This window comes from Micromonospora sp. NPDC004704, from assembly GCF_053601675.1.
Map to the genome: position 1 here is coordinate 284,993 of NZ_JBSGCD010000006.1, position 55,734 is coordinate 340,726.

A 55,734-nucleotide genomic window follows, 5' to 3' on the forward strand; every position below is an offset into this window, starting at 1 on the left:
GCGACCTGGATGCCGTCGCCGAGTTCGTCGACGAACCGGGTGCCCAGCCGGACGAACCCGGCCAGGCTCCGGGCTTCGGCGCCGAAGCGGTGCCGCCGCCGGCCGCCCGCCGCCCGCAGCGCCGCCAGATCGCCGGGAAGCGGCGCGAAGTCCAGGCCGCAGCCGGTCACCAGGGCGGCGAACGAGGGCTGCGCGGCCACCGTGACCCGGTGCCCGGCCGCTTGCAGCCGGGCACCCAGCCCGGTGTACGGCGCCACGTCACCGCGTGATCCGGCGGTGACGATCAGCACCCGCATCGGTGCGCCGCGACCCTGTGCAGCATGTCGCGAGCCTCGCACGCGGGCGCCGGTGCGTCCGCCGGGTACGGAAATTGCGGCATTCGACGGTGTGACCGTCCGGTGCCCGACCGGCCCGCTGGGTCTCGGCCGCTGACCACGTGGTCGGCACGACGGCCGACGTCATCTAGGGTTGCCGGAGACTTGGCAGACAGGCTCTACCTCTCCTTCAGGATGAAACTTCATGGTGAACCCCGCGATCCTGACCGTCGACGACGATCCCGCGGTGTCGCGCGCCGTGGCTCGTGACATCCGGCGGCGCTACGGCGACCGGTACCGGGTGGTGCGGGCCGACTCCGGCGACGCGGCACTGGACGCGCTCCGGGAGCTCAAGCTCCGGGGCGAGCAGGTTGCCGTGCTCCTCGCGGACTACCGGATGCCGCAGATGAACGGCATCCAGTTCCTCGAAGCGGCGATGGACCTCTTTCCGCAGGCCCGCCGGGTGCTGCTGACCGCGTACGCGGACACCGACGCGGCCATCGACGCGATCAACGTGGTCGACCTCGACCACTACCTGCTCAAGCCCTGGGACCCGCCGGAGGAGAAGCTCTACCCGGTGCTCGACAACCTGATCGAGGCTTGGTTGGCCACGCCGGACGCCACGACCACCGAGACCCGGGTGATCGGGCACCGCTGGTCCGCGCCGTCGTTCGCGATGCGGGACTTCCTGGCCCGCAACCTGGTGCCGTTCCGGTGGCTGCTCGCCGACGAACCGGAGGGCGAGCGGTTGCTGGCCGCCGCCCACCTCACCGCCGCCGACGTGCCGGTGGTGATCACCCCGGAGGGCAAGGTGCTCGCCTCGCCGACCGAGGCCGACCTGGCCGGCCACGTCGGCCTGAGCACCACACCGGCATCCGACTTCTACGACGTGATCGTGGTCGGCGCCGGTCCGGCCGGACTGGGCGCCGCGGTCTACGCCGCCTCCGAGGGCCTGCGTACGGTCCTGGTCGAGCAGCGGGCCACCGGCGGGCAGGCGGGGCAGAGCAGCCGGATCGAGAACTACCTCGGCTTCCCGGAGGGGGTGTCCGGGGCGCAGTTGACCGACCGGGCCCGTCGGCAGGCGCTGAAGTTCGGCGCGGAGATCCTCAGCACCCGTGAGGTCGTCGGCCTGGAGGCGGCCGGCACCGCCCGCCTGCTCCGGTTCGGCGACGGGACCTCGCTCGCCGCGCACTCCGCGGTGCTGGCCACCGGCGTCTCCTACCGGATGCTCGACGCCCCCGGACTGGCCGAGTTGACCGGTCGGGGCGTCTTCTACGGCTCCGCCGCTACCGAGGCGCCCAGTTGCAGCGGCGAGGAGGTCTACATCGTCGGCGGCGCGAACTCGGCCGGCCAGGCGGCGCTGCACTTCGCCCGGTACGCCCACCGGGTCAACATCGTCATCCGTGGCGACAGCCTGGCGGCGTCGATGTCCCGGTACCTGATCGAGCAGGTCGAACGGACGCCCAACATCACCGTGCACCCGAACACCGAGGTGGTCGGCGGTTCGGGCGAGGAGCACCTGGAGCGGCTGACGCTCTGCCAGCGGCGTACCGGCAGCACGCGTACGGTCGACACCTCCTGGTTGTTCATCTTCATCGGGGCCGAGCCCCGGACGAACTGGCTCGACGGGGTGGTCTCCCGCGACGAGCGGGGCTTCATCGTGACCGGCCCGGCGTTGTTGCGTGACGGGCAGCGGCCGGCCGGCTGGTCGTTGCCCCGGGACCCGTACCACCTCGAGTCGAGCCTGCCGGGGGTGTTCGCCGCCGGTGACGTACGGGCCGACTCGGTGAAGCGGGTCGCCTCGGCGGTCGGCGAGGGCGCGATGGCGGTCACCGTGGTACACCGGTATCTGGAGGCGCAATGAGTGACCAGGGGACCGACCGGCTGGACCGGGAGCAGTTACGCACCCTGTTCCTGTTCGAGGCGCTGACCGACGAGCAGCTCGACTGGCTCGCCGAGCAGGGCCGGGTGGAGCGGCGGGAGGCGGAGACCTGCATTTTCGCCGAGGGCGAGCTGGCGACCTGCTTCTACGTCCTGCTCAGCGGCACCGTGATGCAGTCCGGCCGGGTACGCGGCGAGGAGGTCGAGGTCATCCGGACCAGCCAGCGGGGCGTCTACGGCGGGGCGATCCGGGCGTACATGCCCGACGACCCCGACCAGCGGTACGCCAACACGCTGCGGGCGATCTCCGACTGCGAGCTGTTCGTGCTGCCGGCGGAGGTGTTCGCCAAGGCGATGCGGAAGTGGTTCCCGATGGCGGTGCACCTGCTGGAGGGGCTGTTCTACGGCATGCGGCGGACCCAGTCGCTGCTCGGTGAGCGGGAGCGGTTGCTGGCCCTGGGTGCGCTCTCCGCCGGGCTGACCCACGAGCTGAACAATCCCGCCGCGGCGGCCGTACGGGCCACGTCGACGCTTCGTGGCCACGTCACCGGGATGCGGCACAAGCTCGCCATGATCGCCGACGGTCGCCTCGACGGCACCCGGCTGCACGACCTGGTCGAGTTGCAGGACGACGCGGTCAAGCGGGCCGCGACCGCCCCCGAACTCTCGGCGCTGGATGCCAGCGACGCCGAGGACACGCTGACCGACTGGCTCGACGAGCACCACTTCGCCGACGGCTGGCGGCTGGCTCCGACCCTGGTCGCCGGCGGCATCGACACCGACTGGCTGGACCAGGTCGCGCTCGCCGTCGGCGACGAGAACCTCGACCCGGCCGTCCGGTGGCTGACGTACACGGTCGAGACCGAGCAGCTCATGCGGGAGATCGACGACGCGGTCGGGCGGATTTCCGGCCTGGTCGGCGCGGCGAAGCAGTACACCCAGTTGGACCGGGCGCCGTACCAGACGGTGGACGTACGCGACCTGCTCAACGCGACTCTGACGATCATGAAGGCGAAGATCCCGGCGGGGGTCCGCAAGGAGAAGCACTACGACCCGAACCTGCCCGCCATCCCCGCGTACGCGGCGGAGCTGAACCAGGTCTGGACCAACCTGATCGACAACGCGCTCGGCGCGATGGGCGACAGCGGCACCCTTTCGGTGCGTACCAGCCGCGAGGGCGACATGTTGGTGGTCGAGATCGGTGACACCGGGCCGGGTATCCCGGACGCGATCCGGGACCGGATCTTCGAGCCGTTCTTCACCACCAAGCCGGTGGGTGAGGGGACCGGTCTGGGGCTGGACATCTCGTACCGGATCGTGGTCACCAAGCACCGGGGGGACATCCGGGTCTCCTCGACGCCGGGCGACACCCGGTTCCGGGTCTACCTGCCGATCACCCCGCCGCCGGTGGTGCTCGCCGACGCGGAGGCGCCCGCCACGGCGTAACCACCCGGTTGTCGGTCTCACGGGATCGGGCCGGTCGGTCGGGAAACGGGTTGTCCGGCCGACTACGGTGCGAAGGGTGGGTAGTGACCGGGAAAAGGTGTTGCGGACGTTTCTCAGGGACGACCGGCTGGTGATGATCCCGGCGAAGGCCGGCAAGCGTCGTGTCCTGCTGGAACACATCGTCACCGCGTTCGAGCCCGGGGTGCGGTTTCCCGAGCGGGAGGTCGACGCGGTGCTCCGGGCGTTCTACGAGACGGACTGGGTCTCGTTGCGGCGTTACCTGATCGCCGAGGGGCTGATGGCCCGCGAGGACGGCTGGTACTGGCGTACCGGCGGCCCGGTCGAGGTGTGACGACCGGGCCGGACGTGGGGAGCCTCAGCTTCCGGTCAGTACCGGCGCCAGCGTCCTGAGCTGGGCCAGTTGCTCACCGACGGTGCCGGCGAGCGGCTGTACGCAGACGTGGTCGGCCCCGGCGTCGTGGTGTGCCCGGATCCGTTCGGCGATCTGTTCCGGTTCGCCCCAGGCCACGATCGCATCGACCAGCTTGTCGCTGCCCCCGTCGGCCAGATCCCGTTCGTCCCAGCCGAGAGCGCGCATGTGGTTGGCGTAGTTCGGCATTGCCAGGTAGCCGGTGGTGAAGACCCGGCCGATCGTCCTGGCCCGGTCCGGGTCGGTGGTGAGCACGACGGTCTGTTCCGGTGCGAGCACCGGGTCGGGGCCGAGGAGCGCGCGGGCCCGGGCGGTGTGCTCGGGGGTGACGAAGTAGGGGTGGGCGCCCTCGGTGCGGGTGCCGGCCAGTTCGAGCATGCCCGACCGCAGCGCGGCGAGCATTCGGGGCGCGGGAGCGGACACCGGACCCTCGTACGGGGTGGCGTCCATGGCGTCGAGGTAGGCGCGCATCGCGGCCAGCGGTTTGCGGTAGTCATGCCCCCGGCTGCAGACGAGCGGGGCGTGACTCACGCCGAGCCCGAGGATGAAGCGGTCGCCGGACGCCTCGGCCAGGGCCTTCGCGCCGTTCGACGCGGCGGTGGCGTCGCGACCCCAGATGTTGACGATGCCGGTGGCGATCATGATCTCTGAGGTGGCGTTGAGCAGGATGCCGGAGTGGACCAGCGCTTCCTTGCTGGCCGGGGTCTCGCCCACCCAGACGGTGCCGTAGCCCAGGTCTTCGAGTTCGCTGACCGCCGCACCGGCGGTAGCCGCCGACTCCAGGCTGAGCCGACTGCTCCAGACCCCGACCCGGCCCATCCGCTGCTTCAACCGGGCGAGATCCACCCCGCCGGGGCGTTCCTGCTGCTGCATCCGACCCTCACCGCCTCACGTCTCCGGTCGTCGACCCCTGCGCGACCGCGAAATTGATCTTAGGGTCCGCGGTCCGTGTCGAGCCGTCGGCGCGACCGGAGGATCGAATTGACAGTCACTCGATTTTGGGAGCTACTATCATTTCGGTTCGTCTCCTACTTTCCCTGGAGTTGGCATGAAGACCCCATCCAGCCGGTGGTGGGCGCTGGCCGCCCTCGCCCTGGCCATGCTCACCATCGGGCTCGACACCACCGTGCTGACCGTGGCGATGCCCACCCTGGCCACCGACCTCGGCGCCACCACGGCCCAACTGCAGTGGTTCAGCAGCGCGTACACCCTGGTGCTGGCGGCGACCCTGCTCCCGGCCGGGGCACTCGGCGACCGGTACGGCCGGCGCCGGCTCCTGCTCGGCGCCCTGTTCCTGTTCGGCGCCGCCTCCGTGCTCTGCGCCTACGCCGGATCCGCCAATGGACTGATCGCCGCCCGCGCGGTGCTCGGACTCGGGGCGGCGATCATGATGCCGCTCTCCATGGCGGTGCTACCGGTGATCTTCACCGACGCCGCCGAACGGGCCCGCGCCCTCACCGTCTGGGTCACCGCGACCGCCATCGGCCTGCCGCTCGGCCCGATCCTCGGCGGCTGGCTGCTCACCCACTTCTGGTGGGGCTCCATCTTCCTGATCAACGTGCCGCTGGTGGTGCTCGGCGTGATCGCGGTTGCCCTGTTCGTACCCGAATCGCGCAGCGACCGGCCCACCCCGCTCGACCTGGTCGGCGTGGCGCTCTCCTCGCTCGGCCTGCTCGGGCTGACCTACGGCTTCATCCGCGCCGGACAGGACGGCTGGGGCGACCCGGGTACGCCGCTCGCCATCGCCGTCGGACTGCTCCTGCTGGTCGGGTTCGTGGCCTGGCAACGCCGTACGCCCCACCCGTTGATCGACCTCGCCCTGTTCCGGAGTCGGGGCTTCACCTGGGGGAGCATCCTCGCCACCGGGGTCAACTTCGCCCTGTTCGGACTTCTGTTCGCGGTGCCGCAGTTCCTCCAGTCGGTCACCGGAGCCACCGCCCTCGGCACCGGCGTCCGGCTGCTGCCGCTGATCGCCGGCCTGCTCGTCGGCACCCGACTCGCCGACCGGCTGGTCCGGACCTTCGCCCCCGGCCCGGTGCTCGCGGTCGGATTCGTGCTGCTCACCATCGGCCTCGCCCTCGGCGCCAACACCGGCACCGACACCGCCTACTGGTACACCGGCACCTGGATCGCCCTCGTCGGCGCGGGCATGGGGGTGGCCCTGCCCACCGCCATGAACGCCGCCCTCGGCGCGCTGTCCACCGAACGGTCCGGATCGGGTTCGGCGCTGATCCAGGCCCTGCGACAGGCAGGCGGCACCATCGGCGTCGCCATCCTCGGCACGATCCTGAGCTCCGGATACCGCTCCGGGCTCGGCGACGAGGTACGGCTGCCGGTCACCGACAGCGTCACCACCGGTGTGGCGGTGGCCCGGCAACTGGGCCGGCCCGACCTGCTCGACACGGTCCGGTCCGCGTACGTGCACGGCATGGACCTGATGCTCTGGACCTGCGCCGGGATCTGCATCGTCGCCGCCATAACAGCGGTGATCGTGCTTCCTCGACGGCGGCCAGCGGTGCGACCCGTGGTGGATGAGCCAGAATCTATGCATGTCGGCTGAACCAGAGACGCTCGGGCTGCGCGAACGCAAGAAGATCCGGACCCGCGCGACGATCCGCGAGCACGCCATGCGGCTCTTCGCCGAGCAGGGCTACGCGGAGACGACGGTCGAGCAGATAGCCGAGGCGGCCGAGGTCTCACCCAGCACCCTGTTCCGGTACTTCCCGTCCAAGGAACGCCTGGTCCTGACCGACGACCTCGACCCCGTCCTGCTGACCTCGTTCGTCGACCAGCCGGCCGACCTTCCGGTACTGACCGCGTTCCGGCGGTCCATCGAGTCGGTGTTCCTCCGCCTGTCGCCGGAGGAGCGCGAGCAGGAGGAGCGGCGGCAACGCCTGATCTATTCGGTGCCGGAGCTGCGGGCGGCTCAGATGGACGAGCTCCTCCGTACCATCGACCTGCTGGGCCAGGCGGTCACCGATCGGCTGGGCGGGGACGCCGACCCGTTCGAGGTACGGGTCTTCGCGGGCGCGCTGGCCGGTGCGGTGCTCGGCACCGTACGCGGCGAGCCGCCCCGGATCTCCGAACTGCTCCGCGCCATCGAAGTGCTGGAATCGGGATTTCCGCTGGTACGGGCGGTCGAGGCCGCCCGTACGAGCGGCTCGGCCTGACCGCCGCGTCAGAGCACCCGGCCGGCGGTGGGTTGGCCTCGGGGGCGACCGTTGGCCCTGGCAGGATCTACCCGGGCAGCACCGGCGACCGACGCGGAGGACGAGCGCGGATGCGCGACGAGACGATCGGGGACTTCCTGGACCGGCTCGCCGACCGGGTCCCGGCACCCGGCGGTGGCGCGACCGCCGCGTTGCACGCCGCCCAGGCTGCCGCGCTGCTCGGCATGGTCGCCCGGTACAGCACGGGGGAGAGGTACGCCGAGCACCGGGACGTCATCGACCGGATCCGGGAGAGCGCCGACGAGCTGCGCGGCACCGCACTCCGGCTCGCCGCCGACGACGCCTCCGCCTTCACCGCGGTCACCGACGCCTACCGGCTGCCCAAGGAGTCCGAGGCGCAGCGGACCGCCCGCTCGCAGGCCATCGCATCCGCCCTGGTCGGTGCGGCACAGCCACCGGCCCGGGTGATCGCGGCCGCCGCGACCCTCATCACGCTGGCGGAGGAGCTGCTGCCGGTCGGCAACCCGAACGTCAGCTCCGACGTGGCCGCCGCCGTCGAGGCCGCCCGCGCCGCCGCCACCACCGCGCGGGTCAACGTCGAGATCAACCTCAGCGGCGTACGCGACGACGCCGCCCGCGCGGAACTCGTCTCCGCCACGGACCGGGTCGACGAGCTGGCCGACCGGGCGGACCGGATCACCGCCGCCGTTCGGGCGGGAATCGCCGGATGAGCGGGCTCCTGCTCGGCGGCCGTGAACTGGCCGCCGCCATCCGCGCCGAGACCGCGCAACGGGCCGCCCTGCTCACCGCCGCCGGCACACCGCCCCAGCTCGCCGTCGTGGTCGCCACCGACGACGAGGCGAGCGCCTGGTACGTACGGTCGATCAGCACCGCGGCGGTGAAGATCGGAATCAGCTGTACGGTGATCGAGCTGGGCGCCGACGCCGACGTCGCGACGATCCGCGCCACCCTGGCCCGGGTCAGCGCCGACGACCTGGTGCACGGCATCATCCTGCAGACCCCGTTGCCCGCCGGGGCGAGACTGGAGGACCTGGCCGGGGCGATTGCCGTGGAGAAGGACGTCGACGGGGCGAACCCGCTCAGCCTTGGCCGGCTCGCGGCCGGGCTGCCCGCGTACCCGCCCGCGACGGCTGCGGCGGTGCTGGCGATCCTCGACCACCACGGTGTCGAGCTGGCCGGGCGGCGGGCTGCCGTGATCGGGCGCTCCACCGTGGTCGGCAAGCCCGTCGCGCATCTGCTGCTGGACCGGCACGCCACGGTGACCGTCTGCCATTCCCGTACGCCCGACCTGGCCGCTGCCACCTCGACGGCCGACATCCTGGTGGCCGCCGTGGGCCGGGCCGGACTGGTCACCGCCGAGCACGTCAAGCGGGGCGCGGTGGTGGTCGACGTCGGCACCAACCCGACCCCGGACGGCGGCCTGGTCGGAGACGTGGACGCGGATTCGGTCGTGGAGCATGCCGGCGGGCTCACCCCGGTGCCCGGCGGCGTCGGTCCGGTGACCACGGCACTGCTGCTGAACCACACCGTACGGGCCGCGGCGGCGCAGGTCGGTTCGGCGTAACCGGCGCCCCGTCCCGCCGGTACGGCGAACGGATCGACGGGAACCCATTGACCGGGTGCTGCCGGGCATGCTCCGATGGTCGGTATCGCCACGGTGTCGGGGGCAACCACGCCGGTCGGCGGAGCCGGATCAGGCACAGGCGGTGGTCGTCGCGTCGAGCGGCGCCCCCGGACCGGGTTTGTGACCAGAGCTCAGCCAACGCCCCGGCACCGCAGGAACACCACCACGCGACACGACCGTGCTGGCGTTCCCCGCCGGGGTCCGACCGGTGATGGGAAGACATGCGAGTTTCTCCGGAAGATGTCGAGCCGGCCACGGCGTCGGCCTGGTGGCGCAACCGCTTCGTCTGGGTTGGCGTCATCCTGTTGGCGGTGTCGGCCACGGTCGTACTCCTGGTCAACACCGCCGGTTCGCAGCCGGCGCCGGCCGACGACCTCAACAGTCAACTCGGCCGCCGCCTGGTCGGGGTGCTCGAACAGCTCGAGCCGGAGCAGCACCAGGGCCACGGCGAGCACGCCCGGGACGTGGCGGCGGAGACGAAGGTCGTCTGCGGGGCACGCGTCTTCGGCTTCGAGCCCGCCGAGGCGACCACCGTCTCCGAGGTACGGACGGCGTACGGTTTCCACCTCTGCGGGGTCGCCGAGCCGAACCGGCCCTGGGACTGGGCGGTCAAGCTCGTCGGGCCGATCGTGGTGGCGATGGGCACCGAGCCGCCGACCGTGCAGGTGGCCGAGGCGACCAACGAGGTCTCGTTCAGCGATCGGGTCGGGCAGCTTTTCCCCGAGCAGTACCAGCAGCAGGCGCGCCAGGAGTCGCTGGGTGAACAGGGAATGCGCGAACTGCGCCAGCGCTACGACCGGGCGGCCGGCCTGTAACGAGCCGCCAACCGTCGGCCTTCCCGACTACTGGGGTGAGTCCGGCATATCCGTCTGATGACTGGATTAGCGGGTTGATGCTGACTGGTTATGACATAGCCCACAGGGGGCCGGCGCCTCGTTGCGTACCGGCGTCGACACCGGGCAGGGTACGAGCCTTACCGCGCTGACCTCGGCGTTTCCGTCTCACCCGCACCGGGAGCTTCCGTGCCCGCCCACCGCCGCCCGCTACCGCCCCCACCCCGGCCCGCGATCGGGGTGCTCGCCGCGATCCTCGTCGGCAGCGTCGGGCTCGGCGTCGCGCTCACCGCCGTCGGTACGGCAAATCCCGATCGGGGACCGCGGACGAACGGTCAGCCCACCCAGGGGCTCGGTCGCGCCGCAACGGCCGGCCTGGCGGTCACGCCGTACGACCCGGTGTCGGCGAGCCCGACCGACATCATCGTGCCGATGAGCCCGGCCTCGGCCGAGACCAGCGTGCCGACGCCGTCGGTGACGGGCTCCGGCGGCACCGGAGCAGCCGGTCCGGTCACGAGCACCGGCGCCGCCTCCCACCCCCGGCCGTACGCCACCCCGTCGAAGACGCCCAGGTCGACCCCGCGCCCCTCGACGTCGGGCCACCCCACCCCGACACCGAGCAGCCCGACCCCGACGCCGCCGGTGACCTCCGTACCGGCCACGCCGACACCCACGCCGAGCGAGACACCGTCACCGTCGCCGTCCACCACCCCGGACACCGAGCCGACTCCCACCCCGACCGTCACCGCGAGCCAGGACCCGACGTCGACCCAGGGACCGACGCCGTCCGCCAGCGCCGACCCGACGGCATCGGCGCTCGGCTGAGCCGCGTCCAGCGCCGGCTCAGGAATCGTCGGCGTTGCCGCCGCCCGGCTCGCCGGACGCGGTCAGGTCCGTCATCGCCCGCGCCAGTCGCCTGACACCCTCCTCCAGGAGGTCGGGTGCGAACAGGGAGAACGACAGGCGCAGGTGGTCGTCCCCGCCGTCCGTGACGAAGAAGTGGGTTCCGGGCAGGTACGACACCCCGCTCGCCTCGGCGTACGGCAGCAGTGCGGTCGCGCTGACCGGCGCGGGTAGGCGCAGCCAGAGGAACCAGCCCCCGGCGGGAGTGTCGAAGGCGACCTCCGGCAGGTGGTGTCGGACGGCCGAGACCAGGGCGTCACGCTGCCCCCGGTAGCGGTCCCGTATCCCTTCGAGGTGGTGCTCGTACGCACCGGCGCGGGCGAATTCGGCCATCGACAGGGCGTTGGCGTGGTTCACCCCGCCGCCGCTGTCGATGTAGCCCCGCCTCGCCAGGGCGGTGATCACCGGCGGTGCGGCGGTGAGCCAACCGAGCCGTAGCCCCGGCGCGACGGTCTTGGCGAACGAGCCGAGCCGGATCACCGCACCGTCCTCGGCCGCGCTGTAGAGCGACGGGGGTGCGGTGCCGTCGTACGCGAGTTCCCGGTAGGTGTCGTCCTCGACCAGGACGAGCCCGGTCTGCTCGGCCACCGCGACCAACTCCGCCCGGCGGGTTGACCCCAGACTCCATCCGGTCGGATTGCCGAACGTCGGTACGAGGTAGAGCAGCGGTACCCGTCGCCCGTCCCGCCGCAGGTGTGCGACCAGGTCACGGGTTGCCGCCGGGTCGATCCCGTCCCGGTCGGACGGGGTCGGCACGAGGGTCACCCCGTGATCGGCGAGGACCCGGAACGCCAGGTGGTACGTGGGCGCGTCCACCAGGACCGTGTCGCCCCGCCGGCAGAGCAGCCCAGCCACCAGGTCGAGCGCGTGCGAGGCACCGGCGGTGACGAAGATCCGTGACGGGTCGGGCGCCCGGCCGTCGGTGTGACCGAGCCGCTCCGCCAGCCACTCGACCAGCGGAGCCGGTCCGTTCGCGTAGCCGTACGTCAGCGCGGAGCCGCCGTACCGGCGTAGCGCGCCGACGCACGCCTCGGTCCACTCCCGCACCGGGAGGGTGGTCGGATCGGGATGGCCCCAGGAGAGATCCACGGTCTCCGGCCGGCTGTGGAACTGCACGATCGGCAGCGCGTTCGACGCGGTGGGGGACATCTGCCCAAGATAGTCATCGGATCGAACCGCGCGAACCCTCGTGGACGGTCGGGGCCGGAGGTCCTCCATGCCGGACCGCGTGTCCGTTCCCGTCCCGGTTCCGTTTGCGTACCGTGCGGGCTTCGTAACCTGACGTTACGATGTCGTTCGGTCCAGTCGACACGAAGGGTCACCGTCGGCCGATGCCGGGATCGGGAGGCTCCGTGATCCGTGTGCTGATCGTCGAGGAGACGGGCCTGCTCCGAGGTGCCCTGCGGATGCTGCTGTCCAGCGAGGACGACCTGGAGGTGGTGGCCGACCTCGCTCCGTCGGCCGACGTGGTCTCGGTGGTACGGCGGGAACGCCCCGACGTCGTACTGATCGACATCGGGCCGGCCCGTCACGATCCGCTCGTGGTGCTGCGGCAACTCGACGTGACCGCGCGGGGGACCAATGTGCTGGCGATGAGCGCCCACCGCTGTCCGGTGACCCTGCAGGCCGCGCTCCGCGCGGGCGTACGCGGATTCGTCGACAAGAACCTGCCGCCGGCCGAGCTGGTCCGGTTGCTCCGGTTGGTCGCACTGGGGGAGCGGGTGATCGATCCGGTCGCCGCTGTCGCCGCGCTGAGTCCACCGGTCGGGCCGCTCACCGTACGGGAGCGGGAGGTGTTGCGGGCGGCGGCGGAGGGCCTGCCGTTGAAGGAGATCGCCTGTCGGCTGTATCTGGCGTACGGGACGGTGCGCAACCACCTCACCGTGATCCTGCGCAAGACCGGCGCCCGCAACCGGCTGGAGGCGGTACGGCGAGCCCAGCGGGACGGTTGGCTGTGACCGGTGACCGCCGTGCCAACGAGCGGGACACCAGCCTTCATGCTTAAATCCCTACATATGCTGACTCTGTCGACCTGAACTGTCTTTCGGCGCCACCTCGAACGCGGGAGAGGTAACGGTAGATTGATCCGGACGCTGCTGGCTCTCGACGGTGCGCTGATCCGTGGCGCGCTGGCCTTCGTACTGACCACTGAGGACGACATCGACGTGGTGGCCGAACTCGATCGGATCGAGCAGGTCGAGCCCGCGATCCGGTCGAGCCGGGCGGACGTCGTCGTGGTCGACTCCGGGCTGCTCGGCACCGGCAGACCGGCCGAGGCGGCGCCCCGGTACGAACATCCCTGTCCGGTGCTCGTGCTGGTCGACGCCCGGCGACCCGGATCACTCGGCGGGGCGCTGCGCGCCCGGAGCCGGACCGTCGGTTTTCTCGGCAACGACGTCACCCCGCAACGGGTGGTGGACGGGGTACGCCGGCTCGCCCGGGGCGAACCGGTGGTCGACGCCGATCTGGTCGTCGCGGCGTTGAACACGGAGAGCCCGCTGACCGTCCGGGAGACCGAGGTGCTCGAGATCGCCGCCGACGGGGCACCGGTGGTCGAGATAGCGGCACGGGTGGGGCTGTCGCCGGGAACCGTACGCAATCACCTCTCCCGGATCGCGACCAAGGCCGGCGCGCGGACCCGGATCGAGGCGGTGCGGATCGCCCGCGACGGCGGCTGGATCTAACCGGCCGAGAGCCGGGGCCCGAACCGGGGCGGACGCCCTGGGTGGGCGCGTACACACCCACCCAGGGCTCGGTGTCGAACCGATCAGTTGCAGGTCGTCAGGGACAGCGAGCTGTCGCCGCAGAGCAGCAGGCTGGCCCGGCTTCCACCGGTGTCACCGCCCTTGAGCTCCTCCGCGGTCAGTTCCAGGCCCTGCAGGTCGAGAAGCGCCATGTCGTGCCACCTCATCTCATTCGTTCGATCGGTTGTCCACCCTCGCGGGCGCGAGGGAGTCTCGGGTGGGGTCGCCCGGTGACCGCCGCGCGGCCGGGGCCCAGGGCGTGAGGAAGGGCAGCGTCACCGGTCGGTCGGACCGGGCCGACGTGATCGCGAGCAGGACGCCCGCGCTGCCGGTGGCGAGGTCCATGGAGAGCCGCAGCAACTGTTCGCCGGGAAACGCGACACCGTCCCGGTAGGGCATCGCGTGCCAGCTCAACCGCCGGAGCTGACCATCCAACTCCCGCCGGTCCTCGTCCGACCCGTCCGGCACGGGCGCACCGGGCCGGCTCGACCCGGCGGTAGCGATGCGGGCGGCGAGGTAGACGATGATGCCGGCCCGGCCCGCGAACAGACCGGACTGGACGTAGAGCGGTGACCGGGCGGCCCGCCGGATCGCCAGGGCCGCCTCGGTGAACTGCTCGTCCGGGCGGTGCCGGAGATACTGGTCGAGGACCAGCCCGATGCCGACGCTGCCGTGCGCCAGGTAGGGCATCGTCCGCCAGCCCTCGTCGACCTCCATCGCACCGTCCGCGCGGACCACACAGCGCCGCAGGTCCTGGCGGAGCGCGGTGGCGGCAAGGTCGAGCAGGGCGGGGTCGCCGGAGACCTCATGGAGCCGCAGGAACATCAGCGCCGGGCCCGACCGGCCCCGGGTCAGCCCGGCGTACGGATGCTGCCCGCCACTGGTCCGGCTCCCGGTGTCGTCGGCCTCGCGTACCCGGTCGGTGACCAGGTCGGCGGCCCGCCAGGCTGCTTCCCACAGTCCCGGCTCACCGGTGCGGTGGGCCAGTTCGGCCAGGTTCAGCGCCATCCCCGACAGGCCACCGGCCAGGTCGTGCCCGAGTCGGGTCCACGGCTCGCGCAGGCAGATGTCGAGTACGTCGAGGGCCCGTTGCCGGTGGCCGAGGTGCTCCAGCACGTACGCCACCCCGTGGAGTCCGTCGTAGAAGCCGCACCGGCTGCCCGAGGGCGGATCGAGTGCCCGTTCGACCAGCCAGTCCTCGTGTTCGGGGAACCGGCCGGCGTCACCGGCCGCGAGGGCGTACAGGACACCGGCGGCGCCGTGGGCCAGGTTCAGGCCGCCCGCCCGGAACTGTTCGATGTCGCCGGGAAAGAGCCGGTCCGTACGGTCGGGGGTGGCGCTGGACAGGATCGCCCCGGCGAGGCGGGTACGCGACCCCTGCCAGTCAGCCAGCCCGGTCGGGAACTCCAGTGGTCCGGTGTCGGCCGTCTCCCGACCGCCGGTGATCTCCTCGACCGCCTCGTCCAGGAACGACCGGGGGACCGGGAAGTGGGCGGCGATGATGTCGGCGAAGTGCCGCGCCTTGACCGGTGCGAGTCGGACGAGTTGGGTCAGCGGCAGGAACAGCGCCAGCCGTAGGCAGGCCAGCGCGTACCGGTCGAGGGCGAAGCCGGTCCGTTCGCGCGGGGCGGCGAAGCCCTGGTTGCGCAGTCCCGGTCGGCCGGTCTCGGTGACCGGTGCGGCGACCTCGAAGTCGACCAGGGTGACCAGGTCGTCCGGGTCGATCATGATGTTGAACAGGTGCAGGTCGCCGTAGACCACACCCCGCTCGTGGATCGCCTCGATGGTCGCCTCGACCTGCCGGTACACCTCCAGGGCCCAGGTCGCGTACGCGCCCAGCCGGTCGGTGTCCGCGTCGGCGTCGATCAGCGGGTAACGCTCGACCAGGACCCGGTTCAGCGGCTGCCCGACGACGAACTCCAGGGCCAGGAAACGGTGCTCGCCCAGCCCGAACTCGTCGTGCACCCTCGGCAGTCGCGGCACGTCGGCCAGCCGCCGCAGCATGTCGCCCTCTCGGGCCAACCGGGTCACCGCGTCGGCACCGGTGGCGTCCAGTCCGGCGTACGGGCGGGCCTCCTTGAGCACCACCTGGGTGTCGTTGCGCAGGTCCCGGCCGACGTAGAGACCGCCACCGTTGGAGAAGTGGATGACCCGTTCGATCCGGTAGGGCAGGTCGGTGGTGCTGGTGGCGTTGCGGGCGGCGAGGTGCGGGGCGAGGAAGTCCGGCAACGTCACCCAGTCCGGCAGGTGCAGCACCGGGTCCCGCCGGTCCGGCACCAGCGTTCCGGAGGGGTCGGCGATCGCCGGTACGACCTGCCCGTGCGGGGAGAGGCAGTAGCGGGCGGCGAACCCGCCGTAGCGTACGAACACCGGGCCGGTGCCGTACCGCAGGTCACTGAGGATGTACGGCCCCGCCTCGCCGGCCAGCCGCTCGTCGAGTTCCTTGCACGCCAGCTCCAGCTCGTCCGGGTCCCGTGGGTAGATGGTGACGAACTTGCCGCTGGAGCCGCGCGGCGCGTACTTGGCGTTGCGCAGCAGCAACAGGCGCGGTCCGCGAAGGAACTTGAACGACAGTCCACGGGGAACGCAGTAGTCCCAGACGCCGGCCAGCACCCGGTCGGCGTTGTCCAGGGTCGCCGAGAGGTGGATCTTCCAACCCTGGGTCGGCAGGGCGCCACCGACCGGCCCGTAGACGTACCAGTCGTCCTTGGGTTCCCGCTGCCAGCCGTCCGGTACCGCGCGGGCGGCGACGGCGAACTCGGCCGTCGCCGCCCCGGTGGTCGCCAACGAGTCGTAGAAGAGCGGGTCGGCAGCGCAGTACGCGTCGTAGCGTTCGTCCATCGTCGCGGCTCCTCCGGCGGACCCCGAGAGGATCCACTGACTCGATCGATGGTTCGAGTCTCGTGCACGGGACGGTCGGCCTCTAGTGTGCTAAGTCATCGTCCCGCGTGCGGGACGCACAGTCATTGGTGACAAATGTCAGTGCGGGTCGCGCCGGCGCGGCGCCCGCCACCCGGCCGCCCAGCACCGCGAAAGCGCTTGCGTCCGCAGTGAACGCCGACAACGCTGGGGCCGGCCACGAACCAAGGCCGACCAACGCGCAACCCGGCTGCCGGTCCGGTGGGACCCCCGGACCGGCAAAGCGTGCACGGTCGGCCGACGAGCAGCATTGCCCTGTTCCCGCGGGTCGAGTCGGTTGCCGCTGCTCAGGAAGGGATCACCACGTCATGTCTCACTCCCGGCTCGCTCGGTCCGGTGGCGGCTCCACTTCGGCGGAAACGGTCATCGTGGTGGGCGCGGGCATCGTCGGCGCCTCGGTGGCGTACCACGCCGCCCGGGCCGGTGCCGTGGTGACCCTCGTCGACGCCGGGCGGCCGGGTGCCGGCGTGACGGCGAACTCGTTCGCCTGGATCGGAGCGTCCGGCGTACGCACAGGTCCAGCCGCCGCGCTGCGGGCGACCGCGACGCAGGAGTACCGCCGGATCGAGGCCGAACTCCCGGGGCTTCCGGTGACCTGGTCCGGCTCCCTGTCCTGGGGTGCGGCGGACACCGCGCCGGAGGCGGGGCCCGGGCAGGAGATTCTGGACGCGGCCACCGTGGCGACGATCGAGCCCACCCTGCGGCAGCCCCCGGAGTGGGCCGTCTGGGCGCCCGATGACGGTTCCGTCGACCCGGTGGGCGTGACCGAGCGGCTGGTCGCCGGCGCCCGCGCCCACGGTGCCCGGATCCATCCGGACACCCCGGTCACCGCGATCCGCCGGGACGCCGCAGGTCGGGTCGCCGGGGTCGAGACGGCTGGGGGACCACTCCCCGGTACGACCGTGGTGCTCGCGGCAGGGGTGGCCACGGCCGCGCTGGGCGCGCCGCTCGGCGTACGGGTCCCGGTCGAACCGTCCCCGGCGACGCTCTTCCGGTTCCGCGCTCCGGCCGGTCTGGTCCGCACCGTGGTCAACAACCCGGACTTCGATCTCCGGCAGGTCACCGCGGAACAGCTGGTCGCCGCCGCAGACTCGCCCGACCGGACCCTCGCCGCCGTCCGGTCCACCTTCCGCGGCGCCACGAACGTCGAGTTGCTCAGCTCCCGGGTCGGCGTACGCCCCATGCCGGTCGACGGCGAGCCGATCATCGGCCCGGTCGCCGAGGTGCCCGGCCTCTACGTGGCGGTGCTGCACTCCGCCGTCACGCTCGCCCCGGCCGTCGGCCGTCGGCCGCCTGGTCGCACGGGAACTGGTCGACGGCGCCGCCGAGCCGATGCTGGCAGGCTGCCGCCTCGACCGCTTCTGAGCGGGGGCTGACAGGGCTTGCGTTCGCGTCAGCGTCTCTAGACCTGCAACTGCGACGGCCAGCGGGCCGGTACGCGGAGGGGGGCCGCGTACCGGCCCGCTGGCCGGAGTTGACGCTATGAGGAAGGGTTACTTCGAGGGCTGCGGTACCTCGCAGCTGACCTTGGGGTTCAGCCCGACATAGTTGAGCGGGCCGGCGATGACCGTCACGACCGTGGTACCGGCCTCCGCGCAGTTGTCGTTGGAGCTGTCGAAGTAGCCGCGTTGACCGGCTGCTATCGCTCCGATGATCAACCAGATGACAAGGATGGCCGCTCCTGCTGATCCGATGCGCACTGTTGCCTCCTCGTCCGAGAGCCTGGATCTGCGTGCTCCTGATACCCACTACGGCGGGTCACGCAAACGCGTACCGCGAGGCTTCGATCGATGACGGTCGGTTACCGTGACCGGGGTGGCGGACGAGACGTGGTGGAGCGAACGGGTACGGCTGCGCCTGCCGTCGCCGGTGGTCGAACTGGACGACGACCGGCTCGCCCGGCACGGCGTACGGCTGCTGCTGAAGCGGGACGACCTGATCCATCCCGACCTGCCCGGCAACAAGTGGCGCAAGCTGAAGTACAACCTGGTGGCGGCGCGGGAACGGAACCTCCGGACGCTGGTGACCTTCGGTGGTGCGTACTCCAACCACATCCGGGCGGTGGCGGCGGCCGGTGCCCACTTCGGGTTCGCCACGGTCGGGGTGATCCGGGGCGAGCAGCACCTCCCGCTGAACCCGTCCCTGGCGTACGCGGTGGAGCGCGGGATGCGGCTGACGTACCTGGACCGGGCCGGCTACCGCGACAAGGACAACCCGGAGCTGCTGGCCCGGCTCCGGTCGGAGTTCGGCGAGCACTACCTGTTGCCCGAGGGCGGCAGCAACGAGCTTGCCGTACGGGGCTGTGCCGAACTTCCGGCCGAGATCACCGAACCGTTCGACGTGATCTGCGTACCGGTCGGCACCGGGGGCACGCTCGCCGGTGTCGCCGCCGGTCTGGCACCGGGCCGGTCCGCGCTCGGCTTCTCGGTGCTGCGGGGCGGGCAGTTCCTGGACGCCGAGGTGGAACGGTTACAGACCCGTGCTGGTGGATCGGTCACCGAGAACTGGCGGATCGAGTACAACTTCCACTTCGGCGGGTACGCCACGCGCCGCCCCGAGCTGGACACCTTTGTCGTCGACTTCGCCGACCGGCACGGCCTGACCCTCGATCCCGTCTACCCCGCGAAGATGATGTACGGCATCTTCGCGCTCGTCGCGGCGGGCGGATTCGAACCCGGCACCACCATCGTCGCCGTACTGACCGGCTGAGCCGTTCGCCCACCACCGGCGCTGACCGAGGCGTTCAAGCCGACGCGACCGGTTCAGGCGGGGTTGGGAGGGAGCAGGTCCTCCGGGTGCTGCGCGACGTACTCGCCGACGGTGCCGGTCTTGAACGCCTCCCAGAGCCGCTCCCGCCGATCCGGTACGAGGTCCGGGTCCCGTGCGCTCCTCTCGGTGCCGCTGGTCGTGATTTCGGTCGGCGCGGTGAGGAACCAGATGCTGTCCGTCCCGACCGCGCCCGCGGCCTGCGCCACCTCGCGCAGCTCGTCGCGGCCGAAGTGGTCGTCGACCGAGACAGCCCGCGTGAGCGCGTCCAGCAGCCGGTAGCTCGTCAACGCGTTGGAGTCCGGTGGGGGCGAGGCGACCTTGACCAGCAACGCCCGGAGCAGGTTCTGCTGGCGCTGGATCCGGTCGGCCGTCCCGCCCGGCAGGTTCTCCGGCTGCCGCAGGTACGCCCGAGCCCGAGCGCCGTCCAGGTGGTTGACGCCGCCGTGGAACCGTACGCCGTTCCGGTCGGTGACCTCGGCGGCGACCGTCACGTCGACCCCGCCGAGGACGTCCACCACGGGAGCGAGCTCCTCGAAGTCGACCACCATGAAGTGGTCGACCCGTGCGTCGGTGAGTTGTTCGACCGTGCGTACCAGCAGCGTCGGACCGCCCAGCGCGTACGCCCCGGCGATCGTCGACCGGCCGTGACCGGGCACGTCGACCCTGGTCAGGTACGGGATCGAGATCACCGAGGCCGAGTCGTCGCGGGGATCGAAGCGGATCAGCATGATCGCACCCGCGGGCGGCTGCCCGATCCGGGCCAGTGCCTCGTCGTCGGCGGGAGCGGGGGCGGGAACCAGGTCGGGGGGCGGGTCGTCGGCGTACCGGTCGGTGGCCGACCCGTCGGGGCCGCCACCCTGTCCCTGGCCGGTCGGGTCGTCCTGCGGTCCGTTCGACGCCTCGCCGTCCCGGTCGGGTCCGCGCAGCTCGGCGCCGATGGCCAGGATGCTCCGGCCGTCCTGCACCGCGGCGCTGGTCACCGGCCGTTCGGCGCTCTCGACGGGGCCGAACACCTCACCGACCCGGGAGACCTGGCCGGTCAGATCGGAACTGGTGAGGTAGCCGATGGCGAGCACGCCCACGGTGCCGGCCGACACCAGGATGGTGGTGCTCAGCGCGAGTCGGCGCAGCCGTCGGCCCCAGCGATGTCCCTCCGGTTCCTCCGGAGGCCGTCGCGGTGGTCGCGGGGTGATGCCGTCGAAGAGGAAATCGAGCCCGTCGTTCACCCCACGTCACCACCGAGCCGTCGGCGGGCCGGGATCCGTACCACGTCCACGTCGGTCAGCCTCGCACCGAGTCGGGGGCGCGGCCGGCCGTCGCGGGCGTCGGCTGTTCGCGCCGGGTCGGTTGTCCGTAACCGGCTGGCACCTGCAACAGCAGCACGATCAGCACGGCCACCGCGCCCAGCGCCCCGAGCAGGGCGGTGCTGCCGGGCAGCACACCGGCCGAGACCAGGACCGCGATCAGGCCGGCGGTCGACGTGCCCAGGAAGAGGGCGCCGAGCAGCGCGTGCGGACCGACGCCGGTACGCAGCAGCCGGTGCGCGACATGGTCGGTGCCGCCCTGGAGCCATGACCTGCCGGCCCGTTGCCGGGACACCAGGACGAGCCCGGTGTCGACGGCGGCGACGAAAATGATCAGCAGGAGAATGGCCGACCGGTCCACCGTCGCGCGTCCGGGAGCGACCATCGCCGCGCCGGTCGCGATCAGGAAACCGATGAACAGCGATCCACTGTCGCCCATGAAGATCCGGGCCGGTGCGGCGTTGTGCAACAGGAACCCGGTGCAGGCCGCGGCCAGGCAGAGCAGCAACAGGGCCAGGTCGGGCTGGCCGGCGACAACGGCGAAGACGGACAGCGGTACGGCGGTCGCGCAGGCCACCGTGGCCAGTGCCCCGTCGGTGTTGTCCAGCAGGTTGAACGAGTTGGTCACCACGATGATCCAGCCGACCGTGAGCAGCAGATCGAGCTGGTCCTGACCGATAAGGTTCAGCCGCACGCCGCCCAGTGCCACGGCGGTGGCGAGCAGCGCCTCGATCGCCATCCGGGTGCTCGGCCTGAGCGTCCGGGCGTCGTCGACCAGGCCGAGCACGGCGATTCCGAGCGCGGCGGCGAGCACCAGCCAGATCCGGGACCGATCGAGGTCCACGAGCGCGGCGGTCGGTATCAGCGTGGCGACGACGAGGGCCGCCCCGCCGAGGTACGGGGTGACCCGCCGGTGTGCCTTGTGCGGCGCGGGCCGGTCGGTGAGGCCGCAGCGCAGCGCCACCCGCCGCGCCGGCTCGACGAGTACGGCCACCAGCAGGAGCGCGGCGAGTGCACCGATCGCCGTCTCGGTGGCCGGTAGTGGCACGTTCACGCCGGCAGCATCTGGATCCGGCCGGCCTCTTCGGCCCGCGCCTCGGCGACGGTTTCGCGCAGGATGTCATCGAGGGTGCGCGTCGGCGTCCAACCGATCATCCGGTTGATCTTGGTGATGTCGGGCACCCGCCGGACCATGTCCTCGAACCCGAGACCGTACGCCGTCTCGTAGGGCACCAGCCGCACCTCGGAGGTGCTCTGGGTCTGCTTCACGATCCGCCAGGCGAGGTCGAGGATGCTGATCTCGGCGGGGGAGCCGACGTTGACCGTCTCGCCGATCGCTGCCTCGCAGTCGAGCAGGTCCATCAGCGCGCCGACCACGTCGGTCACGTGCGCGAAGCATCGGGTCTGCGACCCGTCGCCGTAGACGGTCAGCGGCTGGGACCGGACCGCCTGGCGGACCAGGCGCGGGATGACCATGCCGTACGCCGGGCTCTGTCGGGGTCCGACCACGTTGAACAGCCGGACGACCATGCTGGGCAGGGACCGTTCCTTGTGGTACGCGTTCGCGAGGATCTCGTCCACCGCCTTGGCCGTGCTGTACGCCCACCGCACCACGGCCGGGCTGCCCAGGATCCGGTCGGCGTCCTCGGTCAGCGGGCCGCGCGAGTTCTTGCCGTACACCTCGGAGGTGCTGGCGATGAGGATCTTGCGCCGGTAGCGGTGCGCCGCCTCGATCACGATCTCCGAACCGCGGATGTTCGTGGTGAGCGACTTCAGCGGCTGCTCCACGATCAGTTTGACGCCGACCGCGGCGGCGAGGTGGACCACGGTGTCGCACCGGTGCACCAGTTCGTCGACGACCAGTTCGTCGAGCACAGAACCTTGGACGAAGTGCAGGTCAGGGTGGGTCGATGCCTGGTCCAGGTTGGCGATCCGACCGGTGGACAGGTTGTCCAGGACGACCACCCGGTCGCCTCGGGCCAGTAGCGCGTCCACCAGATGTGAGCCGATGAAACCGGCGCCGCCGGTGACCAGAATCGTGCCGCGTGGCATGGAACGTCCCCTCTGTTTCGCTCGCTGACGTGCCGCGAGTCCCGTTGGAATTCGGCCCCGTTGAGCACGATAGGCCATATATCATCGCCAGGGCGACAAACAGTGATTTCGTGCAGCATGATCGTTTATCGCGTGGTTCAGGGCGGGAAGGTGCCTCAGTGCTGGGGTGTCGCCCGACGTCCGGGTTGTCTAACTCGTTTCGTGCAGAGAGGGATATCGGGTGAGAGTCCTCGTTACCGGCGGAGCCGGCTTTATCGGTGCCAACACCTGTCGAGAGTTGGTCGATAGGCCGGAAATCGGGCAAGTTGTCGCGCTGGACGACCTCAGCACCGGCTTCGAGGGGAATCTCGCCGACCTCCCGGTCCGGCTCGTGACCGGGTCGATCCTCGACCGCGACCTGCTCGACGAACTGGTGCACGGTATGGACGCCGTCATCCACCTCGCCGCACGCCCGTCGGTGCCCCGCTCACTGGCCGACCCGGTAGCCAGCCACGAGGCGAACGCGACCGGCACCCTCTACCTGCTGGAAGCGTGCCGCCGCGCCGGGACCTACCTGGTCGCGGCCTCGTCCTCCTCGGTCTACGGATCCGTCGCCGAGCTGCCTAAGCACGAGGACCTCGCCACCCGACCGATGAGCCCGTACGCGGCCAGCAAGCTCGCCGCCGAGGCGCAGGTGCTGGCGTACCACTCGGCCTTCGGGGTGCCGACCCTGGCGCTGCGGTTCTTCAACGTCTACGGACCGTTGCAGTCGGTCGGGCACGCCTACGCCGCCGTGATCCCGGCCTTCGTGGATGCCGCACTGCGTGGTGAGCCGCTGACCGTGCACGGCGACGGGGCCCAGAGCCGGGACTTCACGTACGTCGGCACGGTCGCCCAGGTGCTCGCGGACGCGGTCGTACGCCGGGTCACCTCGACCGTCCCGGTCAACCTCGCGTACGGCAACCGGGTCTCCCTGCTCACCCTGATCGGCAAGCTGGCCTCGCTGGTCGGCCGTCCGGTCGAGGTCGCACACGGCCCCGCCCGGGTCGGTGACGTACGCGAGTCGCAGGCGGACTCGACCCGCCTCACCAACCTGTTCCCGGCGATCCGTCCGGTGCCACTGGACGACGGCCTGGCCCAGACCGTCGACTGGTACCGGAGCCAGTCCCGGCACGCCCCGGAGCCGGTGCCGGCCGCCGGTTGACCCACCGAACCCACTTGCCAGGGTCGCCTCCGGAGGTGTCCTGTCGCACCACGGCACTAGGCTGCCGGAGTGGTGAAGACGATCGAGGGTGAGACGTTCCGGAACGAGGACTGGTACGGCGACGAGTTCACCGACAGCACCTACGTCGGATGCACCTTCCTGCACGTCGACCTGATGGAGGCCTCGACGCGGGGCACGGTGTTCCAGGACTGCACCTTCGGCAACGTCCAGTTCAACGCCTCCCGGCACACCGACTCGGCCTTCCTGCGCTGTACCTTCAAGCGCTGCAACCTCTTCGAGGCCGAGTTCACCGGGTGCAAGTTCGTCGGCAGCACCTTCACCGAGTCGGACCTGCGTCCACTGCGGGTGTTCGGGGGTGACTGGTCGTTCGTCGGCCTGTCCGGCGCCGACCTGCGCGGGGTGAGGTTCGACGGCGTACGGATGCGCGAGGTCGACCTCACCGCGGCCAACTGCGCCGAGGCGGCCATCGTCAACGTGGACCTCTCCGGCGCCCAACTGCACCACGCCAACCTCGTCCGGTGCGACCTGCGCGGCAGCGACCTGAGCGCGCTCGATCCGAGCACCACCCAACTGACCGGCGCGATCATCGACCCGGCCCAGGCTGTGGTCATCGCACAGACCCTCGGCCTGGAGATCCGCTGAGCCCGGTCAGCCCTCGAGTTCCCGTCCCCGACGGGTCACCGGGTCAGAGCCGTTCGACCGCCCGACCGACGCACCGGTTGCGGCTGTCGAAGACGTACGTCGCGGACGAGCCGATCATCTCGTAGTCCAGCCCGTCGTGGTCGGTCACGATCAGCACCGCGTCGGCGGCGTCGACCTCGTCCTCGGTCAGGTCCACCACGGTCACGCCGACCGGGATGTGGTGCGGTTCGGCGTACGGCTCGACCGCGCGGACCTCGGCGCCGAGCGCGCGGAGCCGGGCCGCCACCTCGATGGCGGGGGAGTCCCGCATGTCCCCGGTGTTCTTCTTGTACGCCAGCCCGATCAGCAGCAGCCGGGCCCCGTTGATCGTCCGCCCCTGCTTGTTCAGACCCACCATGAGCCGCTGGACCACGTGCTGCGGCATCTCGTGGTTGATGTCGTTGGCCAGCTCGACGAACCGGAACTGTCGACCGAGCGTCCGTTTGACCTGCCAGGACAGGTAGCACGGGTCGATCGGCAGGCAGTGGCCGCCGACCCCCGGGCCGGGCCGGAACGGCATGAAGCCGAACGGCTTGGTGGAGGCGGCGTCGATCGCCTGCCACACGTCGACGCCCAGCTCGCTGGCGCACATCGTCAGCTCGTTGATCAGGGCGATGTTGACCTGGCGGAACGTGTTCTCGATCAACTTGGTCAGCTCGGCCACCCGGGTCGAGTCGACCGCGACGGTCTGCTCGACGATCCGCCGGTAGAAGCCGTCCACCCGGGCGAGGGCGTTGGCGTCCACCCCGGAGACGACCTTGGGGGTGTTCTCCAGCCGCCAGGTCGGGTTGCCGGGGTCGATCCGCTCCGGGCTGTAGCCGAGGTGGAAGTCGCCGGGGCTCTGCAGGCCGGTGGCCTCCTCCAGCAGGGGCCGGAGCAGTTCCTCGGTGGTGCCGGGGTAGGTGGTCGACTCCAGGATGACCGTGCACCCGGGCCGGACGTACGGGGCGATGGCCGTACCGGCGTGCTCGACGTAGCTCAGGTCCGGTGCGCCGTCGCGCAGCGGGGTCGGCACGCTGATCACGCAGACGTCGAAGTCGCGGGCGTCGGTGTAGTCGCTGCTCGGCCGGTAGCGTCCGGTGGCCAGCGCGGCGTTGAGGCGGTTGGTGGAGATGTCCTCGATGAACGACTCCCCGGCGCTGAGCCGCTTGACCCTGCTGTCGTCCAGGTCCAGGCCGACGACGTCGAGTCCGGCCTCGACCGCGCGGATCGCCAACGGCAAGCCGACATATCCCTGACCGATGACGACCAGTTTTTCAACGCTCATACGGGGCTCCTAGGGCTGTAACCAGGTAACCCGCACTTTATGGCGACTTATGCGCGCAGGAGCGTGAAACAGGATTAATGGCGTTCTCGCGTTCCGAAGGTGGCACGACCCCGCGCCGGCCTCCCGCGAACCGGCGTCACACGGGCGACGCCCCACTGGGTGCAGAGCTGCCCGTGCAGGTCAGGAGCGCCCGTCCGAGTCAGGGTTTGCCCGGCGACGCTACCGGGACCTGCGGTTCGGCCGGCGCGTCCGGCGTAGCGGGCGCGTCGGTCTCGGGTGGTGGGGTCTGCTCCGACGAGGTCTGGCTCGCGGTGGGGCGGGCGGAGGTCGGCACCGGGCTCGGCGTGGCACTCGGCACCGTGCTCGCCGACGCCACCGGAGACCCGGTCGCCGCCGGACCGGACGGTGCGCCGGGGGCCGGCGCGTTCGAGGTACGCCCCGACGGTGCGGCATCGTCCTGGCCGGCGCCCGCGCTCGGGCCGGCACCCGGTACCGCCCCGGTGGCGCTCGGATTGACCGGCGGCGTCTGCCCCCTGCCGCCGTCGTCGCGCACGAAGGCGAGTACGCCCAGCAGCGCCCCACCGGCGAGCAGGGTGGCGGCCCCGGCCATCACCACCGCACGGCGGCCCGACGCCCGATTCGGGCGGGCACCGGCCGGAACGGGCGCACCGGTCCCGTCGCCGGGTCCGCCCCGGAAGTCGCGTACGACCGGCATTTCGGGCAGGGTCCCCGTGCCCACGCCACCATCCGTTCCGGTCGACCGGGAAGCGATGGCGGCGCCGGCCAGCGCGCCCCCGACCGGGGCGAGGCCGGCAACCGGCGCTGTGGCGGCACCGACTGATCCGTCGGTGCCGGCCAGCGCGGCGTCGGCGGCCTCGGCGAACGCCGCCGCACTCGGGTACCGATCCTCGGGCGCCTTCGCCAGTGCCCGGCTGACCAGTGCGGCGACCGGTGCCGGCAGGTCCGCCGGCGGGGTCGGCGGTGGGTCGTGCAGGTGCCGGACGGCAACCTCCAGCGCGGTCTTGCCCGAGTACGGCGGCTCCCCGGCGAGGCAGTGGTACGCCACCGCGCCGAGTGCGTAGATGTCGGTGGCTGCCGACACCGGTCGGCCCGCCGCCTGCTCCGGTGCCATGTAGAGGGCGGTGCCCGGAACCGCGTTGGTGCTGGTGATCCGGGTCATGGTGGCGGAGCGGGCGACTCCGAAGTCGACCAGGACCACCGTGCCGTCCGGCTGGATCAGGAGGTTTCCCGGCTTCACGTCGCGGTGCACGATGCCGCTGCGGTGCGCGGCGTCCAGGGCCCGTGCCGCCTGTGCCACCACCGACAGGGTCTGCTCGACACCCATCCGGCCGGCCGCCTCGATCCGCCGGGAGAGCGGTTCACCGGCCACGTACTCCATGACCATGTAGTCGGCGGTGGTGCCCCCGCTCAGCACCTGTTCCCCGCAGTCGTACACCTGTACTATGCCGGGGTGGTGCAGGGTGGCCATCATCCGGGCCTCGGCCCGGAACCGGGTGATGAAGTCCGGCTCGGCCACCAGTGCCGGCAGCAGCACCTTGACCGCGACCTGTCGGCCGAGCAGGAGGTCTGTCCCGCGCCACACGTCACCCATCCCGCCGGTGGCGAGCCGTGCGTCGAGTTGGTAGCGATCGTTGAGGAGAACTCCCGGAGCCAGCACGACTGCATCCCTACCCACCCCGCGTCCCCGCCACGCCTGGCTCCACAGCCGAGTACGGCACCGCGCCGAGGGCTTGCGTTGATCGGCATGAATTTGTTGTGCTGCTCCGGTGCGGATGCGACTACACCGCGTCCGGCGCCGGGTACGGATCGTGAATCCGTTTCGCACTCGGGACGGAGTTCGTCTGGTAGACACGAGGAGGTGGCACTCCCGACAGCCCGGCCGGTCAAGGTCGGATTGGAAAACGACGGCAAGGGTAGTTCCAGTCGGTCGAACGAAGGGAGATCGATGCCGTGATACCGGCCGACCTCGACACGCCACCCGTCCTGCGCAAGTTGTCCGACGCGGAGGGCTACCTGGCGAAGATCTGTTTCAAGACCGGACCACCGATGCTCAGCGGCGTAGAACTGGAATGGACCGTTCACGACCGTACAGACCCGGCCCGACCGGTCGACCCGGACCGATTACGGGCCGCGCTCGGATCGCACGCACCACAGACACTCGACCCGGCCGGCGCATCCTCGCCGCTGCCGGGACACGGCACGGTCAGCGTCGAGCCGGGCGGGCAGGTCGAGATCTCCTCCGCCCCGCACCGCTCCCTACGCGCCCTGCACCTGCACACCAGCGCCGACATCGACCGCCTCACCGAACTGCTGGCCAGCGCCGGCCTGAGGCTCGGTCGCAGCGGTATCGACCCGTACCGCACACCCACCCCGGTGGTGGACACCCCCCGCTACCGCGCGATGCGCACCGCCTTCGACCGTCGCGGCCCAGCCGGGCGGACCATGATGTACAGCACCGCCGGCCTGCAGGTCTGCCTCGACGCAGGCACCCGGGACGGGTTCCGGGACCGCTGGGACGCACTCCACTGGCTCGGACCACCGCTGCTCGCCGCGTTCGCGACCGCACGGCACCACGCCGGTCGTGACACCGGCTGGGCCTCGGCCCGGATGGCGGCCTGGTTCGCCATCGATCCGCCCCGCACCCGGCCGGCCTGGACGGCGGCCCGTGCGGGCGCGGATCCGGTCGCCACCTGGTCGGCCTACGCACTCGGCGCGCCACTGCTCTGCGTACGGCGACCCGACGGGGACTGGAGGGTGCCGGACGGGATCACGTTCCGCGACTGGATCGGCGGCGCACTGCCGCAGCCGCCGACCCAGGAGGACCTCGACTACCACATCAGCACCCTGTTCCCCCCGGTACGGGCCCGCGGCTACCTGGAGGTCCGTTACCTCGACGCACAGCCGCCCGGCGAGTGGATCGCACCCGTCGGGGTGCTCGCCGCGCTGCTCGACGACACCGCCGCGTTGAGCCTGGCCAGGGAGGCGTGCGAGCCGGTGCTCGACCGTTGGGACGAGGCGGCCCGGCACGGCCTGGCCGACCCGGCCCTGGCGCGGGCGGCCGCCGCCGTACTGCGGGTCGCGTTGGCGGCGGTGGACCGTACCGACCTGGCGCCGGCGACCCGAGATCAGATCAGCCACATCGTGCAGCGGCGACTGGGCGCCGCGGACAGGAGACGACCATGACCTCCGCGGGATCGGACCGGGATCTCCGGGTACGGATCGCAGACGAGTTGGAACGGGCCCGTACCCGGAGCGCGCTGCTCACCGAGGCGGTGGACGAGACCGAGCTGATGCGTCAGCACTCGCCAATCATGTCGCCGCTGGTCTGGGACCTCGCCCACGTCGGCAACCAGGAGGAACTCTGGCTCGTCCGCGACGTCGGTGGCCGCGAGCCGGTACGCCGCGACATCGACGACCTGTACGACGCGTTCAAACAGCCCCGCCGGGACCGGCCGGCGCTGCCCCTGCTCCGGCCCGACGAGGCCCGGTCCTACCTGGTCACCGTCCGGGACAAGGTGCTCGACCTGCTCGACGGGATCCGGTTCGACAGCCGTCGGTTGGTGAGCGACGGGTTCGCGTTCGGGATGATCGTCCAGCACGAGCAGCAGCACGACGAGACCATGCTCGCCACCCACCAGTTGCGGATCGGTCCACCGGCACTCGCCGCACCACCGCCACCACCCGCGGTCGTGCCGGTCTCCGGTGAGGTACGGGTGCCCGGCAGCCGCTTCACAATGGGCACCTCGACCGACCCCTGGGCGCTCGACAACGAGCGCCCGGCACACGTGGTGGACGTACCGGAGTTCTTCATCGACGCGGCGCCGGTGACCAACGGGGAGTACCTGGCCTTCCTGACCGGGGGCGGTTACGACAACGAGCGCTGGTGGAGCGGGCCCGGCTGGCAGCACCGGCAGGAGGCGGGACTGACCGCGCCCCTGCACTGGCGGCACGACGGGACCGAGTGGGGTTACGTCCGTTTCGGTCGGTACTCCCGCCTGATCATGGACGAGCCGGTGGTGCACGTCTGCTTCTACGAGGCCGAGGCGTACGCCGCCTGGGCCGGCAAGCGGCTGCCGACCGAGGTGGAGTGGGAGAAGGCGGCCCGCTGGGACCCGGCCACCGGACGCTCCCGCCGCTACCCGTGGGGGGACGCCGATCCGGGCCCGGAGCAGGCGAATCTCGGCCAGCGGCACCTGGCGCCGGCACCGGTCGGCGCGTACCCCGCCGGTGCGTCGCCGCTGGGGGTGCACCAGTTGATCGGGGACGTCTGGGAGTGGACGTCGAGCGGGTTCGAGGGCTACCCCGGTTTCACCGCGTTCCCGTACCGGGAGTATTCGGAGGTCTTCTTCGGCAACTCGTACCGGATGTTGCGGGGTGGGTCGTTCGGCACCGACCGGTCGGCCTGCCGGGGCACCTTCCGCAACTGGGACCTGCCGATCCGGCGGCAGATCTTCAGCGGCTTCCGCTGTGCCCGGGACCCCCGCCCGGAGGAGACCGGCGCGTGAGCCACCGGCACCCGTACGGTCGTCCCCGGCCGCGTCCGGTGGTCGGCTGATGTGCCGGCACCTGGTCTACCTCGGACCGCCGGTATCCCTGGCCGCCCTGCTGTTCGACCCGCCGCACGGGCTGGTCCGGCAGTCCTGGGCGCCCCTGGACATGCGCGGCGGCGGGACCGTCAACGCCGACGGCTTCGGTGTCGCCTGGTACGCCGACGCCCCCGACCCGGTCCGCTACCGCCGGTCGACCCCGATCTGGGCGGACGCGGCCCTGCCGGCGCTGGCCGCCTCGACCCGCTCCGGGGCGGTACTGGCGGCGGTCCGTTCGGCCACCGTCGGTATGCCGGTGGTGGAGACGGCGGCGGCGCCCTTCGCGGAGGGACGCTGGCTGTTCAGCCACAACGGGGCGGTTCCCGGCTGGCCGGAGACGCTGGTGCCGCTGGCCGAGGGGCTGCCGGTCCGGGACCTGCTCACCCTCGACGCCCCCACCGACGCGGCACTGCTCTGGGCACTGGTACGGCACCAGCTCCGGACCGGCGTCCCACCGGACCTGGCGATCGCCGCCACCGTACGGATGGTCGCCGCCGCCGTACCCGGATCCCGGCTGAACCTGATGCTCACCGACGGCGTGACCGCGGTCGCCTCCACCGCCGGACACGCCCTGTCGGTACGCACCGGCCCCGGTTCGGTGCTGATCAGCTCCGAACCGCTCGACGACGACCCGGCCTGGGCCGGGGTACCGGACGGCCAACTGGTCGTCGCCACCACCGACGAGCTGCACCTGCGACCGATAGGAGAGTTGGCGTGACCGCGGATCCGTTGGAGATCTACCTGGAAGAGCGGGACCTGGCCCGAGCGTTGCGCGAGGACGTCCGGACCGGGCTGACCGCGTCACCGAAGTGGCTGCCGCCGAAGTGGTTCTACGACGCGCGGGGCAGCGAACTGTTCGAGGAGATCACCCGGCTGCCGGAGTACTACCCGACCCGGACCGAGCGGGCGATCCTGGCCGAGCACGCCGCCGAGATCGCCCGGATCACCGGGGCGAAGACGCTGATCGAGCTGGGGTCGGGGTCGTCGGAGAAGACCCGGCTGCTGCTCGACGCGTTCACCCGGCACGGTGGGCTGGGCACCTTCGTACCGCTGGACGTCTCGATCAGCGCGCTGCGGCAGTCCACGGCCGAGATCGCCGAGGCGTACCCGGGTCTGCGCGTCCGTGGCCTGGTCGGCGACTTCACCCACCAGCTCGACCGGCTGCCGACCGGTGGCAGCCGGTTGGTGGCCTTCCTCGGCGGGACGATCGGCAACCTGGTGCCGGCCGAGCGGGCGGAGTTCCTCCGGTCGATGCGGGACGCGCTGGAGTCCGACGACTGGTTGCTGCTCGGGGTCGATCTGGTCAAGGACCCGGCGGTGCTGGTGCCCGCGTACGACGACGCGGCCGGGGTGACCGCCCAGTTCAACCGCAACGTGCTGTCGGTGATCAACCGGGAGTTGGGGGCGGACTTCGATCCGGCCGCGTTCGAGCACGTGGCGATCTGGGACCCGGAGCACGAGTGGATCGAGATGCGGCTGCGGGCGCGCCGGGCGAGCCGGGTCCGGGTGCTCGACCTCGACGTGGACTTCGCCGAGGGCGAGGAGATGCGAACCGAGGTGTCCGCCAAGTTCCGACCCGAGGGCGTCACCGCCGAGCTGGACTCGGCCGGTTTCCTCGTCCGCCACTGCTGGACCGACGAGCGCGACCTTTTCGCGGTGGTTCTCGCCCAGGTCGCCTGACCTGCACCGACTCCTCCTCCGGCCGGTTCGCCGGTCCGCTCGGCGGGCCGGCGGGCCGACTCGGCGGGAGATCGGTTAGGCTCGGTGACGCGAAGGGGAGTAGCTCCCAATGTCGTGGTCGACATACTGGTGCGCAAGCATCCGGCCACGCGGCCTCACCACGGTGAGGCGGGCGAGACCTTCGACCAGGCTGTTCAAGCCGGGTCGAGGTCGATCGCGCCCTGGACCCGGTCCCGACCGGGAAGGGTTTTCATGGAGGGCTTCTTTGTTGCCCTGGTGGTCAGCTTCGGCGTGATCTTCGTTGCCGAACTCGGCGACAAGTCACAGCTCATAGCGCTGACCTTCGCCACCAGGTTCAAACCGGTGCCGGTGCTGATCGGTATCACGATCGCCACCGCGCTGGTCCACCTCGCCTCGGTGGCGATCGGCTACGGTCTCGGTGCGACGTTGCCCACCGGCTGGATCGCGCTCGGCGCCGGTGTGGCCTTCCTCGGCTTCGGCGCGTGGACGTTGCGCGGCGACAGGCTGACCGAGGAGGAACGGGCCAAGGCCGAGCAGACGAAACGGTCGGCGATCATCGCCGTCTCGGTCGCGTTCTTCATCGCCGAGTTGGGCGACAAGACGATGCTCGCGACGATCACCCTGGCCACCCAGTACGGCTGGTTCGGCACCTGGGTCGGCTCGACGGTGGGCATGGTCGCGGCGGACGCGTTGGCCATCCTGGTCGGCCGGATGCTCGGCCGTCGGCTGCCGGAAAAGGTCATCAAGTACGGCGCCGCCGCCCTGTTCGCGATCTCCGGCCTCTGGCTGCTGCTCGACGGGCTGAAGGAACTGCTCTGACCCGTTCCGGCCTACTCGGCCCGGCGTGGGGTAACCGCCCTCGGGTGTGCCCCACGCCGGGTGGGCCGAGGGAGCCGGGTTGGCCGAGGAACTGCTGCGCGATGTCTCCGGTGTGCTGGTCACCGTGGTGGAGGCGATCGGCGCGTGTGTCATCTTCGCCGGGGCGATCTGGGCGGCGGTTCGGTTCGTCGTGCTGGCGGTGCGCCACCGTACCGCCGCGGTCTTCACCCCCGTCCGGCTCTCGCTGGGCCGGTTCCTCACCCTCGGCCTCGAATTCCAGCTCGCCGCGGACGTGCTCCGTACGGCGGTCGCTCCGAGCTTCAACCAGATCGGGCAGTTGGCGGCCATCGCCACCATCCGGACCGCGCTGAACTATTTCCTGCGCCGCGAGATCGAACAGGAACAGCGCCAGATCGCCGGCCGTACGGCACCCGCTGATCGTCCCCACCCGGAGACGCCGTGATCCGGTCGATGGCGATCAGTCTGATCACCGCGGTCGCCCTGTTCTCCGGACTGGTGACCCTGCTGACGGTCCGGTCCTGGCGTACCGCCCTGCGGTTGCTGCTGGACCTGCTGACCGCGGCCAGCCTGATCCGGCTCGCCTCGGCCGAGCACTGGGCCGACATCGCCACGGCGGGAACGATCGTGCTGTTGCGTACGGTGATCGGCGCGGTGCTCGCGACCCCCGCCACCGGCTCCGGCCCGGCCCGCTCGGTGCCCGCCACCCCTCCCGACCGGCCTGATCCGGCGCCGACGGGCCCGACCGGGTGACCCGGGCAATGCCCGGCGTTTGCCATCCCACCGTCTCCGCCATGCCTACCGTGAGTGGTGCTCGGGCCGGTCCGGCCCGTGCATACGCGGCCGTGACCGACTGCGCGGGGCGGCCCGACGAACAGGGGGTCGAGCGATGACCACACCACCCGATGGCGGGGCTCGCCACGACGAGCCGAACGAGTACGGCTTCGCCGGTGACCCGACGGTGCCGGAGCCGGAGCGCACGAACCGCCCGGACGAGCTCGACGAGGCGGAGGAGGTGGCGGTGCCCGGGGACGACTTCACCGAAGGGCTCAGCGAGTCCCTCGACAACGAGGAATCCCACGACCCCCACCGCGGCGACGGCAAACCTCGGTAGCAATATCGGCCGTGTTGGGCCGAATACGGGCACAAGGCCGGTTCGGTCCTCTACATTCGGTTCGGCGCTGAATGCGGGCGGTATGGATCTTTTTCATACTGTCTGAGTTTCCGGGCGTACCGAATAGCCCGCACGCCGGATCAACCGTTAACGCCGCAGATAGGGAGGTCTGGCCTGATGGATCTGCGCACCCACCTTGCCGTCGTGCGCCAACGCTGGTGGCTCGTACTGGCGACGGTCATGGTCGGGCTCGGCGCCGCCGGTCTCGTGACCGTACGCACCGAGCCGTTGTACACCTCGTCGGTGACGTTCTTCGTCACCACGCAGAGCCAGGGCGTGACCGACGCGTACCAGGGTGGCCTCTTCCTCCAACAGAGGGTGAAGTCGTACGCCGACCTGCTCACCAGCGACCGGCTCGCCCAGAGCATCGTCGCCGACGGGCCGGTCGGGCTCACCGCCGACGAGGTGCAGGCCCGGATCACCGCGCGGGTGGAGGCGAACACCGTACTGCTCCGGGCCACCGTCACCGACAGCGATCAGGCGCGGTCGTTGCGCCTCACCGAGTCGGTGGCGTCGCACTTCGTCTCGCTGGTCCAGCGGTTGGAGACGCCGCCCGGCGCGCAGGAACCGCCGGTGAAGATCGAGACGGTGAGCGGCCCCCGGGTCAGCGCCGATCCGGTCTCGCCCCGCCCGGCCCGCAATCTCGCCGTCGGTGGGGTGCTCGGCCTGCTGCTCGGCATCGCGCTCTGCGTGCTCCGCGGACTGATCGACAACACCGTCCGCGACGGCGCCACCCTCCAGCAACTGACCGGCAGCCCGCTGCTGGGGCAGATTCCCTGGGACGTGGAGGCGCTCACCGCGCCACTGATCGTCGGCACCGCGTCGCATTCGGCTCGGGCGGAGGCGATGCGCAAGCTCCGTACCAACCTGCGGTTCGTCGACGTGCACGAGTCGGCGCGGGTGATCGCGGTGACCAGTTCGGTCCAGGGCGAGGGCAAGACGACCCTCTCCTGCAACCTGGCCATCTCGCTGGCCGAGGCCGGCTGGCAGGTGCTGTTGGTCGATGCTGACCTGCGCCGCCCGAAGATCGCCCAGTACCTGGGGTTGGAGGCCGGCATCGGCCTGACCGACGTGCTGATCGGCGAGGTCGAGGTCGCGGACGTGGTCCAGCCCTGGGGCGACAAGTCGCTGCTGGTCCTGCCCGGCGGCTCGATGCCCCCGAACCCGAGCGAGTTGCTGGGCTCCAAGGGCATGGCCGACCTGCTGCGGGCGCTGCGCGACTCGGCCGACATCGTCATCGTCGACACCGCCCCGCTGCTGGCCGTCACCGATGCCGCGGTGGTCGCGGTGCAGACCGACGGGGTACTGCTCGCCACCCGGCACGGCAAGACGACCCGGGCGCAGGTGGCAACGGCCACCGAGGCGCTGGAGGCGGTCTCCGCGCGGGTCCTCGGCTGTGTCCTCAACATGGCCAAGGTGGCCAGGTCGGACAACTACCAGTACGAGATGTACCGGACCCTCGTCGCCGACCCGCCACCGGCGGAGCCGATCTCGGCGGTGCCGGCGGCCGAGCAGGTCGACTGGCCCGCCGCCACCGGCGCCGGGACGGCACCGGTGGGGGCACACGAGGACGAGCTGGGACCGCTGCGGGAGGATCCGCGGACGGTCGGGGCGGCACCGACCCAGGAACTCAGCCGGATACCGCGATGAGTCCCACGGTCGGTCGGAGCGCGCGCTCGATCTCGCGTACGCAGTGACGGAACTCCGCGATCGGCAGGCCCACCGGGTCGGTCAGGTCGTCGTCGTCGGGCCGGGCCGGAGGTTGCAGACCGGCCCGGGCCCGGCTGGCCGCCGCCACCGCCGCGTCGAGTCGGCGCACCGGGTCCCGTGGCCCGTCCGGCGTCGTCGCGTCCTGCTCGACCGCGCCGCCCTGCTGGACCGCGGCGGCGGCGAGCCGGGCGAACTGGCGCAGGGTGAACGTACGGCGCAGCGCGGACGGCGCCAGCGAGACGCAGGTGGTCCGCTGGGCCCTGGTGGCGGTGAGGATCAGTCCGGCCGCGCGGAGCTGCTCGGCGTGCAGTGGCCTGCTGCGGAACGCCTCGGGGTCGGTGCCGCGTTCGGCGGTGACCCGGGCGGCGTGCGGGTGCATCGGGTAGCCGGGCACCGCGTGGGTGCCGGCGCTGCCGACCGGTACGCCCGCTGCCTCGCCGCCGAGCCGCTGCGCCAGCAGTTCCCGGGCGAGGTACTCCGCCATGGGGGACCGGCACAGATTCGCGTGGCAGACGATGAGCACCCCGCCGAGCATGTCTCCTCCTCGCTGCTCCGGCGTCACGGTCGGCCGGTAGCCCACCGGGTGCAACGAGCGGCCGGTCGGTGCGATCCGCGACGAACGGCCCGGATCGGCAAGCGCCGCGCTGACTGTGAGCTTTACTCACAACCAGCCACGTATGGGCTGTAAAAAGCCTGTACGACGGCGAAGCAACAAATAACCGTGCTATAGAGATCTGTAGCAATTACATCCTTATGGTCGTTTTGCCCAAACTATGGAGTGTGTTGGTGTGACGCAGGGCGAATCTGCCCCGATGCAACACTCACGACGCCGGTCCAGCCGGCCCCGGTCGCGAGTGGGGCTGCGCCGTACCCTGATCACCGTTCTGGTGGTCGCCTGCCTGCTGTTCCTCGGCGTCGGCTGGCTCGGGTTGCGCGGCTGGCAGGCTCGGGGTCACCTGCTCAGCGCCGCCGGACTCGCGGGCGAGCTGAGCGAACAGGTGCTCGCCGGCGACACGGAACAGGCCGCCCGCACCCTGTCCGCACTCCAGTCGCAGGCCGGGGCGGCCCGCTCCGCCACCGGCGACCCGACCTGGCGGCTGGCCGGTCACGCGCCGTACGCCGGTGACGACCTGACCGCCGTACGGGACATCGCCGTGGCCGTCGACGACCTCGCCCGCCACGCCTTCCCGTCGCTGCTCAGGTTGGACCTGGCCACGCTGGTGCCGAAGGGCGGTCGACTCGACCTGACCCGGTTGCAGGCAGCCGCCCCCGAACTGAGCACCGCCGACACCGCCGTCCGGCAGGCCCGCGAACGGGTCGACGGGATCCGCTCCGCCGGACTCCAGGCGCCGGTCCGGGACGCGGTCGAGCAACTGCGCGCCGAGTTGGACCGGCTGGCCGATCTCACCTCGACCGCCCGCCACGGCGCCGTCCTGCTCCCGCCGCTGCTGGGCGCGGGTGGCCCGCGTACCTATCTCGTCGCCTTCCAGAACCTGGCCGAACCGCGCTCGACCGGCGGCATCTTCGGCGCGTACGCGGTGATCCGGGCCGAGGGCGGCAAGGTGCAGATCCTCAAGCAGGGCGCCGCCGCCGAGCTGGGCGGCTTCGACAAGCCGGTCAGCGTCCTCGACAAGGACATGCGCGGGCTCTACACCGACCTGCTCGGCATCTACCCGGCCGACGTGAACCTGACCCCGCACTTCCCGACGGCCGCCGCGCTGTTCCGCGAGATGTACCGGCTCCGGACCGGCACGGTCGTCGACGGCGTGCTCGCCACCGACCCGGTGACCCTGTCCTACCTGCTCGAGGCGATCGGGCCGGTGCCGGTGCCCAAGCACCCGACGCTGACCTCGGCCACCGCCGTGAAGACCCTGCTCTCCGACGCCTACGAGCGGATCGACGCGCCGAAGGACCAGGACAGGTACTTCGCCAACGCGGCGATGTCGGTCTTCGACGCCCTGCTGACCCGCACGGTCGACCCGCGCAAGCTGCTCGACGCACTGGACCGGGCGGTCGACGAACGGCGGATCCTGTTCTGGAGCGCGCACCAGCAGGAGCAGGACGACGTGGTCGACACCCGCGTCGCCGGAGTCCTCCCGGAGCAGGAGGCGGTGCCGACGGTCGGGGCCTTCCTCAACGACGGCACCGGGTCGAAGCTCGGTTACTACCTGACCCGTTCCGCCGAGCTGACCGTGGGCGGCTGCCGCCCCGACGGCCGGCGTGAACTCAAACTCCGGCTCGCGATCGGCTCGACCGCGCCGAGCAAGGGCCTCAGCGATTCCGTACTCGGCCTGCAGCTTCCCGGCGACCCGTACCGCAACCGAGTCGTGGCCTACGTCTTCAGCCCGGTCGGCGGCACCCCGGTACGCGCCCGGCTCGACGGCGCGGCCACCCCGATCGGTGCCGGAATGGAACGAGGGCGGCGGGTCGCCGTCCTCAGCGTCGACATCCCACCGGGCAAGACCCGGGAGCTGGAGGTCGACCTGTTGACCCCGGTGACCCGGACCGGCACCGCAGATCTGTGGCTGACGCCCGGCGCCACACCCTGGACCACCCGTGTCAATCCAGCAACCACGTGTGAACAGTAGAGAGAGGATCCATCATGCGGCTCACCCGCATCGTCGCCTCGGCCATGGCGGCATTCGTCATGGCCGGCGCGCTTGCCACCATGACATCCAGCCCGGCGGCCGCCCAACCACAACCGCCCTATCCGCCGCAGCCGCCCGTGCTGACTCTGAGCGAGTCGACCGTGGCGGTCGGCGAGGAAGTCACGCTCTTCGGCCGGTTCTACGGCCCGACCGAGACCGTCGACATCGTCTTCACGCCACAGGCGGCGGCGGCCGGTGCCGTCGAGCGGACCACCGTCCGTCAGGACAACGGAACGACCGTCGCGATGGTGCCGGTCGCGTACCCGTCGGGACCGCCGCCGGCGCTGGTCGCGGTGACCAACGCCCAGGGCGAGTTCCAGATCACGTTCGACGCGGACTGGAAGGGCACCTGGCTGATCACGGCCACCGGTCGCGAGTCGGGCCTCAGCGCGAGCGTCGTGCTGACCGTCGTGCCCCGTCAGTTGCCGGTTACCGGTAGCTCGCTCGGCCGTCAGCTCGGCGTCGGTGCCGGGCTGCTGCTCCTCGGTGTGGTCCTGGTCCTGCTGACCGTGGTTCGTCGCCGTCGCGGCGGTATGCGCGCCGGTACGGCCTGACCCGAACCGCGGGGAGGATGGCCGATCTCCCGTGGTGGCGTTTCGCGCCTGAGCGCCGGTCGGACGAGCGAGAGCTTGTCCGACCGGCGCTCGCCCATGTCCGAACGCGTACGCAGTTGGTCCTGATGGCGGCCGTAGTGGCACCACTTCCGTCGCCGGTCCGGCCACAATCGATCAGATGAACCGTCCGCTGCTGTTCCTCGACATCGATGGGGTGCTGAACCCGTTCGACGGCCCCTGCCCCGCCGGTTTCTCCGAACACGACCTGTTTCCGGGCGAGGAGTCCATCCGGATCAACCCCGGTCACGGTGCCTGGATCACCGAGCTGACCGGTACCTTCGACGTCACCTGGGCGACCAGCTGGAACGACGACGCGAACCGCCTCCTCGTACCGTTGCTGGGCATTTCCCCGCTGCCCATGCTCACCATGCCGCCGGTGCCGTTCCATCCGAACGCCAAGGTTCCGCTGATCGCCGCACTGGCGCAGGACCGGCCGACCGCGTGGATCGACGACGCGCACACCCACGAGGCCCGGACCTGGCGCGACAACCGGAGCGCACCGACCATCCTGGTCGCCGCCGACCCCGGCGTCGGCCTCACCCGCGCGCACGTCGACCAGATCCTCGCCTGGGCCGCCGGCCTGTGACCGCCTGAACTCTCGCCACCGCACCGTGATCCGCCAGGCAGGAGTGAAAACTTCTCACCTCGGGTAGTGGCCGCCCCGCGCGATCGGGATGCCGACGCCGCCAGCAGCCACCCCGACCCGCTAGCCGGTCCCGGCCCGCAAACGGAGCCGGGTGTCGCACGCTCGTTCCTCTTGACGTTCACCCCGGTCTGAGCGTGGATGATTCTGTCAGGACCATCAACACCCTCGGGGGGTACGAGCATGACCGCCACACCATTCGACCCACGTACGCTGCTCGCCGCAAGCCGACTGGGAGTGCTCGCGACGATCAAGGCCGACGGCCGTCCCCAGCTTTCCCCCGTGATGCCCTTCTACGACCGGCAGGCCGGTGTCCTCTACGTGTCGATGACCGAGGGGCGGGCCAAGACGGCGAATCTGCGTCGTGATCCTCGGGCCACACTGGAGGTCACCGGCCCGGACGGCCGCGAGTGGGCCACCGCCGAGGGCGTCGCGACCCTGACCGGCCCGGGAACCGACCCGCACGGTTCCGAGGTCGAGGCGCTGGTGGACTACTACCGCCTCGCCGCAGGGGAGCACCCGGACTGGGACGAGTACCGGTCGGTGATGGTGTCCGACCGCAGGGTGCTCATGGTGATGACCGTCGACCACGTCTACGGCGCCAGCATCCGCTGACGCCACCGGTACCTCGCGTAGCCGCCCGAACGGCGAGCGCGGTCCGGCGTCAACAAGTGATCGGTAGGAACCGTGCCCGGAGCCCCGTCGGTGCGAGACGGCCGAGGAACTCCGGGTCGGCCGTCTGCGCGTTCGACGACTCGATGGTGAAGCGTTGCGCCAGCCGTGAGGTGGCGAGCGTGAGCTGCCGCATGGTCAGGGCCGAGCCCACGCAGACCCGTGGACCGGCACCGAACGGAAGGTACGCCACACCGGGCGCCGGTCGTCCGGTCAACCAGCGGGTGGGGTCGAACTCGTCCGGTCGTTGCCACCACCGTGGGTCCCGGTGGATCAGGTACGGATTGAGCAGCACGTCGTCCCCGGGGCTCAGCGACCACCGGCCCAGGGTCGTGGCCGTACTGGCGGTGCGGGTCATCAGCCACACCGGCGGGTAGAGCCGGAGGACCTCCTTGACCACGGCCTCGGCCAGCGGAAGCCGCGCAGCCGGCGGGGCGTCACCGCCGTTCGACCCGTTCGCCTCCGCGCGCAGGTCGGCGGTGAGCCGAGGTTGGCGGGCCAACTCCCGGACGATGGAGGCGAGCGCGGCGGCGGGGACACCGTGGCCGCCCATCAGGATGCCGCGAAGGGTCGACATCACCGCCCGGTCGGGCATCCCCGGATCGGCGGCGAGCAGCAGGGAGAGCAGGTCGCCGTGGGTCGCCCCGGTACCGGAGGCACGCCGCCGCGCGACGATCCCGGTCAGGGTGTCGATGGTGTGCCGGTGGGAACGGAAGAAGCGGCGGTTGCGGCGCAGCGGCAGCCAGGCGGGCAACTGGTACGACGTGCCGGAGAACGGCCGGGTGACGTCCAGGCTCTCGGCGAGCAGGTCGGGGATCTCGGTGGAGTCGGGACCGAAGCAGTATTCGGAGATCGACCGGGCGGTGAACGTACGCATCAGGGGGAGGACGTCACACTCGGCACCGGTCACCGAGTCCGTCACCTCGTCCAGGATCTCGACGGTCCGGTTGTCCGCCGTGACAGAGGCGGAGTGGTTGAGCCCCGGCCACACCGTACGGCGCGCGGACATCCAGGAGCTGCCCTGCCGGGCGGCCTGCTCGACGTCCCGTCGGGTGTCGAACGGTGCCAATTCCGTGACGAAGTCCTGGTTCGTCCGGGCGAGTACGTCGTGGGTCAGGTCCGGGTCGATCACGAACACCGTTCGCTCGTCGTACGAGAAGACGTCGCCGTACTCCGTGTGGCAGCGCCGGAGAAACCCGATCCGGTCGTTGTCGTACGCCGGGATGTTGCCCATCAGCCAGTGCCCGCGCGGACCCGGCGGTCGACTGGTCTCCTTGACGTGTGCCATCCGGGCCCCCAAGAGAGAATCACAGGATCCCCGTCCGGGGATCCTGTGATCGCTGTGTGTTCAGTCGTCGTGGTGGGAGTCGTTCCTGGCAGTGGCAGGGCGCCGGACTAGTTCTCGTCGTAGCCGTAGAACCAGTACGGGTAACGTCCGCTGACCTGGGGCTTGCCCACCAGGCGAGCCGCCACGTGCCGCAGCATCCGGGTCATGAGCACCTCCTACATCGATAGGGGACGATCATCTGAGCCGGATCGTGTCACAGGGGGTTGCGCCCCGGCAACGGGTCCCGACGCGAGCCACTACGGTGTGGGAACCGGGAAAATCGCCTCCCGAGACGACCCCGGAAACATGGGGGTGGAGTGGCCACGACCGCTTCGCGTCGGGGGAGAGCGCCCTGACCGGCGGGTACCCGAGTGTTGTCGTCACCCGGTGGCCACCTGTACCGCCGCCGACAGTCGATCACCACGGCCGTCGTCGACAGCACATGGCTCCAAAAAGGACTATCCCGCTGACGCAGGCATCACCGTACGCATCAGTACAAGATCGCGTCGGTCCGTCCTGGACCGCGAATACGGCGGCCCGGTCGCTCGTGCGGCCGGAGTGCAGCGGCTTTGCCCCGATATGCTGCACAAATGATCAACTCGTACGCGGGAACCGATGATGCAGGCGTGGCGATGGCCGCGGCACGTGCCGGTGCCGACGTGGTCCGCGACCTGTACGGCCAGCGACTCGCCCGGATCGACAAGGGTGCCGGGGACTTCGCCACCGCCGCCGACGTGGCGGCCGAGCAGGCGATCCTCGACGTCATCCGGGCGGCGCGGCCCGACGACGCGGTGCTCGGCGAGGAGGGCGGGCAGCAGGGCGCGGCCGACTCCGTACGCCAGTGGTTGGTGGATCCCCTCTGCGGCACGCTGAACTACGCCGTCGGGAACATGCTGGTGGCGGTCAACGTGGCACTGCGTGACGGGGCGGCGGCGGTGGCCGACCCGTTCAGCGGCGAGATCTTCTTCACCGACGGTGAGACGGCACGGGTACGCCACAATGGACTCGACGCCCCGTTGACGCCCACGCCGGCCACCCAACTCGTGGACGTCAACCTGGATCCGCCGTTCCCGAACGCGCCCGGATTCCGGGCCGTGGAGCTGATGGCCCATCCCGACTTCGTGGCACGGTTCCGGCCACGGGTCGTCTCCACGACGCTGGCGCTGACCTGGGTCGCCGCCGGCAAGCGTGCCGCGTACGTCACCGACGGTGGTGACCTCTCCGGGAGCGTGCACTTCGCGGCGGGGATCGCGATCTGCCGGGCCGCCGGTTGCGTGGTCACCGGCATCGACGGCGCCCCGATCGGACCCGGAGGCCGTGGACTCGTGGTGGCCGCCGATGCGGAGACCCACAGCCAGCTCCTGTCCCTGACCCGTACCGGTCGTTGAGGGCGGGCAGCGGCTGTTGACATCCCCGAACGACCGACATAATTTATGAAAACATCGGATCGATGATGGCCCACGTCGTTCGCCGGATCCCGCAAAGTCCCGATCCAGCCGGCAGAGATCCGATGAATGTGTCGGAAGGGAAACCACCGTGCTCGAATCGTCCCGTCGTGACTTCCTCCGCCTCACCGGTGCGGCCGGGGCCAGTCTCGCGATCGCCGGCGCCCGCCCGTTCGCCGCGAACGCCGCACCGGCCCGTCCCACCGAAGCCACGCTCGTCCCGGACGCCCAGGCCACCACGGTCTGGTACCGCACACCGGCGAAAGAGGACCAGATCATCCGGGAGGGCCTGCCGATCGGGAACGGTCGACTCGGTGCGCTGACCGGCGGCAACCCCGCCGACGACGTTGTCTACCTCACCGACGGCTCGTTCTGGACCGGTGGGCGCAACGACACCCTCCAGAGTGACGGACAGCTCCCGTACGACGGGAACGGCTTCGGCAGTTTCGGCCTGCTCGCCCAGGTACGCGTCGCGCTCACCGGCCACAACCCGGAGACGTACAAGGACTATCGCCGCACCCTCGACCTCAGCAACGGGATCGTGTCGGTGAGTTACCGGATCGGGAAGGCGCACTACCGTCGGGAGGTCTACGCCAGCCATCCCGACGACGTGATCGTCCTGCGGCTCACCCAGTCCGGCGGCGGCACCCACACCGGCGCGGTGTCCCTGGTCGGCACCCACGGCGAGACCACCACGGCCGCCGGCAGCCAGGCCAGCTTCGACGGCACCCTGCCCAACGGCCTGCGGTACGCGGCGGCGGTCACCGCGATCGGCAGCGGCGGCCGGATCGGCACCGACGGCTCCAAGGTCACCTTCGAGGGGTGCCGGGAACTGCTGGTGGTGATCTGCGGGGGCACCGACTACTCGCGGGACGCGGCAAAGAACTTCCGCGACCCGGAGGTCGACCCGCTCGCGCTCGCCCGTACGAAGATCGCCTCGGCCGCCCGGGTCCCCGGAGCCGGCCTGCTCGCCACGCACGTTGCCGACTACCGGCGGCTCTACGACCGGATGCGGTTGCGCCTGGGCGAGTCGACCCCGGTGCAGCGGGCACTGGACACCTGGTCGCGCATTGCCGTCCGCTACACCGACCCGACCACCCCCGACCCGGAACTGGAAGCCATGTACGTCCAGTTCGGCCGGTACCTGAACATCACCGGCTCCCGGGACCGGCTGCCGATGAACCTGCAGGGCATCTGGGTGCACAACAACAACCCGGACTGGTACGGGGACTACCACACCGACATCAACATCCAGATGAACTACTGGCTGGCCGACCCGGCCGGGCTCGGCGAGACCGGGCACGCCCTGGCCGACTACTGCGTGTCCCAGTTGCCGGTCTGGACCGACGTGACCCGGCGGCTCTACAACGATCCCCGCAACCGGTTCCGCAACAGCCGCGGAAAACTGGCCGGCTGGGCGGTCGCGTTCTCCACCAACATCTACGGCGGCAGCGGCTGGGTCTGGCACCCGTCCGGCAACGCCTGGCTGTGCAACTCGCTGTGGCGGCACTACGAGTACAGCCTGGACCGGGCGTACCTGGAGAAGATCTATCCCGTACTCAAGGGCGCGGCCGAGTTCTGGCAGGCCCGGCTCATCCCGACCACCGTCACCGAGCCGGACGGTACGACCCGTGAGGTGCTGATCGACGACAACGCCTGGTCACCGGAGCACGGCCCGGACGCGAAGGGCATCACGTACGCCCAGGAGCTCGCCTGGGACCTGTTCCAGCAGATCAGGGTCGCCTCCGAGGTGCTCGGCCGGGACGAGGACTTCGCCGCCGAGGTCACCGACCTCCAGGCGCGGCTCTACCTGCCCCGGGTCAGCCCGAAGAGCGGCTGGCTGGAGGAGTGGATGACCCCGGAGAACCTCGGCGAGACCACGCACCGGCACCTCTCCCCGCTGATCGGCTTCTACCCCGGCGACCGGATCAACACCGACACCAGCCCGAAGGAACTGATCGACGGCGTACGGGCGTTGCTCACCGCCCGGGGCATGGACAGCTACGGCTGGGCCTGCGCGTGGCGGTCGCTGTGCTGGTCCCGGCTCAAGGACGCCGAGAACGCCTACCAGCTCTACCTGACCGTGCTGCGACCGTCGATGAACAACGGCAACGGCACCTCAGCCAACCTGTTCGACATGTACAGCCAGGGCAGCTACACCATCTTTCAGATCGACGCCAACCTCGGCGGTGCCGCCGCCGCGCTGGAGATGCTGCTCTACTCCCGACCCGGCGTCATCGAGCTGCTGCCCGCCCTTCCGGACGCCTGGGCGCCCAACGGTGAGGTGACCGGCGTCGGCGCCCGAGGCGGGTTCGAGGTGGACCTCGCCTGGCGCAACGGCAAGGTGACCAGCGCGACGATCCGCAGCGTCGGCGGCACCGAGACCGAGGTGCGTGCGGGGGGCTGGCGACGCCGGATCACCCTCAAACCGGGCCGGTCCGTCACCGTGACCCCCGGTCGCTGAGAGTCACCACCGCCGGTACGCACGTCACGATCGTGAGGAGTTCGGCTTCGCTCCCGTAGGCCGAACTCCTCACGATCCCGAAAACCAATCAGGGGCGGCGCGCTCGACGCGAGTTCGGTACCGTCCCGCCGTGAACCTTGGATCTCAGCAGACCACTCACAAGCGGGCCCTTGGCACCATAGCGATCCTCGCCGGCCTCTTCGTATCGGCGGTGTCCATGATGGATGACGATGCCGTTTCGGTGGGAGCGCTCGTCCTTTCGATAGTCCTGGTCCTGACCGGGGTCGGACTGCGTATCGAGGTGGCGATCAACGAGTCCCGGAGCTAGCCCGCCCACCCGTTCGGCCCCGAGTGGCGCCGCCGACTTTCAGCAACTCGCGCCGATCGATAGCTAAACGTGCCGGCCGGCGAGGTCTGTGCCGGGGCGCTCGCTGCGTTGGCTGGGGTGCCGTGGCTGACTTTGCTGGGGCTCCCGGCGCGGCAGAACTCGGGACGTGAAGGCCAACCATGTTCAGGTGAACCTGACGCGAGGGGATGTGCTTCGCGTGGCTCATGATCAGGGAGAGTTTGGCTCGCTATGACCGGCCGAACTCTCCCTGATCATGAAAGGGGCGCGGTGTGGGTTGACTCTCGGGTGGGCTGAGACCTGATGCTTGCGGGGTGGATGACAGGGAACTTTTCAATATCGGTGCGTTTGCGCTGGTCAGTGGGTTGTCGATTGCGGCGTTGCGGCACTACGACGAGATCGGGCTGTTCAAGCCGGCTCGCGTCGACCCCGACAGCGGCTACCGCCAGTACGCCCACGAGCAGGTGGAGCAGGCTCGACTGATATGTGGCCTGCGTGCGGTCGACCTGCCCATCGAGGAGATCCGGGTGCTGCTGGCGGGGAGCAGGGAGCTTGTCCCGCCGGCTCTCGACGCCCACCGGGAGCGCCTCGTCGCCCAGGTGCGTGAGCTGTCGCAGCGGGTCGTGGCGGTGGACGAGTTCATCGAAAAGGGGGAGCTGATGCCCGCGTTGCAGACTGTTCGTCCGGCGCAGATCAGGATCGGGGTGACGGACGTACGGGCCGCGGCAAGCTTCTACACGAAGGCGTTCGACGTCGTCTTCAACGAGGCGATCGACTCGCTACAGTTCGGCACCCACCACAGTGAACGGTTCTTCCTCATCACCCTGGAGGAGACCGCTCCCGACTCGACCAGCCGTGGTCACGCCCGCTTCGGGCTGCTCGTGGAGGACGTCGACTCCGCCCACGACCGAGCACTCGCCGCCGGGGGAGTCGAGGTGCAACCCCCGACCGACTCCACCTGGAAGCCCCGCGCCTCCTGCGTGCGTGACCCCAGCGGCAACCTCATCGACCTCTACCAGGGCTGATCGCCTCCATGACGCTGAGGCTGTGTTACGTGGCGTCGAACCACGGCTTGTTCGCGGTCCAGTGTCTGACCCACCCCATAAAGCCTGGATCAGCGGTGGTGTGGCCGAACCCCGCGTCGAACGGAGTGGCGCCTTCGCCGCTGATGTTCCAGATGTGCCCCCGATGCGGTCCGCTGACGATCAGGTGCCAGTACATGCCGCATCCGTCGGTGCCCAACACGATCGACCCGTCGTTGAAGACCGGCTCAAGGAGCGGTTCGACCTCCTCCGACGGCCTGGGGTCGACCTCCCACAGCCACATCGAGGTCAGCGGGAAGGGCCGGCGCAGCAAGCGCTCCGGCCGATCGTCACCCCAGTCGTCGGGCAACTCCGCCAGCCCGACGAGTCCGAACTCCGGTGGCCCGGAGTCCGACCCGTCGGAGATCTGCGCGACGAATGTCCGGTAGGGCTCGGGCAGGACGATGCCGTGTTCGGCTTCGAAATCGCGTACAGCCGCCCAACCCAGAGCCGACTCGCCGCCGTCATCGACCTGGAAGGCGGCACGTAGCGCCGCAAGGTCGTCGGGGTCGGCAAGATCTTTATCCACGCGCCTATAGCTACCACATGCGCTCAGGAAGCCCTTGGGGCGGTCAGTGGGGGGACCCGCTCCCGGCCGGACCGACGGCGGTAGCGTCGGCTCATGACCGATGACAGTCGGGACTTGATGCGTTGGCGGGTCTATGGCGAGCGTGCCATCTACGACCACCGGTGGGTACATCTGACGTTGGCAGACGTCCAGCCACCAGGGGGCGGTGACCGGTTCGAGCACCACGTGGTCAGGCTGTTTCGAGCTGTCGTCGCCGTGGTCATGGACGATCAAGACCGCGTGCTGATGCTGTGGCGGCATCGGTTCATCTCTGATCAGTGGGGCTGGGAACTGCCTGGCGGTGTCGTGGATGAGGCTGAGGACGAGGCGGTTGCGGCCGCACGAGAGGTCGAGGAAGAGACCGGTTGGCGTCCAGGCCCCATGCGCCGCTTGGTGTCCTACCAGCCAATGACCGGGATGGTCGACTCGCCGCACGCAGTCTTCTTCGCGCGGAGTGCCCAGCTCGTTGGCCCGCCGAGTGACCCGCAGGAGGTTGGCAGGGTCGAGTGGGTGCCGCTTGCCGCGGTACGTGATCTAGCGGCGAAGCAGGAACTCCTAGGCTCCGGGACCCTGATCGGTCTGCTGCATGTGCTCGCCTTTGGGCCGCCAGCAGACTAGCTGACCTTTGCGAGGGACAACGTCAGGCGGTCGAGCCGTCGACGGTGTCGGAGGGACCCGGTGCGGTTTACGAGCATCCGGGCTTGCCCCGCCTGACGTCGCGCTTCGCCAAGCTCGCCGCTGGCGTAGTAGGCCTGCCCGAGATCGATGCGGAGACCGGCCTGTGCTCTCGCGAACGTGGGGTCGAGACGGTCCAGCGCACTATGCAGGTCGGCCAAGGCGCCCGCGTCCCCGAGCTGTGCCAGCGCGTTGCCTCGCCACCTGGCGAGGTGGCTCGCATTGAGGAAGACGCCGGGTACGTCCGCGTCACGGGATTCCGCGCCGGATGGCAGCGCGGCGGAGGCCTGATCTAACGCCGCCCGGCACGCCGACTCGTCGCCGCTGATGGCGGTCATCTCGGCTTCCGCCGCCGCCAACCACGCCAGCAGTCTTGCGGGGGATCTACCTAGCGCCGATCTCCGGGCTTCTCGGATGAGTTGCACCGCAAGGTTTATGCGGCCCGCGTCGACCAGCACGTAAGCCTGCTCGCCCATGGCATGGGCGAGCAAGGCGGGATTCTCTGCCTCAACAGCAGCACGGCGTGCGGTCTCGTAGTGCCGCCAGGCTCGATCTACAGCACCAACGTCCAGCGCTTGCCAGCCGGCGAGGGTTGAGGCGCTGGCCAGCACCTCTGCTACGGGCCGCCTGGCAGTGGGTAGTACCGCGTAGGCAAGCGCGTTCTCAAGCGTTGCGAGATGTGCGTTCATTCGGTCAACGAGAATGGCCGCGCCGAGCTGGCGGTCCATCGTCCGGAAGAGTTCGGTCTGTTGGACGAGGGTGTCGATCATCAGTGGGTCGATGGCGGTTGCTGTCTCGATCTTATCGGCCAGCTCGGTGTATGCCTCGTCGAGCGAGGGAAGCTCATGCTCGGGGTCCACCGCGAACAGCTCGCCATCGGTTTGCCCGAACACCTCCCGCAGTACTGCGCGGTATTCCGGGCCAATCGCCCGGCGGCTATTCTCCCACTCCGAGATATAGACCTTCAAGCTTGCGGTCGTGACGGTCGGCTGTCCCGCTGCGGCCAGGCGGCGTTCGATCTCATGCACCAGCCGGCTTTGTGACCAGCCGCGGGACAGCCGTGCGTCCCTGATTCGGCTCGACAACCCATGCTCCTCAGCGTGCAACTCGGTCGGCGTCTCACGGATAAGCATGCCCTGTTGGTTTGCTGAATCACAGGGGTTAACACCCGGCTGTTAATAGCCATGACCTATCGCGACAGTGTCGGGCGGAGTTTGCTCGATACGACAGCTACTCACGATGACGTGGCTGGTCAACGACGACGGATCGGGGGTCCTGGGCTGTCGTAGCTGCGGAGATTGTCTAGGGCGCTGGCCGTCCTGGTCGGTGCCCGTCTGACGATCGAACAGGGGTTCTCGTAGACATGCCTGAACCGGGTGACGTGCTGGGGGTGGGAGCGCCCGCTTCGGTCCAGTTCGGTGGCGCGAGTGCGATCACGTTCCGGGTCACGGTCGTCTCGAAGCAGCCCACATACGACGGCTGGGTCTGGCTGACGGGATACGTGCTCAACCGGAAGGGCGAGGCGACGGAGAAGCGCGAGATCTTCGTGCAGCTCGACGGCCTGCGCCTGCTCGCCCGCCCCCACAGGCCCACGCGGCTGCCCAATGAACCACCCATGACCACCAGCAGGCCAACCGGCACACGCCGCTGACTCCGTCCGGCGTCGCTACGCCGCGACGAAGCAAACCCCGACCAAGAAGGAGAAATGAGAATCGTGACCTCGGCCGTAGGAGTCTCCCGAGTGGTCCAGCGACTCACCCGGTTGCGCCCCGAGCAGGTTCGACTCACCCGCTTTCGGCGTACGCGGATCGGTCGTCGCGGGTTGGCCGAGGAGCAGGTGTACGCCTTCGTGCGGCGGGTGACGGACGAGTTGGTGGCGCGGGACGCGACCGAGGCGGCGTTGCGGGAGGAGAACCTGCGGCTCAAGGAGGCGCTGCGCGCCTGGCATACCGAGCAGGCGCGACTCCGGCCGGTGAACACGGGTCGCTGGACCGACCGGTAGCGGAAGGCGGTGCGATCGGTGGCGAAGATCGTGAAGCACGGGCGCGTACGCCGGTGGTGGCGTCCGTGGCGGGTGACGTGCGCCTGCGGCTGGCCGTACTACCCCTGTTATTACGTACGCCAGCGGCAGGCCAACCGTGGGGCCGGCGGCGATGGCTGACCAGCCCGCGTTGCACGGCCCGTCGCGTCCCGACTGGGCGTGCATCGCCTGCGGCACGCCCTGGCCTTGCCCCATGCGGCGGCGCCAGTTGAAGGAGCTGTGCCAGTGCGACCCCGCCGTTCTACGCCGCTACCTGACGCCGTACCTCCAGGTCGCCCGGACCGAGTTGACCGAGCTGACCGCCGAGCAGCTCGATGACCGCTTCCTGGGATGGTTCGGCGAAAGATCTTAAGGCCCTAGGGAATCCGGGGTCAGCACGCCGAGGACCTGCGGCGCCAACTCGCGCAGCAGGTCCTCGATGCGGAGATCGGTTGGTCAGCCCTCACAGGTCCGACGGTGGGCCGGACAGCACCGGGTGCACCTCGATCGGCATGTTGAGCGGACGTCCGCCGGGGCCGGGCGCGGTGGAGATGTACGCGGCCAGGTCCACCGCCCGCTGCGGGCTGTCGCAGTCGACGATCCAGAAGCCGGCGAGGAACTCCTTCGTCTCGGCGAACGGCCCCTCGGTGACCACCGGCGCCCCGCCCTCACCGGCGCGGACGATCCGGGCCTGGTGCGGGCCAGCGAGGCCCTGCCCGTCGACCCACTCGCCCGCGGCGGTGAGCTTGCCGTTGACCTCGCCCATGAACGCGATGTGCGCCTGGACCTCTTCCTGCGTCCAGTTCTCGACGCCGGGGAAGTCCGTTCCGGCGGCGCTGAACTGCATCAGCAGCATGTACTTCATGGTTTCGCTCCTCACGGCTGTGCACCCTCTCGGTGCTCTCACCCTGAGGTAGAAGCAGCCGGCACCGTTCTCGACATCCCGACGAAGAAATTTTCAGGCGATTGCGGTGACCTCCAGCGGCCACATATCGGGATCCACCGAGAATCCACATGGATAAACACGAACAGCCACTCGCGCCCGCTTCGATGTTGGAACCTGTTGACTTCGGTGTCCCGCGGGGTGCACCCTCAGCTCTCATGCGGCAATGGCAGGGTGACGGCATCTTTTTCGGCGGCGACTACAACCCCGAGCAGTGGCCCGAGCAGACCTGGTCGGAGGACATCGACCTGATGCGCCGGGCCGGGGTCAACCTGGTCTCGGTCGGCATCTTCTCCTGGGCCCTGCTGGAGCCCACCCCGGGCCGATTCGAGTTCGGCTGGCTGGACCGCGTGCTGGACCTCCTGCACTCCGTCGGCATCCAGGTCGACCTGGCGACCGCCACCGCCAGCCCGCCACCGTGGCTGGCCCGGGCGCACCCGGAGACGCTGCCCCGCCGAGCCGACGGCACGATCCTCTGGCCGGGCGGACGACAGGCGTACTGCCCCAGCTCGCCGGTGTTCCGCGAGCGGTCGCTGGAGCTGGTACGGGCGGTCGCCGGCCGGTACGCCGAGCACCCCGCCGTGGTGATGTGGCACGTCTCCAACGAGCTGGGCTGCCACAACGTGCACTGCTACTGCGACGTCAGCGCCGAAGCGTTCCGGGGCTGGCTGAGGGAGCGCTACGGCGACCTGGACCGGCTCAACGCCGCCTGGGGCACCACGTTCTGGAGCCAGCGCTACGGCGACTGGGCAGAGATCAACCCTCCGCGTACCGCACCGACCTTCGCCAACCCCACGCAGCAGCTCGACTTCCTGCGCTTCTCCTCCGACGAGCAGCGCGCCCAGTTGCGCGCCGAACGCGGCGTGCTCGCCACCCTGGTCCGTCAGCCGGTCACCACCAACTTCATGATCGGCACGGGCGTCAAGCACCTGGACTACCACTCCTGGGCCGACGATGTGGACCTGGTGTCCAACGACCACTACCTGACCGCGGCCGACCCGCAGGCGCATCTCGGGTTGGCGCTCGCAGCCGACCACACCCGGGGCGTCGCGGGTGGTGATCCGTGGTTGCTGATGGAGCACTCCACCAGCGCGGTCAACTGGCAGCCGCGCAACGTGGCCAAGCTGCCCGGGCAGCTGCGCCGCAACAGCCTGGCCCATGTCGCCCGTGGCGCCGACGGGGTGCTGTTCTTCCAGTGGCGCGCCTCCCGGGCCGGCGCCGAGAAGTTCCACTCCGCGATGGTGCCGCACGCGGGACCGGACACCAAGATCTTCCGGGAGGTCTGCCAGCTCGGTGCCGACCTCAGGGCGCTGGCCGAGGTACGCGGCAGCCGGGTGGATGCCGACGTGGCGATCCTGTTCGACTGGGAGGCGTGGTGGGGGGTCGAGTTGGACTCGCACCCCAGCATCGACGTCCAGTACGCCGACCGGCTGACCGCCCTGCACCGAGCGCTCTGGCGGGCCGGGGTGACCGCCGACATCATCCACCCGTCGGCGGACCTCGGCGGCTACCGGCTGGTGCTGGCACCGACCCTCTACCTGGTCCGGGACGCCGACGTCGCGGCACTGCACTGGTACGTCGAGGGCGGTGGGACCGTGGCGGTCACCTACTTCAGTGGCATCGTCGACGAGAACGACCACATCCGGCTCGGCGGCTACCCGGGCGCGTTCCGGGAGTTGCTCGGCGTACGCACCGAGGAGTTCTTCCCGCTGCGCGAGGGCGAGCGGGTCCGGCTCGACGACGGCAGCACCGCCGACGTGTGGACCGAGTGGCTGCACGCCGACGGTGCCGAGGTGCTCGCGTCGTACACGGACGGGCCCCTGCCGGGTGTGCCGGCGTTGACCCGGCACCGGGTCGGCGACGGCGCGGCCTGGTACGTCGGCACCCGACTGGACGAGCCGGCCACGGACCGGCTGGTCGCCCGGCTCGTGGACGAGGCCGGCGTGCGCCCTGCGGCGTCGGCGCCGTCCGGAGTGGAGGTGGTACGCCGCCGCGACGACGACCGGACCTGGCTGTTCGCGATCAACCACACCGACGCCGAGGTACGGCTTCAGGTGACCGGCACCGACCTGTTGACCGGGGCTCGTTGCGCCGGTGAGCTGACGTTGCCGGCCGGTGACGTGGCGGTCGTCCGCGAGGATCGGACCGGCGACCCGACCTGATCCCGACGACAGTCACCGCGCGAAGGAGTTCCCCGGATGCTCGCCCAGCAGCGGCAGACCGCCATCCTCAATCTGATCCGCCAACGCGGCGGTGTGCGGGTGAGCCACCTGGTCAGTCGGTTCGGCGTGTCCGACATGACGATCCGGCGCGACCTGGAGGCGCTGGCCGAGCGTGGCCTGGTGGACAAGGTGCACGGCGGCGCGACGCTCGCCGGGCCGGGTTCGGCCGAGGAACCCGGCTTCGCCGCGAAGTCGGTCCGCCAGCAGGCGGAGAAGCGGGCCATCGCCGAGCGGGCCGCGAGGATGGTGGAGCCGGGGATGGCCATCGCGCTCTCCGCCGGCACCACCACCGCCGCGCTGGCCACCCTGCTCTCCGACGTACCGGGGCTGACCGTGGTGACCAACTCGATTCCGGTGGCCGACGCGCTCTACCAGAACCCGCGCGCCGACCAGACGGTCGTGTTGACCGGCGGGATCCGTACCCCGTCGGACGCGTTGACCGGGCCGGTCGCCGAGGCGGCGATCAGCGCGCTCAACGTCGACCTGCTTTTCCTCGGCGTGCACGGGCTCAGCCCGCGGACCGGGTTCACCACGCCGAACATGCTGGAGGCGGGGGTCAACCGGTGCCTGATCAGTGCGGCCCGTCGGCTCGTCGTGCTCGCCGACCACACCAAATGGGAAACCATCGGCATCGCCACCATCGCCCCGCTGGAGGCCGCCGACGTGCTGATCACCGACGTCGGGCTGCCCGGGGACGCCCGCACCACGATCGGCGAGCAGGTCGGCGAGCTGGTGGTCGTCGAGCCCGTCTGACGAAACCCCTACCGGCAACAGACTGGTGATTTTGCCGATGCGTGGCCGGTCCGGCACGTCAAACACTGGTGGACGTCGATATGGCCCCGACGAACAGGGAGTACACCGACGTGCAACCACACACCTCCGCCCCCGCCCCCACCCGTACGAGATCCGCTCTTCTCGGGCTTGCCCGGTTCGCCGCGGCGGCGACCCTGGTCGCGACCGGCCTCGTCGCGGTGCCGGGTGCCGCCCAGGCCGCCGGCCCGTACGAGCGTGGTCCGAACCCGACCAGCGCGATCCTCGAAGCCAGCCGTGGCCCGTTCGCCACCTCCTCGCAGAACGTCTCCTCGCTGGTCAGCGGGTTCGGCGGCGGGGTCATCTACTACCCGACCAGCACCAGTGAGGGCACCTTCGGTGCCGTCGCGATCTCGCCCGGCTTCACCGCGAGCTGGTCGAGCATCAGTTGGCTCGGTCCCCGGATCGCCTCGCACGGCTTCGTGGTGATCGGCATCGAGACGAACACGATCTACGACCAGCCGGCGAGCCGGGGTCAGCAGCTTCTCGCCGCCCTCGACTACCTGGTCGAGGACAGCTCGGTGCGGACCCGGATCGACCCGAGCCGGCTCGCCGTCGCCGGTCACTCGATGGGTGGTGGCGGTTCGCTGGAGGCTGCCCGGAGCCGTCCGTCGCTCCAGGCAGCGGTGCCGCTGGCCCCGTGGAACGCGACCAAGAGCTGGTCGACGCTGCGGGTGCCGACGCTGATCATCGGCGGCGAGAACGACTCCGTCGCGGCGGTGTCGTCGCACTCGATTCCGTTCTACAACAGCATCCCGGCCTCGGCGGAAAAGGCGTACCTGGAGCTGAACGGAGCCAGCCACTTCTTCCCGCAGACCACCAACACCCCGACCGCCAAGCAGGCGGTGGCCTGGCTGAAGCGGTTCGTCGACGACGACACCCGGTACGAGCAGTTCCTCTGCCCGGGGCCGTCCGGCACGGCGATCGAGGAGTACCGCAACACCTGCCCCAGCTCCTGATTTCCACCACCGGAGCGGTCGGCCCACGGCCGCCTCCGGTGGCGATCGTCATCGCGACCGCGCCGGGCTTCCGTCCGGCGCGGTCGTGCGTTTATATTGCACCAACGATGCAAATACATGAGGAGAGAAGCGTGGCCGACGACGACGCCGCTGCCGCCGACCGGCTCCGCGACCGGGTCGCTGCCTTCCTCGGGCAGCACGACCCGCACGCTGACCGGATCGAGTTCCTCCGTGCCCGGTTCGACGCCGGCCTGGCCTGGGTGCACTACCCGGTCGGACTCGGCGGACTGGGCGCGCCCCGGCACCTGCAACCGGTGGTCGACGCCGCGTTCGTGCTGGCCGGGGCGCCGGACAACCAGCCCCGGCGCAACAGCATCGGCATCGGCATGGCCGCGCCGACCCTGCTCCGGCACGGCACCCCGGACCAGCACCACCGCTTCCTGCGCCCACTCTGGACCGGCGAGGAGATCTGGTGCCAGCTGTTCAGCGAGCCGGGCGCCGGGTCCGACCTGGCCGGCGTCACCACCCGGGCGGTACGCGACGGCGACGACTGGCTGGTCACCGGGCAGAAGGTGTGGACCTCGATGGCGCACCGGGCGCGCTGGGCGATCCTGCTCGCCCGTACCGATCCTGAACTGCCCAAACACCGGGGGATGACGTACTTCGTCTGCGACCTTTCCGGACCGGGAGTGGAGGTGCGACCGC

Annotated in this window: 56 protein-coding genes and 1 pseudogene (2 of these 57 only partly in view); 40 read left to right on the top strand and 17 right to left on the bottom strand. The window is 70.6% G+C overall.

The genetic code is table 11. The annotated features are described in order from the left end of the window. A protein-coding gene (locus ACWEFB_RS11080) for a glycosyltransferase (RefSeq protein WP_452284461.1) crosses the window boundary here: on the bottom strand, positions 1-296 show its beginning. It extends 955 nt beyond the left edge of the window; only the first 296 of its 1,251 coding nucleotides appear in the window; the start codon lies at positions 294-296; its stop codon lies off the left edge, out of view. Positions 297-519: 223 nt separating this feature from the next. Here ACWEFB_RS11080 and ACWEFB_RS11085 point away from each other — a divergent pair, with 223 nt between their 5' ends. The 3 genes from ACWEFB_RS11085 (at position 520) to ACWEFB_RS11095 (ending at position 3,993) form a co-directional block, all read left to right on the top strand. Then, entirely contained in the window at positions 520-2,178 is a 1,659-nt protein-coding gene (locus tag ACWEFB_RS11085) for an FAD-dependent oxidoreductase (RefSeq protein ID WP_452284463.1), read from the top strand. Beyond that, on the top strand, positions 2,175-3,641 hold the full coding sequence (locus ACWEFB_RS11090; RefSeq protein ID WP_452284465.1) for an ATP-binding protein: 1,467 nt from the start codon (positions 2,175-2,177) through the stop codon (positions 3,639-3,641). The genes ACWEFB_RS11085 and ACWEFB_RS11090 overlap by 4 nt, the downstream gene beginning before the upstream one ends. A 76-nt stretch (positions 3,642-3,717) precedes the next feature. Further along, positions 3,718-3,993 (top strand): DUF2087 domain-containing protein, encoded by a 276-nt coding sequence (locus ACWEFB_RS11095; RefSeq protein WP_326557999.1) that lies wholly within the window; start codon positions 3,718-3,720, stop codon positions 3,991-3,993. A 24-nt stretch (positions 3,994-4,017) separates the two neighbouring features. On the opposite strand, the gene ACWEFB_RS11100 is transcribed toward ACWEFB_RS11095, so the two are convergent. Then, positions 4,018-4,944, bottom strand: a complete 927-nt coding sequence (locus tag ACWEFB_RS11100; RefSeq protein WP_452284467.1) for an LLM class F420-dependent oxidoreductase — start codon at positions 4,942-4,944, stop codon at positions 4,018-4,020. Positions 4,945-5,119: 175 nt separating this feature from the next. Here ACWEFB_RS11100 and ACWEFB_RS11105 point away from each other — a divergent pair, with 175 nt between their 5' ends. The 5 genes from ACWEFB_RS11105 to ACWEFB_RS11125 all read left to right on the top strand — a co-directional run bounded on the left by ACWEFB_RS11105 (position 5,120) and on the right by ACWEFB_RS11125 (position 9,701). Continuing rightward, positions 5,120-6,631 carry a DHA2 family efflux MFS transporter permease subunit gene (locus ACWEFB_RS11105; protein ID WP_452284469.1) on the top strand — a complete coding sequence of 504 codons (1,512 nt, stop codon included), beginning with the start codon at positions 5,120-5,122 and terminating at the stop codon, positions 6,629-6,631. Then, the gene (locus ACWEFB_RS11110) at positions 6,621-7,241 is read left to right on the top strand and encodes a TetR/AcrR family transcriptional regulator (RefSeq protein WP_452284471.1); all 621 of its coding nucleotides are present in this window, start codon (positions 6,621-6,623) and stop codon (positions 7,239-7,241) included. Before ACWEFB_RS11105 ends, ACWEFB_RS11110 begins: the two co-directional genes overlap by 11 nt. A 110-nt stretch (positions 7,242-7,351) precedes the next feature. Then, the gene (locus tag ACWEFB_RS11115) at positions 7,352-7,972 is read left to right on the top strand and encodes a cyclodeaminase/cyclohydrolase family protein (RefSeq protein WP_452284473.1); all 621 of its coding nucleotides are present in this window, start codon (positions 7,352-7,354) and stop codon (positions 7,970-7,972) included. Then, a complete protein-coding gene (locus ACWEFB_RS11120) occupies positions 7,969-8,826 on the top strand; it encodes a bifunctional 5,10-methylenetetrahydrofolate dehydrogenase/5,10-methenyltetrahydrofolate cyclohydrolase (protein ID WP_452284475.1) in 858 nt (285 codons plus the stop codon). Before ACWEFB_RS11115 ends, ACWEFB_RS11120 begins: the two co-directional genes overlap by 4 nt. Positions 8,827-9,107: 281 nt before the next feature. Then, the gene (locus tag ACWEFB_RS11125; protein WP_452284477.1) at positions 9,108-9,701 is read left to right on the top strand and encodes a hypothetical protein; all 594 of its coding nucleotides are present in this window, start codon (positions 9,108-9,110) and stop codon (positions 9,699-9,701) included. A 353-nt stretch (positions 9,702-10,054) separates the two neighbouring features. On the opposite strand, the gene ACWEFB_RS11130 is transcribed toward ACWEFB_RS11125, so the two are convergent. Together ACWEFB_RS11130 and ACWEFB_RS11135 are read right to left on the bottom strand one after the other, a co-directional pair. Continuing rightward, positions 10,055-10,438 (bottom strand): hypothetical protein, encoded by a 384-nt coding sequence (locus ACWEFB_RS11130; RefSeq protein WP_452284479.1) that lies wholly within the window; start codon positions 10,436-10,438, stop codon positions 10,055-10,057. 124 nt (positions 10,439-10,562) lie between these two features. After that, positions 10,563-11,771 (bottom strand): aminotransferase-like domain-containing protein, encoded by a 1,209-nt coding sequence (locus ACWEFB_RS11135; RefSeq protein ID WP_452284481.1) that lies wholly within the window; start codon positions 11,769-11,771, stop codon positions 10,563-10,565. A gap of 203 nt (positions 11,772-11,974) precedes the next feature. Between ACWEFB_RS11135 and ACWEFB_RS11140 the strand changes: the two genes are divergently transcribed. Then, positions 11,975-12,580, top strand: coding sequence for a response regulator transcription factor (locus tag ACWEFB_RS11140; RefSeq protein ID WP_326558008.1), 606 nt, complete (start codon positions 11,975-11,977; stop codon positions 12,578-12,580). 123 nt (positions 12,581-12,703) lie between these two features. Next, a complete protein-coding gene (locus tag ACWEFB_RS11145) occupies positions 12,704-13,306 on the top strand; it encodes a response regulator transcription factor (protein WP_326558009.1) in 603 nt (200 codons plus the stop codon). Positions 13,307-13,389: 83 nt separating this feature from the next. Here the strand turns inward: ACWEFB_RS11145 and ACWEFB_RS11150 are convergent, their stop codons facing one another. Next, a complete protein-coding gene (locus ACWEFB_RS11150; RefSeq protein WP_326558010.1) occupies positions 13,390-13,518 on the bottom strand; it encodes a SapB/AmfS family lanthipeptide in 129 nt (42 codons plus the stop codon). Between the two features lie 16 nt (positions 13,519-13,534). Beyond that, positions 13,535-16,207 (bottom strand): class III lanthionine synthetase LanKC, encoded by a 2,673-nt coding sequence (gene lanKC / locus ACWEFB_RS11155; RefSeq protein WP_452284484.1) that lies wholly within the window; start codon positions 16,205-16,207, stop codon positions 13,535-13,537. 151 nt (positions 16,208-16,358) lie between these two features. Here lanKC and ACWEFB_RS11160 point away from each other — a divergent pair. Together ACWEFB_RS11160 and ACWEFB_RS11165 are read left to right on the top strand one after the other, a co-directional pair. Beyond that, positions 16,359-16,457: pseudogene (locus ACWEFB_RS11160) on the top strand (integrase); the annotation flags it as partial. 136 nt (positions 16,458-16,593) lie between these two features. Then, positions 16,594-17,661: an NAD(P)/FAD-dependent oxidoreductase gene (locus tag ACWEFB_RS11165; protein WP_452284486.1), complete on the top strand. Its 1,068-nt coding sequence runs from the start codon at positions 16,594-16,596 to the stop codon at positions 17,659-17,661. 117 nt (positions 17,662-17,778) lie between these two features. Here the strand turns inward: ACWEFB_RS11165 and ACWEFB_RS11170 are convergent, their stop codons facing one another. Further along, a complete protein-coding gene (locus ACWEFB_RS11170) occupies positions 17,779-17,985 on the bottom strand; it encodes a hypothetical protein (protein WP_326558013.1) in 207 nt (68 codons plus the stop codon). A gap of 115 nt (positions 17,986-18,100) precedes the next feature. On the opposite strand from ACWEFB_RS11170, the gene ACWEFB_RS11175 reads away from it, so the two are divergent. Then, the gene (locus ACWEFB_RS11175) at positions 18,101-18,994 is read left to right on the top strand and encodes a 1-aminocyclopropane-1-carboxylate deaminase/D-cysteine desulfhydrase (RefSeq protein WP_452284488.1); all 894 of its coding nucleotides are present in this window, start codon (positions 18,101-18,103) and stop codon (positions 18,992-18,994) included. 53 nt (positions 18,995-19,047) lie between these two features. Here the strand turns inward: ACWEFB_RS11175 and ACWEFB_RS11180 are convergent, their stop codons facing one another. From ACWEFB_RS11180 to ACWEFB_RS11190, 3 genes are read right to left on the bottom strand one after another with little or no spacing between them, the layout of a single operon-like run. After that, positions 19,048-20,280: an LCP family protein gene (locus ACWEFB_RS11180; protein ID WP_452284490.1), complete on the bottom strand. Its 1,233-nt coding sequence runs from the start codon at positions 20,278-20,280 to the stop codon at positions 19,048-19,050. A 55-nt stretch (positions 20,281-20,335) separates the two neighbouring features. Further along, positions 20,336-21,412 (bottom strand): MraY family glycosyltransferase, encoded by a 1,077-nt coding sequence (locus tag ACWEFB_RS11185; RefSeq protein ID WP_452284492.1) that lies wholly within the window; start codon positions 21,410-21,412, stop codon positions 20,336-20,338. Further along, on the bottom strand, positions 21,409-22,410 hold the full coding sequence (locus ACWEFB_RS11190) for an NAD-dependent epimerase/dehydratase family protein (RefSeq protein ID WP_452284494.1): 1,002 nt from the start codon (positions 22,408-22,410) through the stop codon (positions 21,409-21,411). The genes ACWEFB_RS11185 and ACWEFB_RS11190 overlap by 4 nt, the downstream gene beginning before the upstream one ends. 220 nt (positions 22,411-22,630) lie before the next feature. On the opposite strand from ACWEFB_RS11190, the gene ACWEFB_RS11195 reads away from it, so the two are divergent. Together ACWEFB_RS11195 and ACWEFB_RS11200 are read left to right on the top strand one after the other, a co-directional pair. Continuing rightward, positions 22,631-23,593: an NAD-dependent epimerase/dehydratase family protein gene (locus ACWEFB_RS11195; protein ID WP_452284495.1), complete on the top strand. Its 963-nt coding sequence runs from the start codon at positions 22,631-22,633 to the stop codon at positions 23,591-23,593. Positions 23,594-23,662: 69 nt separating this feature from the next. Continuing rightward, entirely contained in the window at positions 23,663-24,256 is a 594-nt protein-coding gene (locus ACWEFB_RS11200) for a pentapeptide repeat-containing protein (protein WP_452284497.1), read from the top strand. A 43-nt stretch (positions 24,257-24,299) separates the two neighbouring features. Here the strand turns inward: ACWEFB_RS11200 and ACWEFB_RS11205 are convergent, their stop codons facing one another. Both ACWEFB_RS11205 and ACWEFB_RS11210 read right to left on the bottom strand, forming a co-directional pair. Further along, on the bottom strand, positions 24,300-25,562 hold the full coding sequence (locus tag ACWEFB_RS11205) for a nucleotide sugar dehydrogenase (protein ID WP_326558020.1): 1,263 nt from the start codon (positions 25,560-25,562) through the stop codon (positions 24,300-24,302). Between the two features lie 199 nt (positions 25,563-25,761). After that, a complete protein-coding gene (locus tag ACWEFB_RS11210) occupies positions 25,762-27,258 on the bottom strand; it encodes a protein kinase domain-containing protein (protein ID WP_452284500.1) in 1,497 nt (498 codons plus the stop codon). 275 nt (positions 27,259-27,533) lie between these two features. Here ACWEFB_RS11210 and egtA point away from each other — a divergent pair, with 275 nt between their 5' ends. The 9 genes from egtA to ACWEFB_RS11255 all read left to right on the top strand — a co-directional run bounded on the left by egtA (position 27,534) and on the right by ACWEFB_RS11255 (position 35,531). Next, positions 27,534-28,766 carry an ergothioneine biosynthesis glutamate--cysteine ligase EgtA gene (gene egtA, locus ACWEFB_RS11215; RefSeq protein WP_452284502.1) on the top strand — a complete coding sequence of 411 codons (1,233 nt, stop codon included), beginning with the start codon at positions 27,534-27,536 and terminating at the stop codon, positions 28,764-28,766. After that, complete coding sequence (egtB, locus tag ACWEFB_RS11220; protein WP_326558023.1) at positions 28,763-30,088, top strand: ergothioneine biosynthesis protein EgtB; 1,326 nt, start codon at positions 28,763-28,765, stop codon at positions 30,086-30,088. The genes egtA and egtB overlap by 4 nt, the downstream gene beginning before the upstream one ends. 49 nt (positions 30,089-30,137) lie before the next feature. Then, entirely contained in the window at positions 30,138-30,887 is a 750-nt protein-coding gene (gene egtC / locus ACWEFB_RS11225; RefSeq protein ID WP_452284504.1) for an ergothioneine biosynthesis protein EgtC, read from the top strand. Next, entirely contained in the window at positions 30,884-31,849 is a 966-nt protein-coding gene (egtD, locus tag ACWEFB_RS11230; RefSeq protein WP_452284506.1) for an L-histidine N(alpha)-methyltransferase, read from the top strand. Before egtC ends, egtD begins: the two co-directional genes overlap by 4 nt. Positions 31,850-32,101: 252 nt before the next feature. Next, positions 32,102-32,689: a TMEM165/GDT1 family protein gene (locus ACWEFB_RS11235; protein ID WP_326558026.1), complete on the top strand. Its 588-nt coding sequence runs from the start codon at positions 32,102-32,104 to the stop codon at positions 32,687-32,689. A 79-nt stretch (positions 32,690-32,768) separates the two neighbouring features. Continuing rightward, the gene (locus tag ACWEFB_RS11240; protein ID WP_452284508.1) at positions 32,769-33,152 is read left to right on the top strand and encodes a DUF1622 domain-containing protein; all 384 of its coding nucleotides are present in this window, start codon (positions 32,769-32,771) and stop codon (positions 33,150-33,152) included. A gap of 8 nt (positions 33,153-33,160) precedes the next feature. Then, on the top strand, positions 33,161-33,460 hold the full coding sequence (locus tag ACWEFB_RS11245; RefSeq protein ID WP_452284510.1) for a hypothetical protein: 300 nt from the start codon (positions 33,161-33,163) through the stop codon (positions 33,458-33,460). A 136-nt stretch (positions 33,461-33,596) separates the two neighbouring features. Further along, entirely contained in the window at positions 33,597-33,821 is a 225-nt protein-coding gene (locus ACWEFB_RS11250) for a hypothetical protein (protein ID WP_452284512.1), read from the top strand. A gap of 177 nt (positions 33,822-33,998) precedes the next feature. Next, positions 33,999-35,531, top strand: a complete 1,533-nt coding sequence (locus tag ACWEFB_RS11255; protein WP_452284514.1) for a polysaccharide biosynthesis tyrosine autokinase — start codon at positions 33,999-34,001, stop codon at positions 35,529-35,531. Here ACWEFB_RS11255 and ACWEFB_RS11260 read toward each other — a convergent pair. Next, the gene (locus tag ACWEFB_RS11260; protein ID WP_452284516.1) at positions 35,512-36,126 is read right to left on the bottom strand and encodes an arsenate reductase/protein-tyrosine-phosphatase family protein; all 615 of its coding nucleotides are present in this window, start codon (positions 36,124-36,126) and stop codon (positions 35,512-35,514) included. The two genes, ACWEFB_RS11255 and ACWEFB_RS11260, sit on opposite strands and share 20 nt — an antisense overlap. A 277-nt stretch (positions 36,127-36,403) precedes the next feature. On the opposite strand from ACWEFB_RS11260, the gene ACWEFB_RS11265 reads away from it, so the two are divergent. The 4 genes from ACWEFB_RS11265 (at position 36,404) to ACWEFB_RS11280 (ending at position 40,111) form a co-directional block, all read left to right on the top strand. Then, complete coding sequence (locus tag ACWEFB_RS11265) at positions 36,404-38,179, top strand: DUF4012 domain-containing protein (protein WP_452284519.1); 1,776 nt, start codon at positions 36,404-36,406, stop codon at positions 38,177-38,179. Between the two features lie 14 nt (positions 38,180-38,193). Next, positions 38,194-38,793: a hypothetical protein gene (locus ACWEFB_RS11270; RefSeq protein WP_452284521.1), complete on the top strand. Its 600-nt coding sequence runs from the start codon at positions 38,194-38,196 to the stop codon at positions 38,791-38,793. A gap of 178 nt (positions 38,794-38,971) precedes the next feature. After that, on the top strand, positions 38,972-39,439 hold the full coding sequence (locus ACWEFB_RS11275; RefSeq protein WP_452284523.1) for an HAD domain-containing protein: 468 nt from the start codon (positions 38,972-38,974) through the stop codon (positions 39,437-39,439). Between the two features lie 240 nt (positions 39,440-39,679). Further along, the gene (locus ACWEFB_RS11280; protein WP_452284524.1) at positions 39,680-40,111 is read left to right on the top strand and encodes a PPOX class F420-dependent oxidoreductase; all 432 of its coding nucleotides are present in this window, start codon (positions 39,680-39,682) and stop codon (positions 40,109-40,111) included. A 49-nt stretch (positions 40,112-40,160) separates the two neighbouring features. Here ACWEFB_RS11280 and ACWEFB_RS11285 read toward each other — a convergent pair whose 3' ends face one another. Next, a complete protein-coding gene (locus ACWEFB_RS11285) occupies positions 40,161-41,456 on the bottom strand; it encodes a cytochrome P450 (protein ID WP_452284526.1) in 1,296 nt (431 codons plus the stop codon). A gap of 629 nt (positions 41,457-42,085) precedes the next feature. Between ACWEFB_RS11285 and ACWEFB_RS11290 the strand changes: the two genes are divergently transcribed. The 4 genes from ACWEFB_RS11290 to ACWEFB_RS11305 all read left to right on the top strand — a co-directional run bounded on the left by ACWEFB_RS11290 (position 42,086) and on the right by ACWEFB_RS11305 (position 46,775). Continuing rightward, entirely contained in the window at positions 42,086-42,883 is a 798-nt protein-coding gene (locus ACWEFB_RS11290) for an inositol monophosphatase family protein (protein ID WP_452284528.1), read from the top strand. Between the two features lie 148 nt (positions 42,884-43,031). Continuing rightward, positions 43,032-45,404 (top strand): glycosyl hydrolase family 95 catalytic domain-containing protein, encoded by a 2,373-nt coding sequence (locus ACWEFB_RS11295; protein ID WP_452284530.1) that lies wholly within the window; start codon positions 43,032-43,034, stop codon positions 45,402-45,404. Between the two features lie 130 nt (positions 45,405-45,534). Further along, complete coding sequence (locus ACWEFB_RS11300; protein WP_452284532.1) at positions 45,535-45,732, top strand: hypothetical protein; 198 nt, start codon at positions 45,535-45,537, stop codon at positions 45,730-45,732. Between the two features lie 332 nt (positions 45,733-46,064). Continuing rightward, positions 46,065-46,775, top strand: a complete 711-nt coding sequence (locus tag ACWEFB_RS11305; protein ID WP_452284534.1) for a VOC family protein — start codon at positions 46,065-46,067, stop codon at positions 46,773-46,775. A gap of 25 nt (positions 46,776-46,800) precedes the next feature. Here the strand turns inward: ACWEFB_RS11305 and ACWEFB_RS11310 are convergent, their stop codons facing one another. Continuing rightward, positions 46,801-47,586, bottom strand: coding sequence for an SMI1/KNR4 family protein (locus tag ACWEFB_RS11310; RefSeq protein WP_452284536.1), 786 nt, complete (start codon positions 47,584-47,586; stop codon positions 46,801-46,803). On the opposite strand from ACWEFB_RS11310, the gene ACWEFB_RS11315 reads away from it, so the two are divergent. Beyond that, a complete protein-coding gene (locus tag ACWEFB_RS11315; RefSeq protein ID WP_452284538.1) occupies positions 47,479-48,018 on the top strand; it encodes an NUDIX hydrolase in 540 nt (179 codons plus the stop codon). The genes ACWEFB_RS11310 and ACWEFB_RS11315 overlap by 108 nt on opposite strands. Here ACWEFB_RS11315 and ACWEFB_RS11320 read toward each other — a convergent pair. Then, positions 48,015-49,103, bottom strand: coding sequence for an XRE family transcriptional regulator (locus ACWEFB_RS11320; RefSeq protein ID WP_452284540.1), 1,089 nt, complete (start codon positions 49,101-49,103; stop codon positions 48,015-48,017). The genes ACWEFB_RS11315 and ACWEFB_RS11320 overlap by 4 nt on opposite strands. A 335-nt stretch (positions 49,104-49,438) precedes the next feature. On the opposite strand from ACWEFB_RS11320, the gene ACWEFB_RS11325 reads away from it, so the two are divergent. The 3 genes from ACWEFB_RS11325 to ACWEFB_RS11335 all read left to right on the top strand — a co-directional run bounded on the left by ACWEFB_RS11325 (position 49,439) and on the right by ACWEFB_RS11335 (position 50,468). Next, the gene (locus ACWEFB_RS11325; RefSeq protein ID WP_452284542.1) at positions 49,439-49,726 is read left to right on the top strand and encodes a hypothetical protein; all 288 of its coding nucleotides are present in this window, start codon (positions 49,439-49,441) and stop codon (positions 49,724-49,726) included. A 63-nt stretch (positions 49,727-49,789) separates the two neighbouring features. Next, positions 49,790-50,077, top strand: a complete 288-nt coding sequence (locus tag ACWEFB_RS11330) for a DivIVA domain-containing protein (RefSeq protein ID WP_452284544.1) — start codon at positions 49,790-49,792, stop codon at positions 50,075-50,077. Between the two features lie 232 nt (positions 50,078-50,309). Continuing rightward, positions 50,310-50,468: a hypothetical protein gene (locus ACWEFB_RS11335; protein ID WP_452284546.1), complete on the top strand. Its 159-nt coding sequence runs from the start codon at positions 50,310-50,312 to the stop codon at positions 50,466-50,468. A 90-nt stretch (positions 50,469-50,558) separates the two neighbouring features. On the opposite strand, the gene ACWEFB_RS11340 is transcribed toward ACWEFB_RS11335, so the two are convergent. Next, positions 50,559-50,960 carry a YciI family protein gene (locus tag ACWEFB_RS11340; RefSeq protein WP_452284548.1) on the bottom strand — a complete coding sequence of 134 codons (402 nt, stop codon included), beginning with the start codon at positions 50,958-50,960 and terminating at the stop codon, positions 50,559-50,561. A gap of 236 nt (positions 50,961-51,196) precedes the next feature. On the opposite strand from ACWEFB_RS11340, the gene ACWEFB_RS11345 reads away from it, so the two are divergent. From ACWEFB_RS11345 to ACWEFB_RS11360, 4 genes are all read left to right on the top strand, one after another. Next, on the top strand, positions 51,197-53,200 hold the full coding sequence (locus tag ACWEFB_RS11345; RefSeq protein ID WP_452284550.1) for a beta-galactosidase: 2,004 nt from the start codon (positions 51,197-51,199) through the stop codon (positions 53,198-53,200). A gap of 36 nt (positions 53,201-53,236) precedes the next feature. Next, the gene (locus ACWEFB_RS11350) at positions 53,237-54,013 is read left to right on the top strand and encodes a DeoR/GlpR family DNA-binding transcription regulator (RefSeq protein WP_452284552.1); all 777 of its coding nucleotides are present in this window, start codon (positions 53,237-53,239) and stop codon (positions 54,011-54,013) included. A gap of 80 nt (positions 54,014-54,093) precedes the next feature. Then, positions 54,094-55,029, top strand: coding sequence for an alpha/beta hydrolase family protein (locus ACWEFB_RS11355; RefSeq protein WP_452284554.1), 936 nt, complete (start codon positions 54,094-54,096; stop codon positions 55,027-55,029). Positions 55,030-55,160: 131 nt separating this feature from the next. Continuing rightward, positions 55,161-55,734, top strand: partial view of an acyl-CoA dehydrogenase family protein gene (locus ACWEFB_RS11360; RefSeq protein ID WP_452284556.1) — the 5' portion only. It continues 593 nt past the right edge of the window; the window shows 574 of its 1,167 coding nt (coding positions 1-574); its start codon is at positions 55,161-55,163; its stop codon lies beyond the right edge, outside the window.

Bases quoted from the DNA above. Each gene is read 5' to 3' on its own strand.
- ACWEFB_RS11085 (WP_452284463.1), top strand. From the start codon at position 520: ATGGTGAACCCCGCGATCCTGACCGTCGACGACGATCCCGCGGTGTCG.
- ACWEFB_RS11090 (WP_452284465.1), top strand. From the start codon at position 2,175: ATGAGTGACCAGGGGACCGACCGGCTGGACCGGGAGCAGTTACGCACC.
- ACWEFB_RS11100 (WP_452284467.1), bottom strand. From the start codon at position 4,944: ATGCAGCAGCAGGAACGCCCCGGCGGGGTGGATCTCGCCCGGTTGAAG.
- ACWEFB_RS11105 (WP_452284469.1), top strand. From the start codon at position 5,120: ATGAAGACCCCATCCAGCCGGTGGTGGGCGCTGGCCGCCCTCGCCCTG.
- ACWEFB_RS11110 (WP_452284471.1), top strand. From the start codon at position 6,621: ATGTCGGCTGAACCAGAGACGCTCGGGCTGCGCGAACGCAAGAAGATC.
- ACWEFB_RS11115 (WP_452284473.1), top strand. From the start codon at position 7,352: ATGCGCGACGAGACGATCGGGGACTTCCTGGACCGGCTCGCCGACCGG.
- ACWEFB_RS11120 (WP_452284475.1), top strand. From the start codon at position 7,969: ATGAGCGGGCTCCTGCTCGGCGGCCGTGAACTGGCCGCCGCCATCCGC.
- ACWEFB_RS11125 (WP_452284477.1), top strand. From the start codon at position 9,108: ATGCGAGTTTCTCCGGAAGATGTCGAGCCGGCCACGGCGTCGGCCTGG.
- ACWEFB_RS11135 (WP_452284481.1), bottom strand. From the start codon at position 11,771: ATGTCCCCCACCGCGTCGAACGCGCTGCCGATCGTGCAGTTCCACAGC.
- ACWEFB_RS11150 (WP_326558010.1), bottom strand. From the start codon at position 13,518: ATGGCGCTTCTCGACCTGCAGGGCCTGGAACTGACCGCGGAGGAGCTC.
- lanKC (WP_452284484.1), bottom strand. From the start codon at position 16,207: ATGGACGAACGCTACGACGCGTACTGCGCTGCCGACCCGCTCTTCTAC.
- ACWEFB_RS11165 (WP_452284486.1), top strand. From the start codon at position 16,594: ATGTCTCACTCCCGGCTCGCTCGGTCCGGTGGCGGCTCCACTTCGGCG.
- ACWEFB_RS11190 (WP_452284494.1), bottom strand. From the start codon at position 22,410: ATGCCACGCGGCACGATTCTGGTCACCGGCGGCGCCGGTTTCATCGGC.
- ACWEFB_RS11205 (WP_326558020.1), bottom strand. From the start codon at position 25,562: ATGAGCGTTGAAAAACTGGTCGTCATCGGTCAGGGATATGTCGGCTTG.
- egtB (WP_326558023.1), top strand. From the start codon at position 28,763: ATGACCTCCGCGGGATCGGACCGGGATCTCCGGGTACGGATCGCAGAC.
- egtC (WP_452284504.1), top strand. From the start codon at position 30,138: ATGTGCCGGCACCTGGTCTACCTCGGACCGCCGGTATCCCTGGCCGCC.
- ACWEFB_RS11235 (WP_326558026.1), top strand. From the start codon at position 32,102: ATGGAGGGCTTCTTTGTTGCCCTGGTGGTCAGCTTCGGCGTGATCTTC.
- ACWEFB_RS11245 (WP_452284510.1), top strand. From the start codon at position 33,161: ATGGCGATCAGTCTGATCACCGCGGTCGCCCTGTTCTCCGGACTGGTG.
- ACWEFB_RS11250 (WP_452284512.1), top strand. From the start codon at position 33,597: ATGACCACACCACCCGATGGCGGGGCTCGCCACGACGAGCCGAACGAG.
- ACWEFB_RS11255 (WP_452284514.1), top strand. From the start codon at position 33,999: ATGGATCTGCGCACCCACCTTGCCGTCGTGCGCCAACGCTGGTGGCTC.
- ACWEFB_RS11260 (WP_452284516.1), bottom strand. From the start codon at position 36,126: ATGCTCGGCGGGGTGCTCATCGTCTGCCACGCGAATCTGTGCCGGTCC.
- ACWEFB_RS11265 (WP_452284519.1), top strand. From the start codon at position 36,404: ATGCAACACTCACGACGCCGGTCCAGCCGGCCCCGGTCGCGAGTGGGG.
- ACWEFB_RS11270 (WP_452284521.1), top strand. From the start codon at position 38,194: ATGCGGCTCACCCGCATCGTCGCCTCGGCCATGGCGGCATTCGTCATG.
- ACWEFB_RS11275 (WP_452284523.1), top strand. From the start codon at position 38,972: ATGAACCGTCCGCTGCTGTTCCTCGACATCGATGGGGTGCTGAACCCG.
- ACWEFB_RS11280 (WP_452284524.1), top strand. From the start codon at position 39,680: ATGACCGCCACACCATTCGACCCACGTACGCTGCTCGCCGCAAGCCGA.
- ACWEFB_RS11285 (WP_452284526.1), bottom strand. From the start codon at position 41,456: ATGGCACACGTCAAGGAGACCAGTCGACCGCCGGGTCCGCGCGGGCAC.
- ACWEFB_RS11290 (WP_452284528.1), top strand. From the start codon at position 42,086: ATGATCAACTCGTACGCGGGAACCGATGATGCAGGCGTGGCGATGGCC.
- ACWEFB_RS11315 (WP_452284538.1), top strand. From the start codon at position 47,479: ATGCGTTGGCGGGTCTATGGCGAGCGTGCCATCTACGACCACCGGTGG.
- ACWEFB_RS11325 (WP_452284542.1), top strand. From the start codon at position 49,439: ATGCCTGAACCGGGTGACGTGCTGGGGGTGGGAGCGCCCGCTTCGGTC.
- ACWEFB_RS11335 (WP_452284546.1), top strand. From the start codon at position 50,310: ATGCGGCGGCGCCAGTTGAAGGAGCTGTGCCAGTGCGACCCCGCCGTT.
- ACWEFB_RS11340 (WP_452284548.1), bottom strand. From the start codon at position 50,960: ATGAAGTACATGCTGCTGATGCAGTTCAGCGCCGCCGGAACGGACTTC.
- ACWEFB_RS11345 (WP_452284550.1), top strand. From the start codon at position 51,197: ATGCGGCAATGGCAGGGTGACGGCATCTTTTTCGGCGGCGACTACAAC.
- ACWEFB_RS11350 (WP_452284552.1), top strand. From the start codon at position 53,237: ATGCTCGCCCAGCAGCGGCAGACCGCCATCCTCAATCTGATCCGCCAA.
- ACWEFB_RS11355 (WP_452284554.1), top strand. From the start codon at position 54,094: ATGGCCCCGACGAACAGGGAGTACACCGACGTGCAACCACACACCTCC.